Source organism: Pandoraea sp. PE-S2T-3 (genome assembly GCF_002179965.1).
Taxonomy (GTDB): domain Bacteria; phylum Pseudomonadota; class Gammaproteobacteria; order Burkholderiales; family Burkholderiaceae; genus Pandoraea.
Genome location: NZ_NGUQ01000012.1, coordinates 1 through 57,671, shown reverse-complemented (window position 1 = coordinate 57,671; position 57,671 = coordinate 1). Strand labels below are relative to the sequence as shown.

Sequence of the window (57,671 nt, the reverse complement as noted above, 5' to 3'; positions counted from 1 at the left end):
CGCGGAATAGGTGCCGCGCTGCAACGTGACCACGTTGCCCGCATCGACGTCCGCACGCTCGCCTTTACCGCCGCCGCCGGTCACCAGCTGATACGTCGGCGTGAGCATGTAGCCGTCGCCCGCACCGGTATACATATGGGCCTCAGGGCCGACAAATTTGTTGCCGCCCTGCGACATGTGCGCGTTGCCGTGCGCCACCACCTCGTCCGTGTCCTGGTCGTAGGTCAGGCGGTCGCCCTTCACGTAGGAGCGCAATTTGCGCGCCTCTGCATCACCATCGACGGTTGCGTCGACGTTGGTACGTCCGGTCAGATGCATGCCGCGCACGTACATCGGCACGTCGTCGCCGTCCCCTAAGACGAACTCGCCTAGCGAAGGGACCGTGCGCAGCACGAGGCCATCGCTCTTGGCGAGATCGGGGGGAGGGGCTTCCTGCGCACCGGCGAGCGAACACCACACGCCCGGCAGGGAGAGCAGTAGCGCCAGTGGCTTGCGTCGCGCGCGCATCAGGCGGCGCAGCGACGAAACTTCATTCGTATGGACTTGTTTATCCGGCATGTACGCAAACAGCATGACAATCGAGGCGCCGGTTGCGGGCAGCCAATTCCCCCTGTCCGGACAGCTTTGCCGGGACATTCGGAACGGTCGATCGAGGTCGAGAATCAGGGCGTCGGGAAAACATGATCGGGTATTATATGGCAAGACGTTTACCGCCCCCATCATGACCGCACAACCCACTGCTCCCACGAGTGTTTCCGAGGCTTCCAGCCTGCTCGCCGCCGCATCCGACGATACCCGCCTGCAATCGCTTGCCACCTGGCTCTCAGGGCTGGCCGAGCCGTTTTCTCTCGACATGGCCCAGTGGGCGCCCGCCTCGGCGGACGCGAGCTTCCGGCGCTATTTCCGTATCGGCAGCTTTGATCCGGCGCATCCGAGCCTGATCGTGATGGACGCTCCGCCGCCGCAGGAAGATTGCCGTCCTTTCGTGCACGTCGCGCAATTGCTCGACGAAGCCGGCCTGCAAGCCCCCAAGGTGCTTGCCGAAGATCTCGCCCAAGGCTTCCTGCTGCTCACCGACCTGGGCCGCCAGACTTACCTCGACGTGCTCGACGACGACAACGCCCGCCCGCTCATGCGCGCGGCACTCGATGCGCTGATCGTGTGGCAGCAAAGCTCGCGTGCCGACGTCCTGCCCGCTTATGACACCGCGCTGCTCAAGCGTGAGCTCGATCTCTTCCCGGACTGGTACATCGGTAAGCATCTGAAAGTCGAACTGACGGCCGACCAGCGTGCCACGCTCGATCGCATCAATCAGTTGCTCATCGACAATGCCCTCGCGCAGCCCAAGGTGTTCGTGCATCGCGACTTCATGCCGCGCAACCTGATGCCGGGCCTGCCGGGCACGACCGGCCCGGGCATTCTCGACTTTCAGGATGCCGTCTACGGCCCGCTGACCTACGACGTGATCTCGCTCATGCGCGACGCGTTCCTCAGTTGGGACGAAGAACGTCAGCTCGACTGGCTGGCCTATTACTGGGAACGCGCGCGCAAGGCCGGGCTGCCGGTCGACGCCGACTTCGGCGAGTTCTACCGTCAGGCCGAATGGATGGGGCTGCAACGCCATCTGAAGGTGCTCGGCATCTTTGCCCGTATCAACTACCGCGACGGCAAGCCGCGTTATCTGGCCGATACCCCGCGCTTCATCGACTACGCCCGCAAGGTGGCCGAGCGTTACGCGCCGCTGCGCCCGCTGGCACGACTGCTCGACACGCTGACCGACCAACAGGTCGACGTCGGCTACACGTTCTGAGGCGCCTGCGATGGCCGGGCCCCTGAGCGCAACCCCTGCGCCGATGCCGCTCAAGGCGATGATCTTCGCCGCCGGGCGCGGCGATCGCATGCGCCCGCTCACCGACAGCACGCCCAAGCCGTTGCTGCCGGTGGCCGGCAAGCCGCTGATCGTCTGGCAGATCGAAGCCCTCGCGCGGGCGGGCTACATCGACATCGTCATCAACCACGCGTGGCTGGGCGCACAGATCGAAGCCGCGCTCGGCGACGGCAGCCGCTTCGGCGTGCATCTGACCTACTCGGCCGAGGCGGAAGCCCTCGAGACGGCTGGCGGGATCGTTCAGGCGCGCCCCTATCTCGAAGGCGCGGGCAACGTGTTTCTGGCCATCGCAGGCGATCTTTTCACCGATTTCGATTTCGCCACGCTGCGTGCCCCTGCCGCACGCCTTGCCGCACAGGCGCAGCCCGGCATGCATCTGGTGATGGTGCCGAACCCGCCGTTTCATCCTGCGGGCGACTTCGCGCTCGATGCCGCAGATCGTCTGCACCTGCGCGAGAACGCTCCGCCCGGCGCCGTACCGCTCACTTTCGGCAGCATCGCGCTGTACGACCTGCGTCTGTTCGACGGCATTGCCCCGGGCACGCGCATGGCGCTCACGCCGCTGTACCACCGCACGATTGCCGACGCCCGCGCCACGGGCGAACGCTTTGACGGCGAGTGGGAAAACATCGGCACGCCCGCACAGTTGGCGGCACTGAACGACATCGTTAGCGCCCGATAGCACCCGGAGCACTCGAAAGCATCCGAGCGCACTCGGCAGCGCTGAACCCCCGGCAGTAGAATCGCCTCAATACGACAAGAATGGAGCCCGCGATGACCGATTCCCCTTACCGTGCCCGCCGTGCGCGTGCCATCGAGCAAATGCGTCAGGCTGGCGGCGGTCTCGCCATCGTGCCGACCGCGCCCGAAGTGGCACGCAACCGCGACAGCGACTATCCCTATCGTCACGACAGCTATTTCTATTACCTCTCGGGCTTCACCGAACCCGAGGCGGTCGTGGTACTCGATAGCCGCAACGGTCAGTCGATTCTGTTCTGCCGCGCGAAGAACGAAGAACGCGAAATCTGGGACGGATTTCGCTACGGCCCCGAAGCGGCACGCGAAGCGTTCGGCTTCGACGCCGCCTACCCGATCGATGAAATCGACACGCGTCTGCCGCAGTTGATGGCCGACACCCCGGCGCTCTTCTACGCGCTGGGCGCCTCTGCACAACAAGACCGTCAGGTGCGCCATTGGCTGAACACCGTGCGTGCGCAGAGCCGCACCGGCGTGTCGGCACCGGCGGCCGCCCATGACATCCGCGCGATTCTCGACGAGATGCGCCTGATCAAAGACGCGCACGAGATCGACATCATGGCGCGCGCAGGCAAGATCTCGGCCGACGGCCACGTGCGTGCGATGAAAACGTCGCGCCCTGGCCTGCGCGAGTATCACCTCGAAGCCGAGCTGCTTTACGAATTCCGCCGTCACGGTTCGCAGTTCCCGGCGTACACCTCTATCGTGGCGACGGGTGCCAACGCGACCGTGCTGCACTATCGCGCGGGCGACACCGAGCTGCGCGACGGCGATCTGTGCCTGATCGACGCCGCCTGCGAGCTCGACGGCTACGCCTCGGACATCACGCGCACGTTCCCGGTGAACGGGCGCTTCACGCCTGCGCAACGCGAGCTTTACGATATCGTGCTCGCCTCGCAGCAGGCCGCCATCGACGCCACGCGCGCCGGTGTCGCCTTCGATGCTCCCCACAACGCCGCCGTGCGCGTGCTTGCGCAGGGCATGCTCGACACCGGGCTGCTCAAGCGTGACACCGCAGGCAGCGTCGACGACGTGATCGCCGACAAGTCGTTCAGCCGCTTCTACATGCACCGCACCGGCCACTGGATCGGCATGGACGTGCATGATTGCGGCGAATATCGCGAAGATGGGCCGAACGGTGAGCGGCCGTGGCGCACGCTCGCGGCGAACATGGTCACCACCATCGAGCCGGGCATTTACGTGCGCCCCGCGCCGGACATCGACGAGCGTTACTGGAACATCGGCATCCGCATCGAAGACGACGCTGTCGTCACCGCGAACGGCTGCACGCTGCTCACCCGCGACGTGCCCGTCGACGCCGACGAAATCGAAGCGCTCATGCGCGGTTGATTCGCCAGCCTGCGTTCTGACATGACGACGGACATGACTCCTGAGACCACGCGCCGTTTCGACGTCGCCATCGTCGGTGCCGGCCCGGTTGGCACGGCGTTGGCGCTGTTGCTCGCCCAGCGCGCGCCGCAGATGCGCGTGGCACTCATCGACGCGCGCGGGCCGCAGGCGGGCTATGACGACCCTCGTGCGTTGGCCCTCTCGCACGGCAGCCGCGAGATTCTGGCGCGAGCCGGGGCGTGGCCCCACCCGGCCCATGCCACCCATGCTGCCCACGCGTCGTCCGCCCGCGCCAATACGGGCCTCGCCACCACGCCGATTCAGCACATCCACGTATCGCAAGCGCGCCGCTTCGGCAGCACCGAGATCGATTTTCGCGAGCATGGCGTGCCGGCGCTGGGCTACGTGGTGCGCTACGGCGCGCTCATGCGCGCGCTCGATAACGCCATGTCGCAGGTGCCCACGCGGTTCGAGCACTCGCCGCAGTCACCGCTGGCGGCGGGGGACCTTCCCCCGGGGCTGCATCACTTCCACCCCTATCAGGCCATCGCGCTGCGTCAGGACGCGCAACAGGTCACGATCACGCTCGGCACCACCGCCGACGATCATGCCGAGACCTTGCATGCCACGCTGGCCGTCAATGCCGAAGGCGGGCTGTTCGAAAGCCAGACCTCCCGTCCCCGGGCGCGCGATTACGGCCAGACGGCGCTCGTCGGTTTTGTCACGTGCGAACGCCCGCGCGCGGGCTGGGCGTGGGAACGCTTCACGGCCGACGGACCGCTGGCGCTGTTGCCGCAGGACCACGGCTACGCCCTCGTGTGGTGCTGCTCGCACGATGAGGCCAAGCGCCGCCGCAGCATGGACGACGCGAGCTTCCTCGCCGAACTGCACGCCGCATTCGGCGACCGCATGGGCCGTTTTACGGCGATCAGCGGCCGGGCGGGCTTCCCGCTGGGCCTGAACGCGCTGGGACAGGTCGTCGACGGGCGTGTCGCTGCGATCGGCAACGCAGCGCAGACACTGCATCCCGTGGCCGGCCAAGGCCTCAATCTGGGCCTGCGTGACGCGTTCGACCTTGCCGACACGCTGGTGCACCACATGCGCGGGACTCACGAGGCGCGAAGCCCGAACACGACGGCACCCCACGCCAGCACCGCCGGTACTGCCGACACCACGGGCACCGGCAGCACGTCCGGCATCCCCGGTCCGGCGGCCCTCGCCGCCTTTGCCCGGCGCCGCCGTGCCGACCGTGGCATGACCATCCGCATTACCGACCTGCTGCCACGCGTTTTCGGCATCGATGCCGCGCCTGTGGCCGTGCTGCGCGGCATGGCGCTCGCCAGTCTCGACCTTGTGCCGCCGCTCAAGACGGCCTTCGCCCGCCAGATGATGTTCGGGCAACGCGGGTGATCGTGCACATTTTTTAGGCGACGGGGACCGGTTTTCGCAGTAAAATGCTCGTTTTTTCCCGGCGACTCCCTGCATCGTGCGTATCGGCCCCCACGAACTCCGCAATAACCTCTTCGTCGCGCCCATGGCTGGCGTGACGGACCGGCCATTCCGCCAGCTGTGCAAACGGCTGGGGGCGGGTTATGCCGTCTCGGAGATGGTGGCCTCGAACGCCCAGCTCTGGAAAAGCGAGAAAACCATGCGCCGCGCGAACCACGCGGGCGAGGTGGCGCCGATTTCCGTGCAGATCGCCGGTGCCGATCCGGCCATGATGGCCGAGGCCGCGCGCTACAACGTCGAGAACGGCGCCCAGATCATCGACATCAACATGGGTTGCCCGGCCAAGAAGGTCTGCAACGTTGCCGCAGGTTCGGCCCTGTTGCAGAACGAACCGCTGGTCGCGCGCATCGTGTCGGCCGTGGTGGGCGCGGTGGGCGACGTGGTGCCCGTCACGCTGAAGATCCGCACGGGCTGGGATCGCGAACACAAGAACGCACTTACAGTCGCGCGTATCGCCGAAGAGTGCGGCATCAGCATGCTGACCGTGCACGGACGCACGCGTGCCGATCTGTATCACGGCGATGCCGAGTACGAGACGATTGCCGCGGTGAAGGCCGCCGCGCGTATTCCGATCGTCGCCAACGGCGACATCGCCTCGGCACAGAAAGCCAAACACGTACTGGATGTCACGGGGGCGGACGCCATCATGATCGGCCGCGCCGCACAAGGCCGGCCGTGGCTGTTCCGCGACATCGAGCTGTTTCTCACGACGGGCGAGATCGCCTTGGCGCCGCGCGTCGACGAGATTCAGCAAATCATGAACGAACACCTCGAAGACCATTACGAGTTCTACGGGGAGTTCACGGGGGTGCGAACGGCGCGCAAGCATATTGCGTGGTATTCGCGCGGGCTGCCGGGGGCGGCCACGTTCCGCCAGCGCATGAACACGCTGGACAGCACGCAAGACCAGTTGGCTGCGGTCAACGAATTTTTCGAACAGCAGAAGGCGCACTCGGACCGTCTCTGCTATGAACAAGAATCGCCGAGGGAGCTATTAGCCGCATGAGCAAAACAAACATAGAACAATGCGTACGCGACAGTCTGGATTCGTATTTCCGTGATCTGGATGGCGCCGTACCACACGATGTCTACGATATGGTTGTCACCGTCGTTGAAAAGCCGTTGCTCGAATTCGTGCTGGGCAAGGCCGATGGAAATCAGTCGCTCGCCGCAGAATATCTAGGGATCAACCGCAACACGCTGCGCAAGAAGTTGCAGCAGCACGGCCTGCTCTAGTCGCCCGTGGCGACGGGTGGCGGCGCGGGTGTCATCGATGCGAGCGCGCTACCTGTCCTGCCCCGCCGGGGGGCGCGCGTGCAAGGCTGAGGTCAGCCCCAACGTTTCTGCCCGCCCTATTTGTCCGTTTTTGCCGCTTCATTTGCCGCCTCACTACCGTCCGTCATGATCAAGCAAGCTCTCATCTCCGTCTCCGACAAGACCGGCATCGTCGACTTCGCCAAGTCGCTCGCTGCACAGGGCGTGTCGATTCTCTCCACTGGCGGCACCGCCAAGCTGTTGGCCGACGCTGGCCTCAAGGTGACCGAAGTGGCCGACTACACCGGCTTTCCGGAAATGCTCGATGGGCGCGTGAAGACTCTGCACCCCAAGGTGCACGGCGGCATTCTCGCGCGACGCGACCTGCCCGAACACATGGCTGCGCTCGACCAGCACGGCATCCCGACGATCGACCTGCTCGTGGTGAACCTGTACCCGTTCGTGCAGACGATTGCCAAGGATGACTGCTCGCTCGAAGACGCCATCGAGAACATCGACATCGGCGGCCCGACGATGCTGCGCTCGGCCGCGAAGAACCATCGCGACGTGACCGTCGTGGTCGACCCGGCCGACTACGCCGTGGTGCTCGACGAGATGAAGGCGAACAACAACACCGTGGGTTACACCACGAACTTCCGTCTCGCGACGAAGGTGTTTGCCCACACGGCGCAGTACGACGGCGCCATCACCAACTACCTGACGAGCCTCGGCGAGTCGCTGCGTCACAACGAGCGCGCCGCCTACCCGGCCACGCTCAATCTGGCGTACACGAAGGTGCAGGACATGCGCTACGGCGAGAACCCGCACCAAAGCGCGGCGTTCTATCGTGACATCACCACGCCGGAAGGCTCGCTCGCGAACTATCGCCAGCTGCAAGGCAAGGAACTGTCGTACAACAACATCGCCGACGCGGACGCCGCGTGGGAATGCGTGAAGACGTTCGACGCCCCGGCCTGCGTAATCATCAAGCACGCCAACCCGTGCGGCGTGGCCGTGGCGGCAACGCCGGCCGACGCTTACGCGAAGGCGTTCCAGACCGACCCGACGTCGGCCTTCGGCGGCATCATCGCTTTCAACCGTGAAGTCGACGAGACGGCCGCACAGGCGGTGGCCAAGCAATTCGTGGAAGTGCTGCTGGCCCCGTCGTTCACGGAAGGCGCCAAGCAAGTGTTTGCTGCCAAGCAGAACGTGCGTTTGCTCGAAGTGCCGCTGGGCAATGGCGTGAATCAGTACGACTTCAAGCGTGTGGGTGGCGGTCTGCTGGTGCAATCGCCGGACGCGAAGAACGTGGCCCCGCATGAACTGCGCGTGGTGACCAAGCGTCATCCGACGCCGAAGGAAATGGAAGACCTGCTGTTCGCGTGGCGCGTGGCGAAGTACGTGAAGTCGAACGCCATCGTGTTCTGCGCCGGCGGCATGACGCTGGGCGTGGGCGCAGGCCAGATGAGCCGTGTCGACTCGGCGCGTATCGCGAGCATCAAGGCGCAAAACGCCGGTCTGTCGCTGACCGGCTCGGCCGTGGCGTCGGATGCCTTCTTCCCGTTCCGTGACGGTCTGGATGTGGTGGTCGATGCTGGCGCCACCTGCGTGATCCATCCGGGGGGTTCGATGCGCGACGACGAAGTGATCGCCGCTGCCGACGAACGCAATGTCGCGATGCTGATGACGGGCACGCGTCACTTCCGTCACTGATCTGTCGTGATTCGCGACTCGGGGTCTCGTGCCCCGGTTCGCGAAAGTCGCAAAGAAAAAAGGCCGCTTCGGGTGATCTCCGAAGCGGCCTTTTTCGTTTTGCAGCCGGGTGCTGCTCCCCCCGTTCGCTTATTGAAAGAACGGTGCGGCGGTCGAGAGCATGATCAGACCTTGGAAGGCGTATTCGGCGGCGAGCATGAGTGCGGGCATGGTGTTTCTCCTTGATTCTGGCTTTGCGCGGAGTTGCGTGAGCCGGTGAATGAAGTATCGTCGTTGCGCCCTCTTGCCGAAACTGTGATTAATACAACTCGCGTGAGCGTCGCCTCCGGGTCAGACGCGCGCCCGGTGCTGTGCCTGACACCGGGCGCGTCCGACACTTCCCGCACGGCTGTCCCCCCGGATCAGCCGTGCGCTACGAGGCGGTGACGGTGCCACCTCAGAAGTAGTGCGCGAGGCCGACCGCTACGCCGACCTGATTGCTGCCCGGCACGATGCTCAACCCGTATCCGGTCACGCCGAGATTCGAGTTGTTCTGATTGCGCGAAAAGCCGACTTCCGCGAAGAGTTGCGTGCGCTTGGACAGCAGATATGCCGCATTCGCCGCGAGCAGATACGGGTGCTGATTGGCCGATGAGATGTCGTTGTAGTAAATCGCCCCGGAGAGAATGACCTCCGTCACCGGGCGATATTGCAGACCTGCGTAGTACAGCGCATTGCGCCCCGCGACCCCGGGCACATTGCTCAGATACCACTGATACCCGACATACGGTTTGAAATTGCCGATGGCGTAACTCGCCCCGGCCGCCACGCGTTGCGAAGTCGCCCCCTGCGTCGCAACAGAGGTGCCCTGCTGCTGGTCATACACGAGCGATACGTTGAGCGGACCGTTGGCGTAGCCGACCGACACGCTGTACTCCTTGCCCACACGCCACTCGCCCGGCACCTGCGCACCGTTGGCGATGGTCGCGTCGTAGCCGGTCGAGAAAAGGCCGGCGACCTTGAAGCCGTTGAAATTGCCCGCGTACTTGATCGAGTTGTCGGCACGGCCCGCAAACTGCGCATCCATCGCAGGCAGCGAGTAGCTGTAGTACGACAGCGGATCGAGTTCGAGGAACGCGTCGTAGATCAGGTTCTTCTGGCGGCCGATCGTCAGTGCGCCCCACTCATTCTGAAGCCCCACCCAAGCCTGCCGGCCAAACATGCGTCCGCCTTGCTGCAATTGCCCGGAGTCGAGGTTGATGCCTGCTTCGAGTTGCATGATGGCCTTGAGGCCGCCACCGAGATCCTCCGAACCCTTGAAGCCGAAACGGTTCGGCGCCTGCGAGCCGTTGCTCACGCGAAAGAGTGATGACTTGCTGCCGTTCGCGCCTGCTCCCGCGTTGGTGAGGTATTCCAGACTGTTGTCCAGAATGCCGTAAATCTGCAAACCATCCGCCTTGGCGCAGCCCGCCGCGACGGTAAGTGCCATTGCCATCCAGACTTTGTGTTTCATGACATTCCCTAATTTTTATATTGGATTCCAAACAACTTGTCCGTCAGGCACTACAAGACCGGCAGACTCTCGCTCCTTGTGAGAACGCGATGGGCGACTACCGAGGGGGGAGGTGATTCAGCAACACACGAAGGCATCACACGGCGCGTGGTGTCGCCGAGCGTGCCGTTGCGAAGCGCGGTGATCTCCGCAAGAATGGCCAGCGCAATCTCGGGGGGCGTTCTTGCCCCGAGGTGCAGTCCGACCGGGCCGTACAGCCGGTCAATCTGCGAGGGCGTCAGGTCGAACATGGCGAGGCGCTCGCGACGTGACGACTGGTTCCGGTGCGAACCGATGGCACCGACATAAAACGCGTCGGATTTGAGCGCTTCGAGCAACGCCATGTCGTCGAGCTTCGGGTCGTGGGTGAGCGCCACGATGGCCGTGTTGCCGTCGGGTCGCAAACGCACGATGAGGTCGTCGGGCATTTCGCTCACACGCGTGACGTGGGGCGTTGGCGTGTTGTGTTCGCCGCCACCGCCATCACCGCCGCCGTGAATATCGTGAATGTCGCGCGGATCGCAGATCACGACCTGATAACCCAGCGGCACCGCCATGGCCGTGAGATGCCGCGTGAGTTGCCCGTCGCCGATGACGATGATGCGCCAGCGAGGCCCGAACGGCACGGTGAGTCTGGCAGGCGTGTAAGCGAATGCAGCGGGCTGTCTGATGAGGCGTACGCGTGCCTCCCCGGTGCGTAGATCAAGTTCGCGCGTGCCAAGCTGGCCCGCGTTGATCGCCGCGCGCATCGCTTCGAGAGCGCTGCGTTCTGTGACGGCTTCAATGATCAGTTCCAATGTCCCGCCACACGGCAAGCCGAACCGATGCGCTTCGTCGGCAGTGAGTCCGTAGGTCTGCACGTGCGGGCATCGCCCCGGGCGAAAGCCATCGGCCACTTTCGCAAGCAGATCGTCCTCGATGCAACCGCCCGACACGGAACCGGCGACCCGGCCACGTGCACCGAGCGCCATCATCGCGCCGACCGGACGTGGGGCCGAGCCCCACGTGCGGGCAACGGTCGCGAGCAGCACGTCGTCGCCTTGCGCCTGCCAGCGCGCCACGGCGTCGAGCACCTCGGCATCGAGGACATCCATTACGCGCGACCCTTTGCGCCGGGGGCAGCGTCGCCCGCCAGTGCACGCGCCTCGGCAACGGTCTGCGGCAACGGCATCGCGCGTGGCCGCACGCCCGTAGCACGCCGGATCGCTTGGGCCACTGCGGGGGCCATCGGCGGCAGCGAGACTTCCCCGCAGCCCTGCGGCGGCCGGTCGCTCGGCACGATCACGGTCTCGATCTTCGGCATCTCGACGAGATACAGCAGCGGGTAGTCGCCGAAGTTGCTTTGCTCTACGCCACCGTTCGCAAACGTGATCTGGCTCTTGAATGTGTTGGTCAACGCGAAGCCGATGCCGCCTTCGATGTTGGCGCGAATCAGATTCGGATTGATCGCGCGGCCGCAGTCCACGGCACACACGACGCGTTCGATCTTGAAACGATCGTTCACGACGCGCATCTCCAGCGCGACCGCAACGTAAGTGGAGAACGCCGCCCCCCGCCCGGTATAAGTGCAATACCCGAAGCCGCGATGCACACCGGGTTTCGCTGGCGACTGCCAGCCGGCCGCCTTGACCGTGGTGTCGATCACGGCACTCGCGAGCGCATCGTGTTTGAGCAGGCGCTTGCGATAGACGATGGGGTCAATGGCGGCCGCTTCGGCCATTTCGTCGATGAAGCTCTCAAGGAAAAACACGCTGGACGTCGAACCGACCGAGCGCATGAAGCTCACCGGAATGTTCGGCTGCGGCACGTCGACGCCTTCGACGCGCAGGTTCGGCACGGCGTAGGCGAGATCGTATAGCCCGTCGAGCATGGTCTCGTCGTAGCCCGCCTTCTCGTAGTTTTCCTTCTTGATGACGTTGTAGAGCGACTGTCCCGCCACACGCAACTGCATGGCACGCGGCAGGCCGTCATCACCCAACACGGCCTGAAACCGCCCGGACGCGCAGGGCCGATAGAACCCGTGCCGCGTGTCGTCTTCGCGCGAACGAATCACTTTGACGGGACGCCCTACGGCAGCGGACGCCACCGCCGCATGGATGACGAAGTCAGGCACGTATTTGCGCCCGAAACTGCCACCGAGGAAGGTGGTGTGCACGGTCACTTTTTCGGGCGGCAGTTTGAAGATGCCACCGAGCGCCCAGCGCACTTTGTCCTGCCCCTGAATCGGGCCCCAGACTTCGATCTCGCCGCGATCCTTGCGCACGTGCACGGTCGCGTTCACGGGCTCCATGGTCGCGTGCACGATGTATGGCGTGTGGTACTCGCCGGTGACGACTTTGCCGCCGGCGGCGATCAATCCCGGCGCATCGCCGATGTCCGTGGCGATGCCGGGTTTGCCGTGGATGAGTGCGGCGCGGCGCTCGGCAAGAATGGTGGCGCTGTCGGCCGCCGCGCCCGCCTTCCATTCGACGTCGAGGCCGTCGCAGGCTTTCTTGGCACGCCAGTAGTCGTCGGCCACCACGATGATCGCGTCTTTGGCGATCACGACGTCATGCACACCTTTGCGCGCCTTGATGTCGTCGCGATTTTTGACGGCAAGCGGTGTACCGCCGGAGGTCGGCGCCATGCGCACGGCACCGATGAGCATGCCGGGCACCTTGACGTCGATGCCGAAGACAGCGGAGCCATCGACTTTCGACGGCGAATCGAGGCGTTGCATCGGCTTGCCGATCAGGGCATGCGCGGCCGTCGTCTTCAGGTGCGGATGCGGATTGAGCGGCAGCTTCGCGGCGTCGGCGGCCAACTCGCCATAGCCGAGCGAGCGTCCCGACTGCGGATGAATCACCCGGCCTTCGCGCGTGACGCAGTTGGTGGTGCGCACGCCAAGGCGTTGCGCCGCTACGCTCACGAGTGCCTCTCGCGCCTGTGCACCGGCGATGCGTAGACGTTCGTAGAAGAGCGTCACGCTCATCGAGGCGCCCACGAACTGCTGCAACGCCTCGTTGGCCGCCGCCGTGCGATACGCGTCACGCGCGGTGACGAATTCCACCCGCACGCGTCGCCAGTCGGCATCGAGTTCGTCGGCAAGCACTTGCGGCAGACCGGTGTACACGCCCTGCCCGACCTCGCATTGCGACAGGCCGAGCACCGTCGTACCGTCGGCGTCGATGCGAATCCAGTCGTTGATTTCGATCAGGTGATCGCCCGGCTGACTCGCCGATTCACCGGTCGCAGCACGCGCTTCCGGACTCGCCACCCACGACGCGGAAATCGGAATCAGCAGGCTGCCGGTGGCCAGCGTCATCCCCTTGAGCCATTGACGGCGTGAGGGCGATGCAACTGCCGTCGTGCCCTCGGCGATATCGTTCACCTTCGGCATGTTGCGCTCACCTTGCGCAGTGCGATCAGCGTTTAGCAGCGGCATGGATGGCCTCCCGAATGCGGTGATACGTCGCGCAACGGCACAGATTGGTCATGGCCTCGTCGATCTGCGCGTCGGTCGGGTGCGGATGCTTGTCGAGCAGCGCGGCGGCCGCCATCACCATGCCCGATTGACAGTAGCCGCATTGCGGTACGTCTTTGGCAATCCAGGCCTGCTGGATCGGATGCGAGCGCGTGGGCGACAGCGCCTCGATCGTCGTGATGCGCTTGCCCGCCACGGCCGACACCGGCAGCACGCAGGTGCGCGTGGCGACGCCTTCGAGATGCACGGTGCAGGCGCCGCACGCGCCGATACCGCATCCGTATTTGGTGCCGGTCAGCCCCGCGGCATCGCGGATGACCCACAGTAGTGGCGTGTCGTCTTCACCCTCGAAAACGAACGGCCGCCCGTTGAGCTGGAATTCCATTGACTCTCCCGTTGTGACTCGCCACTCGCATCGACGCGCTTTGGCGCGCGCCTTCGGATGGCGATTGAATTCTCACAACGAGAAAAATGCCGAACAACGGCCGGCCGACCCGAAAAGGTCGCCGTTCGTCCAGAGACGGGAAAACCCCTGTGCTTTTGCCTGCGCGGCCGGTCGCTGACGCGCCGCCCGCTTTTTATTTTTAGTGGCCTAGCTCACAACTGCGCAGATACTCGCGCGGCGGGAGTCCGTAACACCGCCGGAAAGCTCTCGTGAAGGCTTTCTCCGAGGCGTAGCCCACTGCGTCGGCCACGTCCGCCACTCTCGCCCCGGCGCCCGCCAATCGCTCCGCCGCCATGTACATCCGGTGTGTGGTCAGATACGACATCGGCGACTCCCCGACCAACTCCCTGAACCGCAAACAGAACCGGGATCGCGACATGCCCGCGATGCCTGCCAACTGCTCCACCGTCCACGGTCGCGACGGGGTCTCGTGCATCGAGGCAATCACCCGGCCCATCTGCGGGTCTGTCATGCCACGCAGCCAGTGCGTACTCGTCCCGCCACTCGACGCCAGATATGCGCGCAATATCTGCACGAACAACACATCCGCAAGGCGCGCCACCGCCACGCGCCAGCCTGCCCCGCGCTGCATCGACTCTTCGATGAATCCGGCGAGTGTCGTCGTCAGGAGGGCGGGCACGGCGGGGTCGCCCGCTCGGATGTGAATCAACGGCGGCAACGACACCAGCAACGGGTTTTTCACACGTTCCCGAAACATCACCACCCCGGTGTACAACTCGCTCACCGCGCCGGTGCCCCCGGCCCGAAACGCCAACGGCGTGTCCAATCGCGGCGCGATGCCCTGCGCCGACATCATTTGCTCAAAGACCACCGGCGTCTCGTCCAGCGACGAACACATCACGTGCTCGTGCCCATGCGGCAACAGCACGCAATCGCCCGGCTCGACGCGCACTGGCGGCATCCCGGCCACGACGAGATAGAAGGGCGCGCCCAGTGCCGTGCGAAACGGCACACCATCGAGCGCAGGCTTTCGCAATGACCATGGCGCACCGAACGTAAATCGCCCGGTGACCACGGCGTCCGCCCGAACATCACTCAAGACGTCACTCAACGGATCCATGGCACGGCCCCTCGCTCGAATGCGATTTTTGTTTCATGGGTGGAACTTCGATTTATATATGGATTAACCGAAGTATGCCGTTTCGCTCGCCGGAAAAGTATCCGGATCGGCCTAGGGGAAGTACGGGGGAGGCTCTGGGAAGGACAGGGGAAGGATGCTGCGGAGGGCGGGGACGAGCGTCCCCGCCGAAGGGATGCGAGTGAGATGCGGGCTATGCCGCATCGACTGCATCAGCCGTGCAGCCGCGTCACGCAGGTGAGGAACACATCACTCGACGGCCCTACGGCGCGCAGTTGGCACGCGGGTGCGTCAATCTGGTCCAAGCGCAGCGCGTGGCCAGACGGCACGTTCACAACCTCGCCATTGGCGAGTGCCACGCTGACGCCGCCGTCTCCCGCCGCACAGTAGAGAAACGCGACGCTGTCGGCCTGCGCCGGCAGTGCCCACGTCACGACGTCGTCCGTCAGACGATGCTGCACCAACGTGTGCTGCCACTCGCTACGGCGTGTCATGACGTTGAAGTCGTCGATGGGCACGCCCTCGCTCTCGAGCACCGGTGTGCTGCTCACGGCAAGTTCGCCGCCGAACGCATACGGCGAGGTTTGCGTCGTGAGCGTGACGTCGTCGCGGCCCTCGACGCTCAACGTGAGCGACCCGCCGCGCACGATCGCCAATGAGCGGTCGATGCCTGCGAAGACGGAGAACGGTCCGGCCGTGGCGACCGTCGCCGTGCTGATGCGCCAGTCGAAGCCGTCTTCGCCGGAGCGGCGCGCAACGGCCAGTTCGATCGTCACGCCCAAGCCGTTCTTCCACGGCATTTTCCGGAAATCGGCCGGGCCTAGAACTTGTACTTTCATGCCCACTTCCCTGACATTCACACGCGTCGATGTGTCACTTATTGACGCACTTCGCCGTGACCGAACACGACGTACTTGAGACTCGTCAGCCCTTCCAGCCCCACCGGGCCGCGGGCATGCAACTTGTCGTTCGAAATGCCGATCTCGGCGCCCAGCCCGAACTCGAAACCATCGGCAAAACGCGTGCTCGCGTTGATCATCACGCTCGCCGAATCGACTTCGCGCAGGAATTGCATCGCCGCGCTGTAGTCCTCGGTCACGATGGCATCGGTGTGATGCGAGCCGTAACGGTTGATGTGTTCGATCGCCGGGGCGAGACCATCGACGATCTTGATCGCCAGAATCGGTGCGAGATACTCGGTCGACCAATCTTCCTCGGTCGCCGCCACCACACCGGGCACCCCCGCATCGGTCAGCGCCGCCACGGTGCGCTCGCAGCCGCGCAGCTCGACCTGCTTGCTCTGGAACATGCGCGCAATCGCGGGCAGTTGCGCGATGGCGTGCTGGTCGACGAGCAGCGTTTCCATGGTGTTGCACGTGCCGTAGCGATGCGTCTTGGCGTTCTCGCAAATCGCCAGCGCTTTGGCAGCATCGGCGCGTTGATCGACATACACGTGGCAGATGCCGTCGAGATGCTTGATCATCGGCACGCGCGCATCCTGCATCAGGCGGGCGATCAGGCTCTTGCCACCGCGCGGCACGATCACGTCGACATACTCGATCATGGTGATCAGTTCGCCCACGGCGGCGCGATCGGGCGTGCTGACGACCTGTACCGCGTCCCCCGGCAAACCGGTCGCGGCCAGCGCGTCGGCAATGAGGGTCGCCAACGCGGTGTTGCTCTCGATGGCTTCGGAGCCGCCGCGCAAGATCGTCGCGTTGCCCGACTTCAGGCACAGCGCCGCCGCATCGATGGTTACGTTCGGACGCGATTCGTAAATGATGCCGATCACCCCCAGCGGCACGCGCATCTGGCCGACCTGAATGCCGCTCGGCTGCACGCGCACGTTGCTGATTTCACCGATGGGATCGGACAGGCCGGCGATCTGGCGCAAGCCTTCGATCATCGTGCGCAATGCCTTGTCGGACAGCGTCAGACGGTCGATGAAGGCGGCATCCTGCCCGTTGGCTTTCGCGCGTTCGAGATCGCGGCGGTTCACTTCCTGCAACTTCGCGCCGTCGCGCTCGATGGCGTCGGCAATAGCGAGCAACGCACGGTTCTTGGCGGCCGTATCGGCACGTGCCATCGCGCGGGATGCCTCACGGGCACGCTGGCCCAGCGACTGCATGTAGGCTTTGATATCCATCTCGTGACTCTGGTCGATTGGGTCGATTAGGTCGATCCGGCGGAGGGTCCGCCGTCGTCATTTGATATTTTTCGGGCGCGGTCTACGCGTGCGCCGGACGGGCCGGGCGGGCGGAGCGCGCCGTCGGCGGTCGATCGCCGACGAGCAACAATCCGAGTTGCAGCATGCCGTCCCACGGGTCCCCGGGCAGGCCGTCGGCGCGCAGTCCCTTGACCTGCCGGTCGAGGCGCGCCGCCAGTTGCAACGCTTGCGCAAGCATCGCCGGCGTGACGCGATTCGCCGCCTGTTCCATCAAACGCTCGCGCGGGCCCCACACGCGATATTCGCGCAGCAGCATCGCGAGCGGCTTACCTGCGGCCATACCGCGCGTAATCTTCGCCAGCGTGCGGACTTCTTCGGTGAGCGCCCACAACACGAGCGGGGCCGCTTCCCCTTCGCCGCGCAAGCCGTCGAGCATTCGCACGAGTCGCGGCGTATCGCCCGCGAGCACCGCTTCGCTCAGCTTGAAAACGTCGTAACGCGCGACGTTGAGCACGGCATCCTGCACCTGCTCGAATTCGAGTGTTCCCGAGGGGTAAAGCAGGCCAAGTTTCTGAATTTCCTGATGCGCCGCGAGCAGATTGCCTTCGACGCGATCGGCGATGAACTGCAACACCCGGCGTCCCGCTTCGCCCGCTGCCACACGCTGCCCTTGTGCGGCCAGACGCTGCGAAATCCAGTCGGGCAGACGCGCCCGATCCACTGCATCGATCTTGACCGTCACGCCCGCACGATCCAGCGCGGTGAACCAGTCGGACTTGGACGCCGCCGCATCGAGGCGCGGCAAGGTGACGATGGTCAACACGTCGCCGCTGGCCGCTTCGGCATGCGCCTTGAGCGCCGCGCCGCCGTCCTTGCCGGGCTTGCCGCCGGGAATACGCAACTCGATCAGCTTGCGGTCGCCGAACAACGACATCGACTGCCCCGAATTCGCCAGCGCGCCCCAGTCGAAACTGCGCTCGACCGACAGCACATCGCGCTCGGTATAACCGCCCGCGCGGGCCGCCGCGCGCACGCGATCGACGGCTTCCTGCACGAGCAGGCTCTCGTCGCCGTAGATCACGTAGATCGGCGAGAGGGTCTTGGCAAGATTCGCGTCAAGCGCGTCGGGGCGCAGTTGCATGGCCGTGGGCTCAGTGGTCCGGCGTCGGCGCCGGCATGGTCTTCACCGCTTCCATGCGGCGAATGATCTGATCGACGGCATCCTTCTGCATGTCGCGATTGAGCAGCGCCGCTTCCTGATCGCGAGCCGTCGCTTCGCTGTCGCTGTACGGCAGGTTACGTGTCAGGCGAATCGTGCTCAGCGGAATGATCGGCGTACCGTCCGGGGTCACCAACTGGAACGTGAACGTGTTGCGCATTTCGTATTCACGCGCCTGGCCCGTCGAGTCCAGACTCACCGCCGTTCTCGTTGCCGTCGCACCCAGAATTTCCAGGCGAGCGTCGGCATCCTTCGGCGCCTCGACGACAACCGTCCCCTTGCTGCCGTAGCGGATGTAGCGCTTGATATCGACGGCCATCTGTCCGCCGCCGGAGATATACAGGCGCTTGAATGCGTACTCGCTCGCCCCGCGCAGTTGGAAACCGCACGCGGTGAGCGCCAGCGCGCAGCCCAACAGGGCGATCCAGCCGAAGATCCTGCGCGTCATGCCCGCGCTGCGTTGCCCGGATGTCATTTGCACGTGATGTGCCCTCTTCTCACCAAATCATGGATCGGCAGTCGCTGCCGGCTCAGACCACCACGTTCACGAGACGCCCCGGCACGATGATGACCTTCTTGACCGGCTTTCCTTCGCCGAACTTGACCGTCATTTCATGCGCCAGTGCCGCCTGTTCGATGGCTTCACGCGGCGCATCCTTGGCCACGAGAATCGCGCCACGCACTTTGCCCGCCACCTGCAACACGAGTTCGATCTCGTCCTGCACCAGCGCAGCCTCGTCCACCACCGGCCACGAGGCATCGAGCAGATCGCCCGACTCGGCCGCGTAGCCCAGTGCATCCCACAGGCCGTGCGTGACGTGCGGCACCACCGGGTAAAGCACGCGCAGCAAGATGCCGTAGCACTCGCGCACCGCGCCGGCACCGGCAGCGCCCTTGTCGTTTTCGATCGCGTTGAGCATCTTCATCGCCGCGGACACGACCGTGTTGTACTGCACACGCTGGTAATCGTAATTGGCCTGCTTGAGCACGCCGTGCACCTCGCGGCGCAACGCCTGCGCTGCCGGGTTGGCGGTCTCGATGGCGACACCCGTCTGACGCAGCAACGCGGCTTGCGATTGACCAAAGCCCCACAGGCGGCGCAGGAAACGGCTCGCGCCTTCCACACCGGCGCCCGACCATTCCAGTTGCTGTTCCGGGTGCGCGGCGAACATCACGAACAGACGTGCCGTGTCGGCACCGTACTGATCGATGAGCGATTGCGGATCGACACCGTTGTTCTTCGACTTCGACATCTTCTCGATGCCGCCCAGCACCACGTCGCCGCCATCGGCCTTCGACGTCGCGCCCACCGGACGCCCCTTGTCGTCGAGCTGCACCTGCACGTCGAGCGGGTTGAACCACGTCTTCTTGCCGGCGGCATCTTCGCGGTAGTACGTCTCGTTAAGCACCATGCCCTGCGTCAGCAGGTTCTGCGCCGGTTCCTTGAAGTTGACCAACCCCAGGTCACGCATGACCTTGGTCCAGAAACGCGAATACAACAAGTGCAGAATCGCGTGTTCGATGCCGCCGATGTACTGATCCATCGGCATCCAGTAATCGGTGCGCGCGTCGACCATGCTGTCGGCATCCGGACAGGCGTAGCGCATGAAGTACCACGACGAGTCCACGAACGTGTCCATCGTGTCCGTCTCGCGACGTGCCGGCTTGCCGCACTTCGGGCAATCGCACTTCAAGAAGGCTTCCGACTTCGCGAGCGGGTTACCCGAGCCGTCCGGCACGAGGTCTTCCGGCAACACCACCGGCAGATCTTTCTCCGGCACCGGCACGGCACCGCACGTGTCGCAGTGGATGATCGGGATCGGCGTGCCCCAGTAACGCTGGCGCGAAATGCCCCAGTCGCGCAGACGGAACGTGATCTGCTTGTCGCCGACTTCCTGCGCCTTCAGATCGGCAGCAATCGCGTCGATGGCGGCAGCAAAGCCCAGACCGTCGTACTTGCCGCTATTGATCAGCGTGCCTTCCTTGTCGCCATACCAGGCTTGCCAGGCGTCGGTCGAATACGTCTCGCCGGCGACCGCCACGACCTGCTTGATCGGCAGCCCGTACTTGCGCGCAAACGCGAAGTCGCGTTCGTCGTGCGCCGGCACGCCCATCACGGCACCTTCGCCGTAACCCATCAGCACGTAGTTGCCGATCCACACTTCGACCTTGTCGCCCGTGATCGGATGCGTGACGAAGAAGCCCGTCGGCATGCCCTTCTTTTCCATCGTGGCGATGTCGGCTTCGGCCACGCCGCCCTGCTTGCACTCGGCGATGAATGCCTGCAAGTCGGGGCGCTCGGCGGCCAGACGCGTGGCGAGCGGGTGCTCGGCGGCAATCGCGCAGAAGGTCACGCCCATGATCGTGTCGGCACGCGTGGTGAACACGCGCAGCAGCTTGCGCTCGCCATCGAGCTCGTACGGGAACCCGAAGTTCACGCCGAAGCTCTTGCCGATCCAGTTCTGCTGCATCACCTTCACGCGCTCAGGCCAGCCGAGGGCGTCCAGATCGCCGAGCAACTCATCGGCATAATCGGTGATGCGCATGTAATACATCGGGATCTCGCGCTTCTCGATCAGCGCACCCGAACGCCAGCCACGGCCGTCGATCACCTGCTCGTTGGCGAGCACGGTCTGATCGACCGGGTCCCAGTTCACCGTCCCGGTCTTCAGATAGACCACGCCCTTTTCGAGCATCTTGAGGAACAGCCACTGGTTCCAGCGGTAGTACTCCGGCGAGCAGGTGGCGACTTCGCGCGACCAGTCGATCGCCAGCCCCATCGCCTGCATCTGCTTCTTCATGTAGGCGATGTTGTCGTACGTCCACTTCGCGGGCGGCACGTTGTTGGCCATCGCCGCGTTTTCAGCGGGCATGCCGAACGCATCCCAGCCCATCGGCATGAGTACGTTGTACCCGCGCATGCGCATCTGACGGTACATCACGTCATTGATGGTGTAGTTGCGCACGTGCCCCATATGCAGCTTGCCCGACGGATACGGCAGCATCGAGACGCAATAGAATTTTTGCTTGTCCGCGCGCTCGGTGGTCTTGTAGGCATCGATCGCCTGCCAATGCGACTGGGCGGAGGCTTCGACGTCGGCGGGAACGTATTTTTCTTGCATGATGGGTCGGCAGATAGGATTCGGCTCGGCTTTGCCCTGCCGGTGTGCGGCCATCGGCGCGGCACACGGGTTATTGGGGCAGATCCGGGGAAAACGATGATTATAACGCCGCCGGGTGCGGATTCAGCGCGATGGCGGCGGGCGTCGCAACCTTCAGCTCGAAGGGCGGCCAGCACGGTGCAACAGCGGTGCTGGCAATGCGTGCCGGCAATTAACCGGGATACCGGGGAAGCGAAAGGGCCGGGTTGTCGACGTGCGCACTTCGCATGTCGAACGCCCCCGGCCGGCAGGGGCTTAGCGTAGGCCTAGCACGTCCTGCATGTCGAACAGACCGGTCTGGCGTTCGACGAGGAAGCGGGCGGCACGCAGCGAACCCTGGGCATACGACAGACGGCTCGACGACTTGTGCGTGATCTCGATGCGCTCGCCAATCCCGGCAAACAGCACCGTATGGTCGCCAACGATATCGCCGCCGCGCACGGTCGCAAAACCGATGGTCGACGGATCGCGCTCGCCGGTCACGCCTTCGCGGCCGTAGACGGCACATTCTTTCAGATCGCGTCCGAGGGCGTCGGCCACGACTTCGCCCATGCGCAGTGCCGTGCCCGACGGGGCATCGACCTTGTGACGATGGTGCGCTTCGATGATCTCGATGTCGTAGCCGGTGTTCAGGATCTTGGCGGCCACTTCGAGCAACTTGAACGTGGCGTTGACGCCCACGCTCATGTTCGGTGCGAATACGACGGCGACGCGCTTGGCGCCTTCGGCCAGACGTGCCTTGTCTTCGTCCGAGAAACCGGTCGTGCCGATGATCATCTTCACGCCATGCTTTGCGGCGGCGGCCAAATGCAGCAGCGTGCCTTCCGGGCGGGTGAAGTCGATCAGGAATTCGGCGTTGGCAAGTGCGGTGTCGAGATCGGCGGTGATGTGCACGCCGGTCTCACGACCGAGGAAAGCCCCGGCATCGTGACCGAGGGCAGGGCTGCCCTCACGATCGAGCGCGCCCACCAACTCGGCGTCATCGGCGGCCAACACGGTTTCAATCAGCATCCGGCCCATACGGCCGGACGCGCCCGCAATCGCAATCTTCATCATGGTGAGTCTGGTTGTGTTTCTGACGGCTTACTTGGGTGCCGAGAACAGGCCACCACCGGAGGTCACGCGCGGCGACGGCACCAGGCCCGTACCGCCGGCGGTACCGGTATTGCTGCTCGTGCTGGACGTGCCGCTCGATGCCAGGCCGGCATTGGTCTGCACGGTCTGGCTGGCCGCCGCGTCGGTCGACACGGTTGCCACATCGTTGGCCGCCGGCGTTGCGGCAACCGTCGGTGCGGCGGCAGCCGCGTCAGGCGACGGCGATGCCGCTTCCGCTGCGGCCGCGCTGGCGGTCGACGGCGCCGGGGCATCGGTCTTCACAGACTTGCCTTTCTGACCATCGATTTCCTGCACCAGCTGGTATTCGGTCGGCAGGTTCTCGCCACCGTCCCAACGGGCCAGCGTGTCGTTCTCGAAATACACCCTCAAGTGGCGCTCCTGCACCACCGAAGTGTTGCCGCGCTTGAAATAGAAGACGTAATCCCAGCGGTTGGCGTGGAAGATGTCGGTCAGCAGCGGCGTGCCGAGCACTTGGCGCACTTGATCGCGCGTCATGCCGGCCTTGAGCTGTTCGTAGGCTTCCTTCGAGACGAAGTTGCCTTGAACGATGTTGATTCGATACGGCGTCACGACGCCGATCACCTTGTCGGTCACGCTGTCGTACGTGGAGCAGCCAGCCAGCGCCAGCAGTGCTGCGGCAGCATAAAGGGAGAGATAACGACGCAAATCTGACTCGCTTTCAAAAAAATCGAACTTGATCCGGCACGCCGGGCGCGCCGCCACATCGCCCCCGTTGACGGCTGAAACCGTCCCGTTTGCGCCGGTTTGCGCCGGGCAAGGCAAAAAGGCATTATTATTGGGGCTGTATTGTACTCTAGGGACGTAGAGCGATGCCGAATCCCGCCGATCTGAAAAATATCGGACTGAAAGCCACGCTTCCGCGCCTCAAAATTCTGGAAATCTTCCAGAACAGCGAGGTGCGCCATTTGACCGCCGAAGACGTTTATCGTCACCTGCTCGGCGAAAACCTCGACATCGGTCTGGCCACGGTCTACCGAGTGTTGACGCAATTCGAACAAGCCGGCCTATTGTCGCGCAGTAACTTCGAGTCCGGCAAGGCCGTATTCGAACTCAACGAAGGCCATCACCATGATCACCTGGTGTGCCTGGACTGTGGTCGCGTCGAAGAATTTTTCGATGCAGAAATCGAACGCCGCCAGAAGTTGATCGCAAAAGAGCGCGGTTTCGCACTTCAGGAACATTCCCTCGCCATGTACGGGAGTTGCACGAAGGATCCGTGCCCGCACCGGCAGAAGAATTAATTCCACATCATTACCCATCCCGGAGGCCTGGTCCGGGAGATGTTCCCCCAAGTCGGTTATATGGAACATAAAGAGGGGTCACCGCATCAAACGGTGATTACCTCGCGCGCAAGGCATAAGACCCTGCCGGTTACGTCTAGACGTTCGATTCCACCCGATGAATAACGATAAAACACTTTACAAAACGACATCCGAAGGGCTGTCCGACGTCTCACTCGCGGACGTATTGGACTTTGTACGGACCAATGCCAAGTGGATCGCCGGCCTCGCCATTGTGGGGGGTGCCATCGGTGTTGGCAGCACGTACTTCGTGCAGAAGCAATGGGAAGGCAAGCTGACCCTGCAAGTGGGTCGCGCAGCAGGATCCCCGGTGAGTGGACCGGATGGACCGCTTATCGAGTCGGTACAGCAAACCGTCGGACGAGTCAGCTTGAACACTTTCCGCGATGACCTTGCAGAAAAGGTGCTGCCCGAACTTAAGGGCGACCTGGACGCTCTGCACAAGTCTGTCGTCTGGAAAGCGATCAAGGCCCGCGCCATCCAAGGTACGACCTACGTCGAAATCGTTGCGCGCGGCACCTCCGAGCAACAGGCCGGACAAGCCCTCGCCACGGCAGCGCAACAGATTCTCAGTGAACACGCAGCAATCCTGGAACGAGTGCGCGATCTGCCCAAGCAGCAATTGAGCGTCATCGATGCTGCTATCGAAACGAACACCAAAGCTCAGGAGCAACTCGGCGCAGCGCTGGCACAGTCCAAGAATACGGATTCCGTCATGGCACTCAGCGCGCTTCAGAGCAGCCGCTCAGAGCGGGCTGTGCTGAACGACAGCCGGTACCGCGTTTCGCAACTGCTGGCACCCGATCAGTCATACAACACGCGCATCGTCAGTGCTGCGCAAGTTGACGATAATGCCGTCTTTCCCCGGAAGCTGTATTTCGGTGCTGGCGGGCTGCTGGTGGGCGCGATCATCGGTGTGATTATCGGACTGTGCCGCAAGGCCACCTCGCGCCGCGACGCACCGTAACGTCATCGCGCGCGAAACGCATGTCGATATGCGTCGTTGCAAGGCCCAAAAGAAAAAGCCGCTGTCTCTCGACAGCGGCTTTTTTCATGCAACCAGCGAAGCAGCAGCTTACTTGGCCGACATCAGCGCGACGGTCGTGTCGAGCATGCGGTTCGAGAAGCCCCATTCGTTGTCGTACCACGACGTCACCTTCACCAGGCGACCCGACACCTTGGTCAGCGAGCCGTCGAAGTTCGACGATGCCGGGTTGTGGTTGAAGTCGATCGACACCAGCGGTGCCGTCGTGTACGTGGCGATCGCCTTCAGCGGGCCTTCGGCGGCTTCCTTCAGGATCGCGTTGACTTCATCGACGGTCGTGTCGCGCTTGGCGATGAACGACAGGTCGACGATCGACACGTTGATCGTCGGGACGCGAATCGCGAAACCGTCCAGCTTGCCGTTCAGTTCCGGCAGCACCAGGCCGACGGCCGAAGCAGCGCCGGTCTTGGTCGGGATCATGCTCATCGTGGCCGAACGGGCGCGACGCAGGTCTTCGTGATAGACGTCGGTCAACACCTGATCGTTGGTGTAGGCGTGCACGGTGGTCATCAGGCCCGTTTCCAGACCGATTTTTTCATGCAACGGCTTGACCAGCGGTGCCAGGCAGTTGGTCGTGCACGAAGCGTTCGAGATGACCGTATCGGTCGACTTGAGCACGCCTTCGTTCACGCCGAACACGACCGTAGCGTCCACATCCTTGCCGCCCGGGGCCGAGATGATGACCTTCTTTGCGCCGCCCTTCAGGTGAGCGCCGGCCTTTTCCTTCGTGGTGAAAAAGCCCGTGCACTCGAGCACGACGTCCACGTTCAGCTCGCCCCACGGCAGTTCTGCCGGGTTGCGGTTGGCCAGCACGCGAATCTTGTCGCCGTTGACGATCATGTAATCGCCGTCGACCGTCACCGTGCCCGGGAACTTGCCGTGCGCGGTGTCGTATTGCGTCAGGTGAGCATTGGTCTGCGCATTGCCCAGATCGTTGATGGCGACGATTTCGATGTCGTGCTTCTTGCCACCTTCGTAATGGGCACGCAGTACGTTGCGGCCGATACGGCCATAGCCGTTAATAGCGACGCGAATGGTCATGGGGGTTTCTCCGTAAGGTCTAACGAAATCAGCCAAGCACGGACTTGACCGTCGCGACCACATGGTCGACGGTGAAGCCGAAGTGTTTGAACAGCACGCCGGCCGGAGCCGACTCGCCAAAGGTGTCGATGCCGACCACGCCGCCTTCCAGGCCGACGTACTTGTGCCAGAACGCCGTCACACCGGCTTCGATGGCCACACGCGGCACGCCGCGCGGCAGCACGCTGTCGCGATACGCCTTGTCCTGACGGTCGAACACATTGGTCGACGGCATCGACACGACGCGCACAGCGACGCCCTCGGCAGCCAGAACTTCGGCGCCCTTGAGGGCCAGATCCATTTCCGAGCCGGTGGCGATCAGCACGATCTGCGGATTCGCCGCGTCACGCAGCACATAGCCGCCGCGACGAATATTGGCGATCTGCGCGTCGTCGCGCGAGACGAACGGCAGGTTCTGACGGCTGAGCACCAGGCTCGACGGGCCATCGTGACGCTCCACGGCGGCCACCCAGGCGCTCGCCGTTTCCGTCGTATCGCACGGACGCCACACGTCCATTTGCGGAATCAGACGCAGGCTGGAGACATGCTCGATCGACTGGTGCGTCGGGCCGTCCTCGCCCAAACCGATCGAATCGTGCGTGAACACGAAGATCGAACGCAGCTTCATGAGCGCGGCCATGCGCAACGCGTTGCGGCTGTAGTCCGAGAACGTCAGGAACGTGCCGCCGAACGGAATGTGACCACCATGCAGCGCGAGGCCGTTCATGATGGCGCTCATGCCGAATTCGCGCACGCCATAGTTGATGTGGTTGCCGTACTGCACGCCATCGGCGTTGGCACGCACCGGCTTGCTGGCCTTCCAGTTGGTCAGGTTCGAGCCGGTCAGGTCGGCCGAGCCGCCGAGGAATTCCGGCAGCACGGCAGCCAGACCTTCGATGGCCAGTTGCGACGCCTTACGCGTCGCCACGGTCTCGCCCTTCTCGTTGGTCTTGGCGATCAGTGCGGCAGCGGCCGACTTGAAGTCGCCCGGCAGTTCGCCCTTCATGCGGCGCTCGAACTCGGCAGCTTCGGCCGGGAACTGGCTGCGATAAGCGGCAAAACGCTCGTTCCAGGCGGCTTCGGCTTGTTGACCGGCGGCCTTGGCGTCCCATGCGGCGTAGACTTCGGCCGGCACTTCGAACGGCGGCAGGGTCCAGCCCAGTGCGGCGCGCGTAGCGGCGATTTCATCCGCGCCCAGCGGCGCGCCGTGCACGTCGTGACCGCCTTGCTTGTTCGGTGCACCCTTGCCGATCAGCGTCTTGCAGCAGATCAGCGTCGGACGATCCGACGTCTTGGCCTGCGCAATGGCGGCGTCGACCGCATCGGCGTTGTGTCCGTCGACATCGCGGATCACGTTCCAGCCATAGGCTTCGAAACGCTTCGGCGTGTCGTCGGCAAACCAATATTCGACGTCGCCGTCGATCGAGATGCCATTGTCGTCGTACAGCGCGATCAGCTTGTTCAGGCGCAGCGTACCGGCCAGCGAACAGGCTTCATGCGAAATGCCTTCCATCAGGCAACCGTCGCCGAGGAATGCATACGTGTGGTGATCGACGATGTCGGCGCCCGGACGGTTGAATTCCTTCGCGAGCAGCGCTTCGGCCAAAGCAAAGCCGACGGCATTGGTGATGCCCTGACCCAGCGGGCCCGTCGTCGTCTCGACGCCCGGCGTGATACCCACTTCGGGGTGGCCCGGCGTCTTGCTGTGCAGTTGGCGGAAATGCTTGAGTTCTTCAATCGGCAGATCGTAGCCCGTCAGATGCAGCAACGAGTAGATGAGCATCGAGCCATGGCCGTTCGACAGCACGAAGCGGTCGCGATCGAACCAGTGCGGATTGACGGGGTTGTGCTTGAGGTGACGGCCCCAGAGCGCGACCGCGATATCGGCCATGCCCATAGGCGCACCAGGGTGACCGGAGTTGGCCTGTTGGACCGCGTCCATGGAGAGGACGCGAATGGCGGAAGCCATCAGCGCAGCCGTAGCAGTAGAGGAGTTCGTCATGGTGACCAGCCGGAATAGCGGGCGTGCCCCGTTGCCGCGAGCTGCCGCGCGAAATCAAGTGCAGGATAAAGATCGCGATTTTATCAGATACGGCACCACCCCGGGTCGCTTGCGGTGAACTTCCCCAAATGGCGAGAACGTGGAATGATGCCAAAAAGTGGCGCAATCGCCGCAATTTAGAGGAAGTTGTCACAACAATGCCCGTCATAAGCGACGTCACTGCGGACGATTCCGATGCCGCACTCAAGCCATTTTCTGCCCCGCTCGGCCCTTGGGCGACCTACGCCCTCGCCGGCCGCACGGTGGCGACGGCGGTGTCGCCCTATCAGCACATCGAGATCGTCGATCTACCTGCCCTCGGCCCGCTCGGACGCGCCTACCGGCTCGACGGGCGGTTCATGGCGAGTCTCGCGGATGCTCACATTTGCCACGAGTGCATGGTGCATCCGCTGCTGCTCGCGCACGGCGACGCGAAACGCGTGCTCGTGATCGGTGGCGGCGATGGCGGCTCGGCGCGCGAAGCCTTGCGTCACGCCAGCGTGACCGAGGTCGTCATTGCCGAACTTGATGCGCAAGTCCCGGCAACGATCTTGCAGCACATGCCGTCGCTCGCCGATGGCGCGTTCGACGACCGGCGCACGACGCTCGTCATCGGCGACGCACGCGATTTCGTCGACGCCGCACTCTCGCATCACGACCGATTCGACGCCGTAATCTTCGACCTCACCGAAGCCGACGGTGCGGCCGCCCCGCTCCACGACGCGGCGTTCTTTACGAAAGTCAGGTCACTTCTGACTCCCCGTGGCGGCATTGCGGTGCAACTGGGCGCCCCGTGGTTCGAGCCGGCGCAAGTGCGGCGGGTGCTTGCAGCGCTGCGCTCGGTCTTCGCGCACGTGCAGCCGATGACGGCCTACGTGCCCCTTTATGGGTCGCAGTGGGCGTTGGCCGTCGCCAGCGATGCGCTCGATGCGCGCGGCGCCGATGCCAACTTGCTGCAAGCGGCCGCCCAACGCGCTTCCCCCGATCAACTGCGCAGCCTTAGGCACTACGCCGTGTCGCGCCACACGGCGCTTTTCGACATTTCCCCCGATCTGACGGATACGCTTGACGCGCCCACTACGCCGATTGGCACGAGATGACTCGTCCGGGGTGAAGATCGTGCGCGTTCCTTGTATATTGGATGCTCGTCACGAATGCCGGGCCTGAAGGTCAGGCCTCGCGGTCTCAGGGCCGCCCGGCAGCCACAACGGAGGAAAGTCATGTCCGATCCCCGCCCGTCACATGTGCCTTGGTTGACGCCCTATCTGACCGTGCGCGACGCCAGAGCCGCCGCCACGTTCTACGAACAGGCGTTTGGCTTTACCGTGCACAACACGATGGACGACGATGGCGCGGTGATGCACGTTGAAATGTTCTATCACGGCGAATTGATCCTGATGTTCGCCCCCGAAGGCGCATTTGCCAGTGCGGCCCGCTCGCCGCGAACCTCGGGCGTCGAAGCGCCGCAGAGTTTTTATGTTTTCACGGACGATGTGGACGCGCTCTACGCGCGGGCGACCGCCGCCGGCGCCAAGGGCCTGATGCCGCCCGAGGACCAGTTCTGGGGCGATCGATTCTGCCAGCTCGAAGATATCGACGGCTATCGCTGGGGCTTCGCGCGCCCCATCGCACCTCGTCGTTAAGTTCCAGCGGCGACCCTTGGGGTATGCTTCAGCCCCTGACCGGTCGCCGACTTCAGCAATAGCGCCGGCGGCGTCCCTTTTTCCGCCTGATCCGGCCCCTTCCCACTGCGTATGCCCCGTTTCTTCGTTGACGCGCCCTTGCACACCGGCGCCCTGCTCGACCTTCCCGATGCCGTCGTACGTCATGTTCAGGTATTGCGTCTTAAAGCGGGCGACACGCTCACGCTGTTCAATGGCACCGGCGGTGAGTATCCGGCCGAGTTGGTGAGTCTGGAAAAGCGACAGCTGCGGTGCAACTGGGCGAACACGATACCGCGAAGCCGAAACCCTTACCGGGTGACGCTGGCGCAGGGCATCGCCGGTGGCGACAAGATGGATTGGCTGATCGAAAAGGCGATCGAGCTGGGGGTGACCGACATTCAGCCGCTCGCGACGGAGCGCTCGGTGATCCGGCTCGACAGCGAACGGGCCGCCAAACGAGTTGCGCATTGGCAATCGCTGGCACAAGCGGCATGCGAACAATGCGGCCGAAATCGCGTGCCGCAGATCCTGCCGGTCCGGCCGATTACGGCATGGTTACGTGACCAGGACGCGGTTACGAGTTACGCATGGCGTGTGCTATTGTCACCTAGAGCGGACAGCGGCTTTGATTCGCTATTGCCGCAGGCACCGGCGCAGCCCGGCGTGTTGCTCTTCGGCCCGGAAGGCGGGCTCACACCTCAGGAAGAAACCCTCGCGCGCGACACCGGCTTTGAGGCGATTCGCCTCGGGGATCGGATTCTTCGCACGGAGACAGCGGGTATTGCAGTCCTTGCGGCACTTGCCGCACGCTGGGGGGGTTGGTAAGGCTTAGTGTTGGGTAACTCTGTCACGAGTAACGGCCTAGCAGGCCTCAAGGAGAAATCGTCATGGGTATTCTCGATTCCATTCTCGGCGGCGCGGCCGGCAACCCCGCAGGCGGCAACAGCGGTGGCGGCAATACGCGCATGCTGCTGTTGATGGGCCTGCTGGCGATGATCGCCAGTCATACGGGCAAAACGGAAGGGCAAGACGGCGGTGGCGGCGGTTTGCTGGGTTCGCTCGGCGGTGCGCTGGGCGGCATGCTCGGTGGCGGTGCCGCAGCGGGCGGTGCGGCGGGCGGGCTTGGCGGTTTGCTGGGCGGCTTGCTCGGCGGTGCTCAGGCACCTCAGCCCGGCGGCGCCGGGGCACCGGCCACTTCGCCCACCGACCTGATCGGTGCACTCGGCGGTCTTGGCGGACTCACACAGGTGCTGGAAAGCGGTGGACTCGGCGACGCCTTGAAGTCGTGGGTCGGCACCGGCGGTAACCAACCGGTTTCCCCCGATCAGGTGGCTCAAGCGCTCGGCCCGGGCGGCCAGCTTCAGCAGTTGGCCAACACGGCAGGCGTCAGCACAGACGAAGCCGCACAGCAACTGTCGTCAATTCTGCCGGAAGTCGTCAATCACCTCACGCCGAACGGCGATGTCCCGCAGGGTCAGTTCGATCTGGCAGGTCTCGCCCAGAAGTTTCTGGCCGGGCACACGTCCTGAGCGGCTGACTGGGTGAAACTGACTGGGTGAGAGCGTGACGGGCCGGCATCGGCCCGGCGGCTCGGAAAACAAAAAAGGTCCGCGATTGCGGACCTTTTTCTTTGCTGCCTGATGAATGATGAATCAGTCGATCTGGGGATATTCAGCGACGTTCACGCCAAATCATGCCCCGATGCTTACGCGAACGAGTAGAACACGCGGAAGCTCACGCGCCGTTCGCCCCAGAATTCAGCGGCATCACGGAACACGTCCAGCAGCGTTTCGCGCGCATCTTTGTCGAACTTCGTCGCCACCGGCAGCCCTTCGAGCACGACCACGAAGCCCGGCTGTGCGCCGCTGCGGCTGACGAGATCGGTCAGGCAATCGTGTAAGGCGTCAAAGTTCTTGCCGAAATGCTTCGGGAGCTGGAAGGACGTAGCGATCGTTTCAAGCACTTCCGCCTTGCTCTGCGCTTGGGCGCAGTTGGCGTACAGGAAGTGCTGCCCCAGTCGCTCGGCCTCGTCAGCCAGCTCCGGCACACGGAAAGCGCGGATCGACTGCACAATATTCGGCCTGACGGTCTTGAAAAGACTCATATCTCCCTCTTCCGATAAGGCATGGCGGCGGCCAGCCCGCGCAACAGCATGCAGGCCCAGCACCTGCTTGAACAAGTTGCCCTCGCCCGCACCGAATGGATCTGCCATAAGATCTTTCCCGCGTTCTTGTGCGAAAACCGGCTCACTCATACTGCTGTCATTCCCTTATGCGTCTAAAGCTGTTGTAGTGATCTTGGGTGTAGTAACAAGGATCGACTGCACGTTGATCACCGCCACAGATGATGCGCCTGGCACCTCTATTGCGGGCACCGGGAGTCGGCACCGTATATTCATGGTAATAGCCGCGCGGCATTTTGGGCAGGCGCTTTTCGTAGTTCCCGAACACAATGCCATCTTTGGCATAAGGGAACGGCCCGCCCTGGGCAATCAGCGACAGCGTGCGCTGCGCTTCGCGGGGCAACTCGGTGACGGATACCGCCGCCGTTTGATCCGTGACATATGGCGCGGTTTCGCGCGCCACGGCATTCGCCCCCAGAAAAACACTCCCAGCCGCCGTCAGCGCCACGATGCTCCGGTGAAGCCAACGTGCCATTGTCATAGCTAGGTTGTCGGCCTGCGCGGTTTTGCGCTGCGGGCCCGTTCTGGTAGGTGAAGCCGTAAGGGTATCGCTATTACTCCCCGGAATCAATGTCGGCTTACATTTGGCAACTAATTCACTCAACAAATTCATGAAAACAAAGAGTTTTTCATGGAAGTGAGTGCACACATATCGATATACGATACGAAAAATGCGTCGCTAAAATGACAAAACGCCGCCCCGGAAAGGTGCGGCGTTTTGTTGTTAATGTGGGCCGAACGGCGGCGAACCACCGATCGACCCTGAACGGTCAGCGCGTTTCCTGTTGCGCTGCCGCATCGGCCACCACCAGCGCGACCATGTTGATAATGCGTCGCACCGTCGCCGATTCCGTGAGGATATGCACCGGCTTGGCAGCACCCAGCAGAATCGGGCCGATCGCCACGTTATTGCCCGCAGCCGTCTTGAGCAGGTTATAGGCAATGTTCGCCGCGTCGATGTTCGGCATGACCAGCAGGTTGGCAGCACCCGTCAGCGTCGACTCCGGCATGATGCGCGCGCGCAGTTCCGGGTCGAGGGCGCAATCGCCATGCATTTCGCCGTCCACTTCCAGGTCGGGTGCACGTTCTTGCAGAATCGCCAGCGTTTCGCGCATCTTGCGGGCGCAACTTGCGTCGCTCGTACCGAAATTCGAGTGCGAGAGCAGCGCAACCTTCGGCTGAATACCGAAGCGGCGAATTTCCTCCGCAGCCATCAACGTGATCTCGGCCAGCTCTTCTGCGCTCGGATCCTGATTGATGTGCGTATCGACCAGGAAAATCTGGCGATTCGGGAGAATCAGCGCGTTCATCGCGCCGTAAACATGACCGCCTTCGCGCTTGCCGATCACGCGATCGATGAAGTGAAGGTGGCGGCCCGGCGTCGAAACGGTACCGCAGATCAGGCCATCGGCTTCACCCTTGCGAACCAGCATGGCAGCGATGAGCGTGGTTCGGCGGCGCATTTCCACACGCGCGTACGACGCCGTCACGCCCTTCCGGTTGGTCAACTGGTGATACGTCTCCCAATAGTCGCGGTAGCGCTCGTCGTGCTCCGGGTTGACGACCGTGAAGTCGACGCCGGCGGTCAGACGCAGACCGTACTGCTGAATGCGATGCTCGATGACGGCCGGGCGACCAACCAGAATCGGCGTGGCGACACGCTCATCCACCAGAATCTGCACCGCGCGCAGCACGCGCTCTTCTTCCCCTTCGGCAAACGCGATGCGCTTCTTGTCGGCCGGCACGCTGCGCGCCACCGAGAACAGCGGCTTCATCAGACCGCCGCTGTGATACACGAATTGCTGCAACGATTGCTCGTAGGCGTCGACGTCGGCGAGCGGACGGGTCGCAACACCGGCCGCCATCGCGGCTTCGGCCACGGCAGTGGCGACCTTGACCAGCAGGCGCGGATCGAAGGGCTTCGGAATCAGGTATTCAGGACCGAACGACAGGTTCTTGATGCCGTAGGCCGAGGCGACGATGTCGCTCTGTTCCTGACGTGCCAGTTCCGCCAGCGCATTCACGGCGGCGATTTCCATCGAGCGCGTGATCGTCGTGGCACCCACGTCGAGTGCGCCACGGAAGATGAACGGGAAGCACAGCACGTTGTTGACCTGATTCGGATAGTCGGTACGGCCCGTGGCCATCACGCAATCCGGACGCACTTCCTTCGCGAGTTCCGGCGTGATTTCCGGATTCGGGTTGGCCAGCGCGAAAATCAGCGGCTTGTCGGCCATGGTCTTGACCATTTCCGGCTTGAGCACGCCCGCAGCCGACAGCCCGAGAAACACATCGGCGCCGCCGATCACCTCGGCAAGCCCGCGCGCGTCGGTCTTCTGCGCGAAGCGAATCTTCTCGGGGTCCATCAGTTCGGTGCGGCCCTCATAGACCACTCCGGCCAGGTCCGTCACCCAAATGTTCTCGATGGGCAGGCCCATGTCCACGATCAGGTCGAGACAGGCGAGTGCCGCCGCACCGGCGCCGGAGGTCACCACTTTGACCGACGTCAGATCCTTGCCGACCACCTTCAGACCGTTGATGAGCGCCGCCGCCACCACAATGGCCGTGCCGTGCTGATCATCGTGGAAGACCGGAATCTTCATGCGCTCGCGCAGCTTGCGCTCGACGATGAAGCACTCCGGCGCCTTGATGTCCTCAAGGTTGATCGCACCGAACGTCGGCTCGAGCGCCGCGATGATGTCGACGAGCTTTTCGGGGTCCTTCTCGTCGATTTCGATATCGAACACGTCGATATTGGCGAACTTCTTGAACAGCACGCCCTTGCCTTCCATCACCGGCTTGGAGGCGAGCGGGCCGATATCGCCAAGACCCAGAACGGCCGTGCCGTTCGTGATCACGCCGACGAGATTGCCGCGCGCGGTGTAGCGCGAGGCGTTGAGCGGGTCGACGACGATTTCCTCACAGGCGGCGGCAACGCCCGGCGAGTACGCCAGCGCCAGATCGCGCTGGTTGAGCAACTGCTTGGTCGGGGCGATGGCAATTTTGCCGGGGGTGGGGAATTCGTGATACTCGAGCGCAGCTTCGCGCAGTTTCGGATCGATCGGCGTGGGCATGAGGGGAAGCTCTTAACGGACAGAATGGCTCAAATTTTCTATGCGAATTGTAGCCCTATTTATTCACGCCATTTATGCAAAAAGCGGATAAGGGCTGCACCTTCGATCTGAGCATCGTCGCGATAATTCCCAGAGAATTCAACGCTGCATCGCACCATATTCGCGATTTTCGGACCAGGGATGAAATATCGGTAAGGTGTTGTCCGAGACATGGCTAAGCGGTGTTCCGAAATCGGGTATGCACACCACAAGACCATTGGGAAAACCGGGGTGCGCTCGTAAAATACGCTATCGAATTCGCGATTCACTGGATTGGCGCTGCGCTGTCTTTGGTCTTGCTGCCGATCGGGTCGTCATCTTTTCGTCCATGGCCTGCTGACTTCGCGTGATGCGCCACGTCGCTGCCCGCAACGCCGACACTTCGTCACCCATGACCACACCTACGTCAACGCCCTTACCTTTGTCCGAGTTCTCGCTGATCGATCGCTTCTTCGCCGGGGCGACGCGTCAGGGGGATCAAGTGACGCTCGGCATCGGCGACGACTGCGCATTGCTGCGCCCGCCGGCAGGCGAGCAACTCGCGATCTCGACGGACATGCTCGTCGAAGGGCGCCATTTCTTCCCGGATGTCGATCCTCGTGCGTTGGGTCACAAGACGCTGGCGGTCAATTTGTCGGATCTGGCGGCCATGGGCGCGAAGCCGCTCGGCGTTACGCTCGCGCTCGCCCTGCCCGACAGCGACCCTGCGTGGCTCGGCCCCTTCGCCGAGGGATTGGCCGCGCTGGCCGACCGCTACGACTGCCCGCTCATCGGTGGCGACACCACACGCGGACCGCGCAACCTCTGTGTCACTGTTTTCGGCGCGGTGCCGGGCGCGCACGCGCTGCGACGCGACGCGGCACAGCCCGGCGACGATATCTGGGTTTCCGGCACGTTGGGCGATGCGCGGCTGGCACTCGGCGTATTGCGCAGTGAATGGCCGTTAAGCGATGCCGACTTCGATCAGGTGCGCCGTGCCATGGACTGGCCCGAACCGCAGATCACGCTCGGCATGGCGCTTCGCGGCGTGGCACGCGCTGCGCTCGACATTTCCGACGGCCTGCTCGGCGATCTCGGCCATATTCTCAAGCGCTCGGGGGTGGGGGCACGGATCAACGTCGATGTGTTGCCGCGCTCACGCGAACTTGCTGCGCAATCGCAGGCGATTCAGCGACTTTGCACACTGGCCGGCGGGGACGATTACCAACTGTGCTTCTGCGCCGACAGCGCGCAACGCGACCGAATTGCCGCCATCGGCAACGAACTCGGGATGCGCGTGACGCGTATCGGTACAATAGCGCTTCCTGATGCACGCCAGGCCCCGCTGCAATTACACGATGATACGGGGGCGCCTGTCGCTGCCGACTTCAAAAGTTTCGACCATTTCCAATGAGTACTGACCAAACGGCCGCCCTCAATCCGGGCAGCGGCCCGCGCCGGCCGAACACGCGTTTCCTGCTGTCGCACCCCGCCCACCTGTTTTCCCTCGGCTTCGGCACAGGACTCTCGTCGCTGGCACCGGGAACGGTCGGCACGCTATTCGGCTGGGCATCGTATCTGGTGCTCAATCTTTATCTGACGGTCACCGGCTGGGCGACGCTGATTGCCGTCGCGATCCTCGGTGGCATCTGGATCTGCGGCTTCACGGCGCGCAAGCTCGGCACACAAGATCCTAGTGCAGTGGTCTGGGACGAGATCGTGGCGTTCTGGATTGTGCTGCTGCTCATTACGCCCACGAGCTTCGTCGGCCAGTTGGTGGCGTTTATCCTGTTCCGCTTTTTCGATGCGGTGAAGCCACCGCCGATCCGTTACTTCGATCGCACCGTGAAAGGCGGCCTCGGCATCATGCTGGACGATCTCGTCGCCGCGTTCTGCACGCTGCTCGTCATCGCCTTGTGGCGTTCGATCTGAACGATGGTCTGAATGGTGAGGCGGGCCGCAACCCGCCTTGCGACACTCGCACACCGGCAGACTGACAGACTGACAGACTGACAGACCGATAGACCGATAGACCGAGTGATGAATTGATCGGCAACAGCGCTCCGCACATACACTTTTGAAGGCGTCGTCCCGTGGTTTCCCAACAAGCTCTTCTGGCCCAACTGTCGGTAAAAGTCGGTAATCGTCTGCGTGACGAGCGTCTGATGCTGACCACCGCGGAGTCGTGCACCGGCGGGCTCGTGGCCGCCGCGATCACGGACATTTCGGGCAGCAGCAACTGGTTTGAACGTGGCTTCGTCACGTACTCGAATCAGGCGAAGACCGAAATGATCGGCGTGCCTGCCGAACTGATCGAGAAACACGGCGCGGTAAGCGAGCCCGTGGCGCGCGCCATGGCCGAAGGGGCATTGTTCAACAGCCGCGCGCAGATTTCGCTGTCGATCACCGGCGTCGCCGGCCCGGGTGGCGGCACGCCCGACAAGCCGGTCGGCATGGTGTGCTTCGGGTGGAGCAATCGCGTGAAGACGATCGTCGAGACGAAGCACTTCAAGGGCGATCGCACGCAAGTGCGCAGTCAGGCGGCACAACACGCTTTGCGCGGTGTGATCGAATTGCTCGACACCGCCGAGTCGTAAATCACGGCGTCAGCACAACATCGGCTTGCCCCATAAGCGAAGCCGACAAGCGAAGCCGAAAGACATAAAAAAAACAGCGCCTTGCGATTCGCAGGCGCTGTTTTTTTATCGTGGCATGGACGGACGCAGCAACGCGGTTGCAGCGCCCCCCGTGCGACGGCATTCACCGCATCACGGGTGCCCGCTGGCGTTACCGATAGGCGTTGATGCTATCGCGCGTCTTCTCCGCAGCGACGGCGGCGGCGGCAGCAAACTGCTCGTCACGCCCGGCGTAGATAATGGCGCGCGACGAGTTGATCATCATGCCCGTGCCATTGGCCGTGCGGCCAGCCTTGACCGTCGCTTCCACATCGCCGCCCTGCGCACCGACACCGGGAATCAGCAACGGCATATCGCCGACGATGCCACGCACCGTGGCGATTTCGGCCGGGAACGTCGCGCCGACCACCAGACCGATCTGTCCGCTCGTGTTCCACGGACCGGCGGCCAGACGGGCGACCATCTGATACAACGGCTTGCCGTCGACGTCGAGAAACTGAAGATCGCTGCCACCCGGGTTCGACGTGCGGCACAGCACGATCACGCCCTTGTCGGTGTGCGCCAGATACGGCTCCAGCGAATCGAAACCCATGTACGGATTCACGGTCACGGCATCGGCACGATAGCGCTCGAACGCCTCGCGGGCGTACTGCTCGGCGGTGCTGCCGATGTCGCCGCGCTTGGCGTCGAGAATCACGGGCAGGCCCGGATGATCGGCGTGGATGTGAGCAATCAGACGCTCAAGCTGCTCTTCCGCACGATGGGCGGCGAAGTAGGCAATCTGCGGCTTGAATGCGCACGCGTACGGCGCGGTCGCATCGACGATCTGACGGCAGAATTCGAAGATGGCGTCCGGACGCCCCTGCAAATGGGCCGGGATACGCGACGGTTCGGGGTCGAGGCCAACGCACAACAGCGAGTTGTTGCGGGTCCAGGCGGAGCTGAGGGCTTGCGTGAATGTCATGACGGTTTTCCAGCGGTGTTCCGATTCAAGGCCGCCATTTTACCTGCTTGCCGCCCCCACACCTCAGGAACCCGCCTATCGCCCCCTCGCGCGGGCTCAGTCGAGCCAGCCGCGATGACGGAAATACAGGAACGGGGCGATGGCCGACAGGATCATCAGGCCGACCGCAAACGGATACCCCGCCTCCCATTGCAGCTCCGGCATCATCTGGAAGTTCATGCCGTAGATGCTGGCAATGAGCGTCGGCGGCAGGAACGCGACCGCAGCCACCGAGAAGATCTTGATGATCTTGTTCTGGTTGATGTTGATGAAACCGATGGTGGCATCCATCAGGAAGTTGATCTTGTCGAACAGATACGCCGTGTGATTGTCGAGCGACTCGATGTCACGCAGGATCTGCTTGCCTTCCTGATACTGCTCGTCCTTGAGCATGCGCGTGCGCATCAAAAACGACACTGCGCGTCGTGTGTCCATCACGTTGCGCCGGATACGCCCGTTCAAATCTTCCTCGGCCGCAATGCTCTCGAGTGCCTTGGCCGCATCCGCGTCGGTCAAGTTCTTGCCCAGCACGCGCCGGCTCACCTCTTCGAGCGCCGCGTACACGCCTTCGAGCGAGTCGGCCGAATACTCGGCATCGGTCGAATACAGGTCGAGCAGCACATCCATGGCGTCGCGTACCGAACCGGGCCGGATACGGGCGCGCATGCGCACGAGCCGGAACACCGGCAGGTCTTCGTCGTGAATGGAAATCAGCAGATCTTTGAGCACAACGAACGCGACCGGCACGTTGCGCGACTGCTCTTCTTCATCGAGCAGAAAATCGGTGCGCACGTGCAACACGCCGCCATCGTCTTCGTAATATCGCGCCGAGGCTTCGATATCGGTGAGTTCGTCGCGCGTGGGCAACTTCACGCCGTAGGCCTCTTCGACCCAGCGGCGCTCTTCCTCCGACTCACTGTGCAAATCGACCCAGACCGGCGAAACGCTCGCCAGATCGCTTGGTTGGTCGCAGGTCACCTGTTGCAGGCGGCCATTATGGATGACGAAGGCATTGATCAAACGGAATTCTCCCTGCTACGCGGCGACGCCAAGTGTACAGGCACGCGAGAGGCACGCCAAGGGCGGCGCCCAAAGGCTCAGGACTCGCGTGACGATAGCGCCGCCGCCGTGCCGCCAGCGTCAGTGCACGCCCCATTGCCGTGTAGGACGATTCTCAAAATCGCCCCCATCGCTTCCATTCGCCGCCAGCCTCGGCACACTTGAAGAACCAATTAACGCACTTTGCGTCAATTTTGATATCGACGTTCCGAGACGTCTGCTGACAGGGAGTTGAAGAGATGACAGAAGTGACCACGCCCCTGGCGTCGTTCGATGCCGTGATGGGGTTTCTCACTGCCAATGCGGTGAATTACGGCCTGTCGTTCATACAGGCCGTGTTGATTCTGCTGATCGGGTTCTGGATCGCCGCGCGACTGGGTAATTTCGTTCGCAAGACGTTGGGACGTTCACCGAATTTCGACGCGACGCTCAAGCCCCTGCTCGCCTCGATCGTGCAATGGTCGGTACGCATCATTACCGTGATCGCGGTACTGGCTCAGTTCGGCGTGCAAACGGCCAGCATCATCGCGGTACTCGGTGCGGCAGGTCTCGCCATCGGGCTGGCGTTGCAAGGCACCTTGCAGAACATTGCAGCGGGCACGATGCTGCTGCTTCTGCGGCCATTTCGCATTGGCGACTACATCACGGCGGGCAGTGCGGTGGCCGGCACAGTCGAGGAGATCGGCCTGTTCACCACGACGCTCACCAATGCCGATGGGATCTACGTCTGCGTGCCGAATAGCCAGATCTGGGGCCAACCGGTGACGAACTACAGCCGCAACGCAACGCGTCGCATGGAAATCACCGTCGGCATTGCGCTCGACGACGATCTCGATGCCGCCATGAACGCCCTGCGCGAACGTGTGGTGCAGGACGATCGCGTGATCGACAAGCCGGCGCCGGAAATCATGGTCAAGCAGGTGAGCGACAGCTCGGTGATCGTGAACGTGCGCGTCTGGTCACTGCTCTCCAACTACTGGGGACTCTATTGGGATCTTCAGCGCAGCGTGAAGGAAACGGTCGAAGGCGTGGGTTGTTCACTGCCGTACCCGACCCGCACTGTCGTGCAGATTCCGGCCGACATGCCGCGCTGAGAGAACCGCGGCCGGCCGGCATCACCGGAATTGCCGCTACTGCGGCAATTCTGCGGCCCCCATGCGCCGCGCAATCACACCCGCGCGTTGCGCAAGATAGGGCGAGTTGCGGTGCGTGTCGAAGTAGCGCGGCCGCGGCAGCATGACCGCCAGACGCGCCGCTTGCCACGGTGACAGCTTCGACGCGGGCACACCGTAGTAGTAGCGCGCCGCCGCCTCGGCACCGAACACCCCCTCGCCCCACTCCACCGAGTTCAGATAGATCTCGTAGATGCGCTGCTTGTCCATCCAGAATTCGAGCATCCACGTGATGCTGAACTCCTCCGCCTTGCGCAGATAGCTCTTCTCGCTCGAGAGAAACAGGTTCTTGGCGAGTTGCTGCGAAATCGTGGAGCCGCCGGCGACGATGTGTCCCTTCTTCTGATTCTTCTCCCACGCGCCGAGCATCGCATCGATCTCGTAACCGTCGTGATTGACGAAGTTGGCATCCTCGCTGGCGATGATCGCGCGCTTCAGATTGCGCGAAATCTGGTCGTACGGCACCCACTCATGCTTGAGCGCCGCATTCGGATCGGTCTCGCGCAAACGTTGCTCCGCAGCACGCATGAACGCCGTCGACTGCGGATTGAAGCGCACCCACCAGCCGATTTGCAGGAAGTAATAGAGCTGCGTGGCGAGTATGCCCACGACGAGCAACGTCACGAAGTAGGCGGTCCATTGCCATGGCCCCCACCGACGTTTGCGAGCAGTGCGCGGCGCGCGACGCTGGACGGCGCTCATCTGGCGCGCTCAGCCCTTGGCCACGAGACGCGCACGCAGCGCAGCCCGCACGGCCTGCGTCGCTGCCGATGACGGACGCACACCGCGCCACACGGCAAACGCTTCGGCGGCTTGCTCGACGAGCATTCCCAGACCATCGGCCACCTTCGCCGCACCATGCGCGCTCGCATGCGTCATGAACACGGTCGGATGCGCGCCGTACATCATGTCGTAAGCCAATGCGCCCGACGCGTAGACGCCCGGTGGCAATGGCGGCACGTCGCCTTGCAGGCTGCCCGCCGTGGCGTTGACGATCACGTCGAAGTCAGTGGGAATCGCACCCCAGCCACCGCCGGCGAGGCTGACGCCGGCATTGCGGGCGGCTTCGGAGAAGCGGGCAACGAGTTCGTCCGCACGTGCGGCGGTGCGATTCGCGACGAACAGCAGCGAAGGACCGGCGCCGATCAACGGCAGCAACGCCCCACGTGACGCGCCGCCAGCGCCGAGCACCAGCACGCGGCGGCCGGCCAGCGACACGCCGAGCGGCCCTTCGATATCGCGGACCAAGCCCACGCCGTCCGTGTTGTCGCCCGTGATGCCGCGCGCGTCGAACACCAGCGTATTGACCGCACCGGCGGCCTGCGCACGCTCGGTCAGGTGATCGGCCAGCGCATGCGCCTCCAGCTTGAACGGCACCGTCACGTTGGCACCTCGTGCGCCGCTCTCGATGAACGCACGCACGGTGGCGGCAAAGGCATCGAGCGGCGCCAGCAGACGCTCATAGGTCAGGTGCTGCTGCGTCTCACGCGCGAATTCGGCATGAATATAGGGCGACTGGCTGTGTTCGACCGGGTGGCCGATCACGGCGTAGCGATCAGCAGGCTCGACAGCCTCGGACGGTGTGTGGTTTGTCATCGTAGTCAAAGACGCGGCGCCTGGCTTTCGCACAGGCGCCGCTTGGAAAATGCATTGGATCGTGCGCCGATCGTACCGCATGCGGCGGCCTTCGCGCGTCATGCGGTGCGGCGCATCAATCCTTCAAGTCAATCGGGCCAACAGCGCCAACCGGGCCATACCGGGCCATACCGGCAGGACTTCTGCGACGGCGGATCACCAGAAGACCCACAGCGCGATACCCCCGAACAGCGCCCACTTCACCGCATAGTACACATAGTGGTTCCACGCCTTGAGGCGTTTGCCGACGATGCGGATTGAATAAATATACTTGAACACCCGGTTGATCCCGCCGGTCCGGTCGCCCGCGTCGTTCGGCGACGCTGCCGCACCGACCAGATGACGCCCGAGCCAGCGGTTCACGGCCTGCGTCCAGCGGTATCGCATCGGCCGCTCCACGTCGCAGAACAGAATGATCCGATTTCGACCGCTCTGATTCTCGGCGTAGTGAATGTAAGTCTCGTCGAACAACACGCCCTCGCCGTCGCGCCAGCTGTAGCGCCGCCCGTCCACGTCGATGAAGCAACGGTCGTCGTTCGGCGTGTCCAACCCGAGGTGAAAGCGCAACGACCCCGCAAACGGATCGCGGTGACGCACCAGCCGGCTGCCGCGCGAATGGCTTCCCAGTGCTGACGCAGGGGTTCGAGTTCGGGGAAGTTGTCCGGCGTCAGATACGGCGTCGTCGGGACCCGCGAAAACGTGTACATGAACACGTTCAACGGCGACAGAAACGTCGAGTGATCGGAGAGTTGGCGAAAAAAACGATGGCGGATCTTACCTCGCAGGTGGACATACCCCGCGCACGCAGCAAAGATCGCCAGGAGGACCCATTTCATGGCGATCTTTCCTGTTCGAAAAAACTTCCAAATTATAAAAAGGATTGGAAAGTTTTACCTTGCAGGGCCTCAGGGCGAGGCTTTGCCGCCAGTGGCGTCGGTGGCCGACGCCGGGGACGCAAGGGTTTGCGCCTGCACGCCCTGACGCGAGAACGTCATGCGCGTGACGATTTCCAGAATGTCGTAACGCTGCTTCATTTCCGGCGAAAAATCGCCGAACGGCGCGCTGGCCTGCACGATGGCCACCGCACGCCGGTCGAGGTCCCGGTTGCCGGAGCTGTGGGTAATTTCCACGCCCTGCACGTCCCAGCCGTCCTTGTGATAACCGAGTCCGCCGCGCTGATTGACGTTGAGCGTGACGATCAATTCACCGTACAAGCGGTCATTACCCACCTGCGGGAAGTGGTCCGTGCCGTAGCGCTCGATGCGATGGCGCAGCGTATCGAAATAGCGTGCATAGGCCACTTCGCGCGTATTGGCGGTGACCTGACCGCGTTTCGGACGCGTCTGATACGCGCGCAGTTGCTTGTCGATTTCCGCCTGCAACCGGGCAATCTGCTGGTCGACGGTCTGATCGTCCTGCCCTCGGCCATTTTGCGCGGCGTTGGCACGGCTGCGCTGCGACTCGGGCACGGCGGCGTACTGGCTTCGCAATTGCGAGAGGAGCTTTTCCTGCACGGCCTCCAGTTCGCTCACGTTGCGCTGGACTTGGGCGACAGGTGCACCGTCGCGCTCGGCTTCGCGTGACGGCAGGGGCGAGGTCGCGCGTTCGCCATCGTGCTCGCCACCGCCCACGAGGTTGGCTTGGGCGAGCGCGGTGGCTTTGTCGGGCGCATTGGCCGACTTAGCATTGACGAGAACGACTTCGAGCGGGGTGTCGGCACTGTGCAGCCGAAAGCTGTCGGGCGCGACGAAATGCACCGCCAGTGCGATCAAATGCACGATGGCGGAGATGATCAGTCCCGTGGCGAGCGGATGCTCGCGCACGATGACCCAGCCGCGGCGGCGAGCCGCGGCCAGATCGCCGGACGCGACAGCCGGTTTCAGCACGCAGCGTTCGCCGAGGCTTGGACGGCTTGGGCGGTGCCCGAAGCGTCCGCGGCCATCACGGCAACGCCGTCATCATCGTCGGCGTTGTCGGCGTTGTCGGCATTACCCTCGGCATCGTCGTCCGACTCGACATCGGCCGCATCGGACGCACCGCCGTCGGCATTGCCGTCAGCGCTACCGTCGACATCACCCGATGCACCGTTACCGTTACCGCCGTCTTCGTTGCCTTCGCCACCGTCGCCGTCATCTTCCTCTTCCGCCAGCACCGACTGGCTGGCGTCGAGCACTTGCGACACGCGCACCGAAATGCCCAGCGTGACCACATCCAGCGAGAGCACGTCGAGCATGATCTGCGTGCCGCGGGCATGCGGCGCGAGACCCGGCACGACGAGCGTGAGCGGCACATCGTTCAGGCGCACGGTGTCGCCCTTGAGCACGCTCGCCTGCACCTGCGATTTGTTCTCTTGCAACAGCCAGCGCAGGCACCAGTACCGCTCCATGCGGCTCTGGTGCTCGGCATACGCCGCGTATGCGGCTTCGAAGCTCGACACGGTGACGTAGAGATCGGCGTCCTTCGGCTTGAAAGGCGCGGCCAGTTTGGCCGTCACGCCATGACGCACGCACGCCAGCAATTGCCATTGATTGACCAGATCGACGTAGCGACGCAGCGGCGAGGTGCTCCATGCGTACTGCTCCACACCAAGCCCTTCGTGCGGCGCCGGCGAGGTCTGCATACGCGTACGGTTCACCCCGTAGGCACGCTGTGCGCGGTAGATCCCCGGCACGCCGCAGTCGGCCAGCAAGCGGCCCCACCGGCTGTTCGCCAGAATCGCCATCTCGGCCACGATCAGATCGAGCGGCGCGCCACGCATGCGTTGCTTGATCGTGACGTGTTCGCCGTCGACGTAGAAATTGAAGTCGGTCTTGTTCTGCACTTCCGGGCGCAGGCCGTAGCCCACGCGCGCGGCCTGACGCTTGTCGTACAGCGATTGTGCGAACGGCCACAGCAGGCGCAGTTCTTCCTTATGCGGATACTCGCCGCTGCCATCGGCCAGCGTCTCGGCCGTAATGATCGAATCGAGTTCGTTATGGCGCAGATTCGCGGAGATCGGCACCAGTTCGGCACGCGTCTCGGTGGTGACGATCTCGTAGGTGTCGGCCTTGACCACGACATACAGCGACAGCGCCGGCCGGGCACCGCCTTCGGCGAGCGTATAAGTCTCGACCACCGAGTCGGGCAGCATCGTGATCTTCTCGCCCGGCGCATAGACCGTCGACAGGCGCACACGCGCGATCTCGTCGACGACGTCGCCACGCGTGATACCCAACGCAGGCGCGGCAATGTGAATCCCCACGCGCAGCAACCCCTCGGGCAGCAGTTGCACCGACAGCGCGTCGTCGATTTCGGTCGTGGTGGAGTCGTCGATGGAGAACGCCTGAACATCCGCCAGCGGCAGGTCTTCCGTCGGCACCGGCGTCGGTCCCACATCGGGGAAGCCCGTGCCGCGCGGGAAGTACTCATACAGGAACGCCGCCTCGTGATAGGCGCGCGGCGACGCAATGCCGCCACAGGCCAGCATCACTTCCGCCTGCGTCTTGCCGAGGGCACTGGCGGCCGCGTCGAGGGCCTTCCATTCGATGGCGTTCTTGTCGGGGCGGAACAGCAGTTGCAGCTCCTTGCCCTTGAGCGCATCGGGCAACGTGCCCGCGATCAGTTGGTCAGCGTAGCTGGCCTGCAACTCGGCCTGCTGTTGCTTGCGTGCCAGCCCGGCGAGCGCCGCCTGAATCTGTTCCTGCGGTGCGCGTTGATATTGGCCGCGGCCCTTGCGGCGGAAGTAGATCGGCGAGGCCTGCAAGGCGAGCGCGAGGCCCGCTTGCTGCGCGACGCTCGCCCCTTCGCCAAAGTACTCGCCAGCGAGCACCGGGAACGCGAATTCCTCGGCCGGCGCGCACTCCCACAGGAAACTCATGTCGATATCCTGCGATGCCGCCTGCGCTTGCACGATCAACTCGGCCGGCGCGGGGGACTCGAAGCGCAAGAGGACATCGCGTCCCTTGATCTTGCTGCGACGTCCGCCCGGCAGCTCCACCTGATACGACTCGCCCTGCTGCGACAACACCGTGCCGGCCTTGAAGCCGCCGGATTCCTCAAAAAAAATGTTCATGAAACAGCCATCGATCGCAATAGGCGACATTGTAGCCCGCCGACGTGCGGCGGTTTAGGGCAGAAAGGGAACGCGCGCATCGTCGACACCATCGGCAGGTTTTGCCGCCGTTCGTCGCTGCGGTGAGTCATTATTCCCCGGCAAATGCGGCGGACGTGCCAATGGACGCCGGCACATCGATGCCGGCGAAACGCAGCACATCGTCCATATAGTCGACAAAATCGGAAATCCCGTGATCGCTGCCCTCAATCAACGTGAGCCTGGCACCGGGAATTTTCGCGACCATGTCGCGGTAGTCCAGCGTCTGATCGCCCGTGGCGGCCACCAGGTAGTAGCGCTCCGGACGCGTGATCTGTGCGACGTCGATCATGCGCAATTCGTCCAGATGACGCGGCTCCACAACGATGGTGCCGCCGCCGTGCCACATCGGCTGTTCGCCGAGCCACTTGCCGAGGTCTTCGTACGGACGCGTGGCCGGATTGAGCAACACGGCGCGGCAGCCGAGCTTCTCGGCCAGATAGGTCGCGTAGTACCCGCCGAGCGAGCTGCCAACGATGGTCAGGTCGTCCGGGTCCACGCCGGTAAGCAGACGCTGCGCATCAACAACCGCCGCGAGCGGTGACGGCGGCAGTTGCGGGCAGGCCCAGACATGCCCGAGCCCAAGCTTGTGCATGCGGGCGGCCATCAACTGCGCCTTGAACGAACGCGGCGAGGAACGGAAGCCGTGCAAATAGAGAATCATGTGAGGCTCCGGAAAACTTGTCTGTCGGTGGCGCAAGCGGACATCGAGGGAGTCATGAAGCCAAGCTTAGGCGCGCGCGGCCAGCGCATCGAGCAATTTCTGATGAATACCGCCGAAGCCGCCGTTGCTCATGACCACCACCTGATCGCCCGGCTGGGCCGCCGCCACCACGGCACGGACGAGCCCGTCGATGTCGCTGAAGGCCTGACCCCGTGCGCCGAGCGGCGCCAGCGCCTCGGCCAGATTCCAGCCCAGCGAATCCTTGCCACTCGGGGCGCCATAGCCGAACACGAGATCGGCGTCGGCCAGACTCGCAGGCAATTGCGCCTTCATCACGCCCAGCTTCATCGTATTCGAGCGCGGTTCGAGCACAGCCAGAATACGGGCCTCGCCGGCACGGCGGCGCAAACCGGCAAGTGTGGTCTGGATGGCGGTGGGGTGGTGCGCGAAGTCGTCATAGACGGTGACGCCTGCGGCCACGCCGCGCACTTCCATGCGGCGCTTTACGTTTTCGAACTTGGCAAGCGAGGCCGCGCCCTGCTCGGGCGGCACACCGACGTGACGCGCCGCAGCAATCGCCGCCAGCGCATTCATCCGGTTGTGTTCGCCCTGAAGCGCCCATTTCACCTCGCCGGCAGCCGGCTGGCCGTGGTGTACCCAAAACGCTTCCTGCCCCGGGGCCAGCGTTTCGGTCGCTTGGGCGACATGCCAGCCGTCGCTCACGCCAAAGCGCTCGACTTCACTCCAGCAGCCACGCGCCAGCACGCGCTCGAGCGCCGGCTCGCGACCGTTGACGATCAGACGGCCCTGACCCGGCACGGTACGCACCAGATGATGGAATTGCGTCTCGATTGCCGTCAGATCCGGGAAGATATCGGCGTGATCGAACTCAAGGTTGTTCAGGATGGCCGTGCGCGGGTGGTAGTGAACGAACTTCGAGCGCTTGTCGAAGAATGCGGTGTCGTACTCGTCGGCCTCGATCACGAAGAAGTCGCTCTCGGTCAGGCGCGCCGAAATGCCGAAGTTCATCGGCACCCCGCCCACGAGAAAGCCCGGGTGATAGCCGGCGTCTTCCAGAATCCACGCCAGCATTGATGTGGTGGTGGTCTTGCCGTGCGTGCCGGCCACGGCCAGCACCCACTTGTTCGAAAGGACGTGCTCGCCGAGCCACTGTGGGCCCGAGGTATAGGGAAGATTCCGGTTCAGGATCTCTTCCATCAGCGGATTGCCGCGCGAAACCACGTTGCCGATCACGAACAGATCGGGCTTGAGCGAGACCTGATCCGCATCGAAGCCCTCGATCAGCTTGATGCCCTGCGCCTCAAGTTGCGTGCTCATCGGCGGGTAGACATTGGCGTCGCAACCGGTGACGGTGTGACCGGCCTGACGCGCCAGGACTGCCAGACCGCCCATGAACGTGCCGCAGATGCCAAGAATATGAATATGCATGGATGGGGAGCTGATGAGGACGGGCGGCGCCCGTGCGGGAAATGGGAGTGCGGATAACCGAGGGCTACATTGTACCTGCCACGTGACGCGGGTGGCCCGGGCGCAGTCTTGGATAGGCATCGGATGGGTCCCCAAACGCTTGCCGCGCCCGGCAGGCGGCCGGACACGCCTTTCGGGTATCATCGGCCGCATGACACGTAAATCCTGGACCGATGCCCAACGCCTGCGCGAAGAAATCGCGCTGGCAGCCGCTCGCCTCATCGCCGAGGAGGGGGCCGACTATGCCACCGCCAAGCGCAAGGCAGCGAAACAGGTGACGGGCGAGACTCGCATTGCGGGTGAATTGCTGCCGGATAACGACCAGATCGAAGCGGAAGTGCGCGAGTACGTCCAGATATTCATGTCGGACACGCAACCTGCCGAGCTGGCTCACCTGCGCGAAGCCGCCCTGAACGTCATGGACGAGCTGGCCCGCTATCGCCCTTATATAGCTGGCGCGGTCTACAACGGCACGGCCACGGCGCTATCTGATATCTACTTGCAGGCTTTTTGCGATAACCCGAAGGAAGTCGCCATCGACCTCCTGAACCGGGGGATCGATTACGAGGTCTCCGAGTCCCGTCACTTCAATGGACGGGGCATGGTCGAGACGCTGAGTTTCCTGTGGCGCCAACGCGGTCAGCGGGGCGACCCGGCGGGTGTGCACCTGTCGCTTTACTCGCTCGACGACATGCGCGGCGCGCTCAAGACGAGCGACGGCAATGGCCGCCCAGCACGCACTGACGCCAACGGCTTGCGCGCATTGATGGCCGCCGAGGCACAAGCCACGCTGACGCGGGCAACCGAGGCGCCCAGTGCCACCGGCACCCCCGGTCAGGCTCGCGCGGACGAACGCGAATACTGACGCGGCAGGTCACCACATCGCGTCAACATCGCCACATCTTCTCCATATTTGTCAGCCGTTTCCCGGCTATTGTCTACTCAGCGTGATTTTTCCCTTCCCGTTATGACAAAACGCATCGTCATCCTGGTGGTACTGGCGCTCGTGGGGCTCGGGGCCGGCTTCTGGCTCGGTCACCGCAATCAGCAAGCCGCGGACACGTCCGACGCCGCCGTCGCCCAACTGCTCGCGACCCGGCTGCCCGATCTGACCGGCACCGAACAGCCGGTATCGCAATGGCGCGGCAAGACGCTCGTCATCAACTTCTGGGCACCGTGGTGCGGCCCGTGCGTAGAAGAGATGCCGGAATTGGCCGCCTTGTCTCAGGAATATGCGGCGAAGAACGTCCAATTCGTCGGGATCGGCATCGATACGGCGCAGAACATGATCGCCTTCGAGCAAAAAGTGAAGGTCGATTACCCCCTGCTCGTGGCAGGCTACGCGGGCACCGATCTGGCGCGGGCGCTGGGTAACAAGGCCGGCGCCCTGCCGTTTACCGTGGTGGTCGACGCCCAAGGGCGCATGCACTATCAGAAACTCGGCCGGATTACCTCCGACGAAGTGCGCGCGGCGCTCAAACCGCTCATCTGACCCCGCTTGTCCGGGCCGCCCGAACGGACGGCCCTGCGGCGGTCGGGACGAACACCCCGGAAACCCGCATAATACGGTGCCGATTTTCGCCCCACTGGACAAAATCCACCAACTGGCGTTTAATTGCGCCCAATTTCGTGAAATTTGATTCGCCGATGCCTCACCGCATTCTCGTGCTACACGGTCCTAACCTGAACCTGCTCGGTACTCGCGAGCCGGCGGTGTATGGCCGCACGACGCTGGCCGACATCGACAATGCCTTGCTGGCACAGGCCCAGGCGGCCGGTGCCGAGCTGGCGACGTTTCAAACCAATCACGAAGGCGCACTGGTTGACCGGATTCAGGCAGCGCGCGGTGAATCGATCGACTTCATCGTCATCAACCCCGCGGCCTATACCCACACGAGCGTGGCAATTCGCGACGCGCTGGCGGGCGTTGGCATCCCGTTCGTCGAAGTTCACCTCTCGAACGTCCATGCCCGCGAGGCCTTCCGGCATCACTCGTATTTTTCCGATATTGCACAAGGTGTGATCTGCGGCCTGGGCTGGCGCGGGTATACCTATGCACTCGAATTTGCCCTGCACCGGCTCACCGGCGGGTAGTCCTCTCATCCCCTATTTCCCATCGCGGGACGCTGTTCCCGCGTCGATACCGAATCAAGGAGCTTCCTTCATGGATTTGCGCAAACTCAAGACGTTGATCGACCTCGTGGCCGAATCGGGTATTTCCGAACTCGAAGTCACCGAAGGCGAAGGCAAGGTCCGCATCGTCAAGGCACCGCCGCAACTGATCGCCGCCCCGATGCAGATGGCCATGCCGGTCGCCCCGCAAATGAGTGCGCAAGGTCCCGCCGGCATCCCGACGGCCCCCGTCGCGCCGGTGGCACCGGCTGTGCCGCAAGGTCATATCGTGACCTCGCCGATGGTCGGTACGTTCTACCGTGCCCCGTCGCCGGGCGCCGACGCGTTCGCGCAAGTGGGCGACTCGGTCAAGGAAGGCCAGACGCTGTGCATCATCGAAGCGATGAAGCTGCTCAATGAGATCGAGTCGGACAAAGCCGGCGTGATCAAGGAAATCCTCGTCGAGAACGGTCAGGCTGTGGAATACGGTCAGCCGCTGTTCGTGATCGGCTAAAGCCAGTTGCCGGACGCGCACGCGTTGTTGCGGACTGCGGCTCACCCGCACCGCACCGCCGGGTGTCCGGCCCCGCTCCTTACCCCTACGGGCAGGACTGCACAAAATGTTTGAAAAAATCCTCATCGCCAATCGCGGCGAAATTGCTCTGCGCATCCAGCGTGCGTGCAAGGAATTGGGCATCAAGACCGTTGTCGTCTATTCCGAAGCCGACAAGGAAGCCAAGTACGTCAAGCTCGCCGACGAAGCCGTGTGTATCGGCCCGGCCCCGTCGCAGCTCAGCTACCTGAACATGCCGGCGCTCATCAGCGCCGCCGAGGTCACCGACGCTCAGGCCATCCACCCGGGCTATGGTTTCCTCTCCGAGAACGCCGACTTCGCCGAGCGCGTCGAGCAATCGGGCTTCACCTTCATCGGCCCGCGCCCCGACACCATTCGCCTGATGGGCGACAAGGTTTCGGCCAAGCAGACCATGATCAAGACCGGCGTGCCCTGCGTACCGGGTTCGGAAGGCGCATTGCCCGCCGACGATCCGAAGGAAATCGTGCGCATTGCACGCCAGATCGGCTATCCGGTGATCATCAAGGCAGCAGGCGGCGGCGGTGGTCGCGGCATGCGCGTGGTGCACACGGAAGCGGCGCTCGTGAACGCGGTCAACATGACGCGCGAAGAAGCCGGCCGGGCGTTCAACAACCCGGAAGTCTATATGGAGAAGTTCCTCGAGAACCCGCGCCATATTGAAATCCAGGTGCTCGCCGACAAGCACAAGAACGCCATCTGGCTGGGCGAGCGTGACTGCTCCATGCAGCGCCGCCACCAGAAGGTGATCGAAGAAGCCACCGCACCGCTGATTGCGCGCCGTCTGATCGAGCGCATTGGCGATCGTTGCGCCGACGCCTGCAAGAAGATGGGCTACGTCGGTGCCGGCACGTTCGAATTCCTGTTCGAAAACGGTGAGTTCTACTTCATCGAAATGAACACGCGCGTGCAGGTCGAACACCCGGTGACCGAAATGATCACGGGCGTGGACATCGTGCAGGAACAGATCCGCATCGCGGCCGGCGAGAAGCTCGCTCTGCGTCAGCGCGACATCCAGTTCCAGGGTCACGCGATCGAATGCCGTATCAACGCCGAAGATCCGTACAAGTTCACGCCGTCACCGGGCCGCATCACCGCCTGGCACATGCCCGGCGGCCCGGGCATTCGCGTCGACTCGCATGCTTACAACGGTTACTTCGTGCCGTCGAACTACGACTCGATGATCGGCAAGCTGATCGCCTACGGCGCCACGCGCGACCAGGCCATCCGCCGCATGCGTGTGGCGCTGTCGGAAATCGTGATCGAAGGTATCCAGACCAACATTCCGCTGCACCGGGAAATGATGCTCGACGCCAAGTTCGTCGAAGGCGGCACGAGCATTCACTATCTGGAACACAAGCTGGCGCAGAAGTCTGCCGTCGGCGGTAATTAAGCCGTTTTTTAGCCGTTCATCTGTAAGGAAGTCCTCGCCCTATGTATCGTGAACTCGTCGTGGAAGTTGCCCGCGCACAAGCTGAGGCCCTGTCGGACACCCTGATCGACCTGGGTGTCCTGTCGGTCTCCGTGGAAGACGCGGATGCCGACACCCCCGACGAGCAACCGATGTTCGGCGAGCCGGGTCTCACCCCGCCGGACACCGCGTGGCAGCGCTCGCGCGTGGTCGCGCTGGTGGGGGAAGATCAGGACGCCGCCGTGCTGCTCGCGGCGGCCGTCAACGAACTCAACCTGTCCGAGTCGCCGGCCTTCACGGTGCGCGACGTCGAAGATCAGGACTGGGTGCGTCTGACGCAATCGCAATTCGAGCCGATGCAGATCGGCGAGCGCATCTGGGTCGTGCCGTCGTGGCACGATGCGCCCGATGCCGACGCCCTCATTCTCGAACTCGATCCGGGCCTTGCGTTCGGCACCGGCAGCCATCCGACCACGCGTTTGTGCATGGAATGGCTTGAGCAACACGTGCAAGCCGGGCAGTCGCTGCTCGATTACGGTTGCGGCTCGGGCATTCTGGCCATTCTTGCGCGCAAGTGCGGTGCCGATCCGGTTGTCGGCATCGACATCGATCCGCAGGCGGTCGAGTCGGCACGCTATAACAGCGAGCGCAATCACGCGCCGGTCGAATACGGCCTGCCCGACGATCTGCGCGACGGTCAGTTCAACATCGTGGTCGCCAACATCCTGTCGAATCCGCTCAAGCTGCTCGCGTCGATGCTCACCTCGCGTGTGGCACCCGGTGGCCGGCTCGCGCTCTCGGGCGTGCTGGAGCGGCAGGCCGACGAGGTGATCGCCGCTTACGCGCCCTATATGAAGATGTCGGTCTGGCGCGCACACGACGGCTGGGTCTGCCTGCACGGGCAGGCCGCCAGTTAAAGCGCTCACAACGCGCCGAGTCCCATGACCCTATCCCCGCGCGTTCTGGCTACCCGCTGCCCTCACTGCCACACAGTCTTTCGCGTCGTCGCCGACCAGCTCAAGCTGCGCGACGGCCTGGTGCGCTGCGGCCACTGCCGTGAAGTGTTCGACGGGCGCGCGTATCTCTGTGAACCGCCGGGAGAGGGAGACGACGAGGCCATTTCGGCAGCATCAGACTCGAGCGCGGCAGCGAGCGACGGTGCCGCCAACGAACCCGCCGACACCACGAGCGCTGACGATATCGAAAGCGAAGCCTCGGCAGCACGCATGTCCGTGCCCGAGATGCTGACGCCTACGGCCATCGCAGCACTGCTCGGCACCCCCGACGAGAGCCGTGCGCAGATGCAGCACGGCCCGGGCCGCTATATCGACGACGATCCCACCGTATTACCTGCACCAACGGCGATACCGGCCAGCGCAAAGCTCGCGGGCGCATCGGCCATCGCACCTGCCGAAAAGCCGCCGGGTGCCGCCCGCGTCATCTGGCGCGTGCTGATCACGCTGGCGGTCATCGGCCTGCTCGCGCAGTGGGCTTGGATCGAACGCGCGGCGCTCGTCGACCGCTTCCCCGCGCTGCGCGACGCGTTCGCCACCGTCGGACGGCCGCTGCACATCGCCATCGCGCCCGCACGTCAGCCGGACATGCTGCAACTCTCGAGCGTCACGCTGGTGACCGACGACAGCAGCGCCCCCGACGCGACCAATAACAACGGCGTTGCCGACACCGCGACAGCTGCGACCATCGCCGCCGCGAGCGACGCCTCGGCAGACGCTACCGTCCCGGCCGACAGTGTGCCGATGACGCTGACCGTGTTCATGCGCAACGATGCCGGTCACGCCGTCGCGTGGCCATCGCTCGAACTCACGCTCTCGGATATCGACGGCAAGCCGGTCGTGCGACGCGTTTTTGCTGCGGGCGATTATGTTGCCGACGGCGCGTTGCGCGATGCGGGCCTTGCACCGCACAACGAACGCACGATTCGGTTACGATTGTCGGCGCAAGCAGCGCTTGCCAGTAACTATCGGGTACTCGCGTTTTATCCCTGATAGCGCTGCCGCACTCAACACTAGGAGATATCAATGTCCCAAGTCACCCTCGGGGGCAACCCCATCGAAGTCGACGGCCAGTTCCCGCAAAAAGGGCAAACTGCACCGGCGCTCAAGCTGGTCAATGCCAAATTGCAGGACGTCACGCTCGACGACTTCGCGGGCAAACGCAAGGTTCTGAACATCGTGCCGAGCCTCGACACGCCGACCTGCGCCACCTCGACCCGCAAGTTCAACGAAGCCGCCGGCAAGCTTGAGAACACTGTCGTGCTCGTGATCTCGGCCGACCTGCCGTTCGCCATGAGCCGCTTCTGCGCGACCGAAGGCCTGAACAACGTCGTCACGCTCTCGACCATGCGCGGCCGTGAGTTCCTGAAGGACTACGGCGTCGCTATCACGACCGGCCCGCTCGCCGGCGTGAGCGCCCGCGCCGTGGTGGTGCTCGATGCCGAGAACCGCGTCGTGCACGCCGAACTCGTGCCCGAGATCAAGAACGAACCGAACTACGACGCCGCACTGGCTGCGCTGGCGTAAGCCGGTAGTTCACCGGCCATCATCCGTGATGGCCAATTGCATGACCCGTGCCGGCGCCTGCGCCGGCACATTGCCGTCCGGCTGCCGTGCCGCCGTGCCCCTCTGACTACTAGCAAGGAATCATCTCGTGACTACCGTGATCTGCGGCTCGCTCGCCTACGACAACATCATGACGTTCGAAGGCCGCTTCGGCGAGCACATCCTGCCCGACCAGGTGCACATCCTGAACGTGAGCTTCCTGGTGCCGACCATGCGCCGCAACTTCGGCGGCTGCGCGGGCAACATCGGCTACAGCCTGCATCTGCTCGGCGGCTCGCCCACGGTGATGGCCACGGTCGGCGAAGACGGCGGCGCCTACCTCGAGCGCTTCAGCTCGCTCGGCATGACCACCGAGTTCGTGCGCACGGTGCCCGACAGCATGACGGCCAACGCGATGATCACCACCGATCTGGATAACAACCAGATCACGGCCTTCCACCCGGGCGCGATGATGTTCTCGGCACAAAACCACGTGAGCGACGTGAAGGGCGCGACGCTCGGCATCGTGGCACCCGATGGCCCCGATGCGATGCTTGCGCACGCCGAAGGGTTTGCCGCCGCCGGCGTCCCGTTCGTGTTCGATCCGGGCCAGGGCCTGCCGATTCTCTCGTCCGAGACACTGCGCCGCATCGTGGAACTTGCCACTTATCTGGCGGTCAACGACTACGAAGCCAAGCTCCTCGCCTCCAAGACCGGTTGGTCGCTGGAAGACCTCCAGTCGCGAGTCGAGGCACTGATCGTCACGCGCGGAGAACACGGGGCCCTGATCTTCGCCGGCGGTGAGCAGCACGACATTCCTGCTGTGAAAGCCAAGCGAGTCGTCGATCCGACCGGATGCGGCGACGCGTTCCGTGGCGGGTTGCTCTATGGCATCGAAAAGGGTCTCGACTGGCCGACCACTGGCCGACTGGCCAGCCTGATGGGTTCGCTCAAGATTGCCGAGCAGGGCCCGCAGACCTATGCACCGACGCGCGCCGACATCGACGCGCAATATGAAGAAGCGTTCGGCCACCGCTTCGAATGATTTCAGGATATTAACGATGGCACGACTGACCACACCGCTCGTAGTTCTCACCGTCACGGCATCGCTCATGCTGTCCGCCTGCACGGCGTTCGGCCCGAGCAATTCCGCAAGCGTCTACAACAGCCGCCAGGCACAACGCGAACAAGTCGTTCGCATGGGCACGGTCGAATCGGTTCGTCCGGTGACGATCGATAGCAGCAACGGCGATCCGGGCGTGCTCGGTGTTGTCGGCGGCGGCGCACTGGGTGCGATCGGTGGCAGCGCCATCGGTGGCGGTCGCGGCTCGATTGCCACGGGCATCATCGGCGGTCTGCTCGGCGCAGTTGCCGGGCAAGCCGTCGAGAACCGCATGAGCAAGAAGGCGGGGCTGGAGATCACCGTGCGACTCGACAACGGTGAGTTGCGTGCCATCACGCAGGATGCCGACGATGCGTTCCAGCCGGGCCAGCGCGTACGCCTGCTCTCGAGCGGCGGTGTGACGCGCGTGACGCACTAAGGCATCAGGAAGACGGCAAGACTCGCGAGCGCCACCACGACGCTCTGAGCGCAATTCAAGTCCATGCAGCGGGCGACCACAGGTCGCCCGTTTGCATTTCTGCACTCACACACTCGCTGTTCGTTCGCCCATGAAAAAACCCGCTGTGGCGACTCGCGTCACAGCGGGTTTCTGATCGAGTAGGACTACTCGGTCAAAAGACACCTAAGTGTCTTGGTCCCTGCGTCAGCACTCGAATTACGGACGGCTGCCGGTCGGGAACGGCCATGCAGCTGCCGGGTTCAGTGCCGTCTTCGGAGCGGCTGCCGGTGCTGCTGCGGGAGCCGCAGCAGGCTTGGCAACCTTCTTCACGACAGCCTTCTTCACAGCAGGCTTCTTGGCAGCAGCCGGCTTAGCGGCCGGCTTGGCAGCGGGCTTCTTCGCAGCAGCGGCAGGCTTCTTGGCAGCCGGCTTCTTCGCAGCAGCCTTCTTCGCAGCAGGCTTGGCAGCCGGCTTCTTGGCAGCAACCTTCTTCACTGCTGCCTTCTTGGCTACCGGCTTCTTGGCGGCGACTTTCTTGACGGCTGCTTTCTTA

The 57,671-nt window shown here is 63.6% G+C and carries 53 protein-coding genes and 2 pseudogenes (1 of these 55 running past the window's edge); 27 read left to right on the top strand and 28 right to left on the bottom strand.

Going from position 1 to position 57,671, the window contains the following annotated elements; translation table 11 throughout:
* Window positions 1–573: the 5' portion of an LPS-assembly protein LptD gene (locus tag CDV46_RS08765; RefSeq protein WP_170935822.1), read on the bottom strand. Its footprint begins 1,803 nt before the window's first position; only the first 573 of its 2,376 coding nucleotides appear in the window; it begins with the start codon at window positions 571–573; its stop codon lies beyond the left edge, outside the window.
* A gap of 148 nt (window positions 574–721) precedes the next feature.
* Between CDV46_RS08765 and CDV46_RS08760 the strand changes: the two genes are divergently transcribed.
* From CDV46_RS08760 to purH, 7 genes are all read left to right on the top strand, one after another.
* Window positions 722–1,810, top strand: a complete 1,089-nt coding sequence (locus tag CDV46_RS08760; RefSeq protein WP_087722336.1) for an aminoglycoside phosphotransferase family protein — start codon at window positions 722–724, stop codon at window positions 1,808–1,810.
* A gap of 10 nt (window positions 1,811–1,820) precedes the next feature.
* On the top strand, window positions 1,821–2,570 hold the full coding sequence (gene murU / locus CDV46_RS08755) for an N-acetylmuramate alpha-1-phosphate uridylyltransferase MurU (protein ID WP_254915975.1): 750 nt from the start codon (window positions 1,821–1,823) through the stop codon (window positions 2,568–2,570).
* 92 nt (window positions 2,571–2,662) lie between these two features.
* Complete coding sequence (locus CDV46_RS08750; RefSeq protein WP_087722335.1) at window positions 2,663–3,994, top strand: aminopeptidase P N-terminal domain-containing protein; 1,332 nt, start codon at window positions 2,663–2,665, stop codon at window positions 3,992–3,994.
* Between the two features lie 33 nt (window positions 3,995–4,027).
* Complete coding sequence (locus tag CDV46_RS08745; RefSeq protein ID WP_441339318.1) at window positions 4,028–5,404, top strand: FAD-dependent monooxygenase; 1,377 nt, start codon at window positions 4,028–4,030, stop codon at window positions 5,402–5,404.
* A gap of 76 nt (window positions 5,405–5,480) precedes the next feature.
* Entirely contained in the window at window positions 5,481–6,509 is a 1,029-nt protein-coding gene (gene dusB, locus CDV46_RS08740; protein WP_425495508.1) for a tRNA dihydrouridine synthase DusB, read from the top strand.
* On the top strand, window positions 6,506–6,739 hold the full coding sequence (locus CDV46_RS08735) for a Fis family transcriptional regulator (protein ID WP_058376120.1): 234 nt from the start codon (window positions 6,506–6,508) through the stop codon (window positions 6,737–6,739). Before dusB ends, CDV46_RS08735 begins: the two co-directional genes overlap by 4 nt.
* A gap of 165 nt (window positions 6,740–6,904) precedes the next feature.
* On the top strand, window positions 6,905–8,470 hold the full coding sequence (gene purH, locus CDV46_RS08730; RefSeq protein WP_087686413.1) for a bifunctional phosphoribosylaminoimidazolecarboxamide formyltransferase/IMP cyclohydrolase: 1,566 nt from the start codon (window positions 6,905–6,907) through the stop codon (window positions 8,468–8,470).
* Window positions 8,471–8,906: 436 nt separating this feature from the next.
* Here the strand turns inward: purH and CDV46_RS08725 are convergent, their stop codons facing one another.
* From CDV46_RS08725 to CDV46_RS08670, 12 genes are all read right to left on the bottom strand, one after another.
* Window positions 8,907–9,962, bottom strand: coding sequence for a porin (locus CDV46_RS08725; RefSeq protein WP_087686412.1), 1,056 nt, complete (start codon window positions 9,960–9,962; stop codon window positions 8,907–8,909).
* A 50-nt stretch (window positions 9,963–10,012) separates the two neighbouring features.
* Window positions 10,013–11,095, bottom strand: coding sequence for an XdhC family protein (locus CDV46_RS08720; protein WP_087722332.1), 1,083 nt, complete (start codon window positions 11,093–11,095; stop codon window positions 10,013–10,015).
* Entirely contained in the window at window positions 11,095–13,380 is a 2,286-nt protein-coding gene (locus tag CDV46_RS08715) for a xanthine dehydrogenase family protein molybdopterin-binding subunit (protein WP_087722331.1), read from the bottom strand. Before CDV46_RS08715 ends, CDV46_RS08720 begins: the two co-directional genes overlap by 1 nt.
* A 25-nt stretch (window positions 13,381–13,405) precedes the next feature.
* Complete coding sequence (locus CDV46_RS08710) at window positions 13,406–13,849, bottom strand: (2Fe-2S)-binding protein (RefSeq protein WP_058376124.1); 444 nt, start codon at window positions 13,847–13,849, stop codon at window positions 13,406–13,408.
* A 199-nt stretch (window positions 13,850–14,048) separates the two neighbouring features.
* On the bottom strand, window positions 14,049–14,990 hold the full coding sequence (locus tag CDV46_RS08705) for an AraC family transcriptional regulator (protein ID WP_087686409.1): 942 nt from the start codon (window positions 14,988–14,990) through the stop codon (window positions 14,049–14,051).
* 230 nt (window positions 14,991–15,220) lie between these two features.
* Window positions 15,221–15,847 (bottom strand): HutD/Ves family protein, encoded by a 627-nt coding sequence (locus CDV46_RS08700; RefSeq protein ID WP_087722330.1) that lies wholly within the window; start codon window positions 15,845–15,847, stop codon window positions 15,221–15,223.
* A 38-nt stretch (window positions 15,848–15,885) separates the two neighbouring features.
* Window positions 15,886–17,172 (bottom strand): glutamate-5-semialdehyde dehydrogenase, encoded by a 1,287-nt coding sequence (locus CDV46_RS08695; RefSeq protein WP_441339320.1) that lies wholly within the window; start codon window positions 17,170–17,172, stop codon window positions 15,886–15,888.
* 64 nt (window positions 17,173–17,236) lie between these two features.
* On the bottom strand, window positions 17,237–18,316 hold the full coding sequence (gene holA / locus CDV46_RS08690; RefSeq protein ID WP_087686406.1) for a DNA polymerase III subunit delta: 1,080 nt from the start codon (window positions 18,314–18,316) through the stop codon (window positions 17,237–17,239).
* Window positions 18,317–18,326: 10 nt separating this feature from the next.
* Complete coding sequence (locus CDV46_RS08685; RefSeq protein WP_170935821.1) at window positions 18,327–18,842, bottom strand: LPS-assembly lipoprotein LptE; 516 nt, start codon at window positions 18,840–18,842, stop codon at window positions 18,327–18,329.
* Between the two features lie 82 nt (window positions 18,843–18,924).
* Window positions 18,925–21,516, bottom strand: coding sequence for a leucine--tRNA ligase (gene leuS / locus CDV46_RS08680; protein WP_087722328.1), 2,592 nt, complete (start codon window positions 21,514–21,516; stop codon window positions 18,925–18,927).
* A 294-nt stretch (window positions 21,517–21,810) separates the two neighbouring features.
* A complete protein-coding gene (dapB, locus tag CDV46_RS08675; RefSeq protein WP_087686528.1) occupies window positions 21,811–22,608 on the bottom strand; it encodes a 4-hydroxy-tetrahydrodipicolinate reductase in 798 nt (265 codons plus the stop codon).
* Between the two features lie 30 nt (window positions 22,609–22,638).
* The gene (locus CDV46_RS08670) at window positions 22,639–23,337 is read right to left on the bottom strand and encodes an outer membrane protein assembly factor BamE (RefSeq protein WP_087722377.1); all 699 of its coding nucleotides are present in this window, start codon (window positions 23,335–23,337) and stop codon (window positions 22,639–22,641) included.
* Between the two features lie 164 nt (window positions 23,338–23,501).
* On the opposite strand from CDV46_RS08670, the gene fur reads away from it, so the two are divergent.
* Window positions 23,502–23,933: a ferric iron uptake transcriptional regulator gene (gene fur, locus CDV46_RS08665; protein WP_023594193.1), complete on the top strand. Its 432-nt coding sequence runs from the start codon at window positions 23,502–23,504 to the stop codon at window positions 23,931–23,933.
* A 157-nt stretch (window positions 23,934–24,090) separates the two neighbouring features.
* A complete protein-coding gene (locus CDV46_RS08660; protein ID WP_087686403.1) occupies window positions 24,091–24,960 on the top strand; it encodes a hypothetical protein in 870 nt (289 codons plus the stop codon).
* Window positions 24,961–25,068: 108 nt separating this feature from the next.
* Here the strand turns inward: CDV46_RS08660 and gap are convergent, their stop codons facing one another.
* Window positions 25,069–26,079, bottom strand: a complete 1,011-nt coding sequence (gene gap, locus CDV46_RS08655; protein WP_087686402.1) for a type I glyceraldehyde-3-phosphate dehydrogenase — start codon at window positions 26,077–26,079, stop codon at window positions 25,069–25,071.
* A gap of 28 nt (window positions 26,080–26,107) precedes the next feature.
* On the bottom strand, window positions 26,108–28,120 hold the full coding sequence (gene tkt, locus CDV46_RS08650) for a transketolase (protein WP_087722327.1): 2,013 nt from the start codon (window positions 28,118–28,120) through the stop codon (window positions 26,108–26,110).
* 197 nt (window positions 28,121–28,317) lie between these two features.
* Between tkt and CDV46_RS08645 the strand changes: the two genes are divergently transcribed.
* The 4 genes from CDV46_RS08645 to CDV46_RS08630 all read left to right on the top strand — a co-directional run bounded on the left by CDV46_RS08645 (window position 28,318) and on the right by CDV46_RS08630 (window position 31,352).
* Window positions 28,318–29,259 carry a polyamine aminopropyltransferase gene (locus CDV46_RS08645; protein WP_176399038.1) on the top strand — a complete coding sequence of 314 codons (942 nt, stop codon included), beginning with the start codon at window positions 28,318–28,320 and terminating at the stop codon, window positions 29,257–29,259.
* Window positions 29,260–29,379: 120 nt separating this feature from the next.
* Window positions 29,380–29,802, top strand: a complete 423-nt coding sequence (locus tag CDV46_RS08640; RefSeq protein WP_087686399.1) for a VOC family protein — start codon at window positions 29,380–29,382, stop codon at window positions 29,800–29,802.
* A gap of 111 nt (window positions 29,803–29,913) precedes the next feature.
* A complete protein-coding gene (locus tag CDV46_RS08635; protein WP_087722325.1) occupies window positions 29,914–30,648 on the top strand; it encodes a 16S rRNA (uracil(1498)-N(3))-methyltransferase in 735 nt (244 codons plus the stop codon).
* A gap of 62 nt (window positions 30,649–30,710) precedes the next feature.
* Complete coding sequence (locus CDV46_RS08630; RefSeq protein WP_087686397.1) at window positions 30,711–31,352, top strand: YidB family protein; 642 nt, start codon at window positions 30,711–30,713, stop codon at window positions 31,350–31,352.
* A 176-nt stretch (window positions 31,353–31,528) separates the two neighbouring features.
* On the opposite strand, the gene CDV46_RS08625 is transcribed toward CDV46_RS08630, so the two are convergent.
* The 3 genes from CDV46_RS08625 to CDV46_RS08615 form a co-directional block, all read right to left on the bottom strand.
* Window positions 31,529–32,077 (bottom strand): barstar family protein, encoded by a 549-nt coding sequence (locus tag CDV46_RS08625; protein WP_058376139.1) that lies wholly within the window; start codon window positions 32,075–32,077, stop codon window positions 31,529–31,531.
* 7 nt (window positions 32,078–32,084) lie between these two features.
* Complete coding sequence (locus tag CDV46_RS08620) at window positions 32,085–32,480, bottom strand: ribonuclease domain-containing protein (RefSeq protein ID WP_058376140.1); 396 nt, start codon at window positions 32,478–32,480, stop codon at window positions 32,085–32,087.
* A gap of 295 nt (window positions 32,481–32,775) precedes the next feature.
* A complete protein-coding gene (locus CDV46_RS08615; protein WP_087686396.1) occupies window positions 32,776–35,079 on the bottom strand; it encodes an NADP-dependent malic enzyme in 2,304 nt (767 codons plus the stop codon).
* 430 nt (window positions 35,080–35,509) lie between these two features.
* Between CDV46_RS08615 and thiL the strand changes: the two genes are divergently transcribed.
* From thiL to CDV46_RS08600, 3 genes are all read left to right on the top strand, one after another.
* Window positions 35,510–36,511, top strand: a complete 1,002-nt coding sequence (gene thiL, locus CDV46_RS08610; RefSeq protein WP_087722376.1) for a thiamine-phosphate kinase — start codon at window positions 35,510–35,512, stop codon at window positions 36,509–36,511.
* Entirely contained in the window at window positions 36,508–37,029 is a 522-nt protein-coding gene (locus CDV46_RS08605) for a phosphatidylglycerophosphatase A family protein (protein ID WP_087686395.1), read from the top strand. Before thiL ends, CDV46_RS08605 begins: the two co-directional genes overlap by 4 nt.
* Before the next feature lie 161 nt (window positions 37,030–37,190).
* Window positions 37,191–37,694, top strand: coding sequence for a CinA family protein (locus tag CDV46_RS08600; protein ID WP_058376143.1), 504 nt, complete (start codon window positions 37,191–37,193; stop codon window positions 37,692–37,694).
* 190 nt (window positions 37,695–37,884) lie between these two features.
* Here the strand turns inward: CDV46_RS08600 and pyrF are convergent, their stop codons facing one another.
* Together pyrF and corA are read right to left on the bottom strand one after the other, a co-directional pair.
* Window positions 37,885–38,697 carry an orotidine-5'-phosphate decarboxylase gene (gene pyrF / locus CDV46_RS08595; protein WP_087722324.1) on the bottom strand — a complete coding sequence of 271 codons (813 nt, stop codon included), beginning with the start codon at window positions 38,695–38,697 and terminating at the stop codon, window positions 37,885–37,887.
* A gap of 96 nt (window positions 38,698–38,793) precedes the next feature.
* Entirely contained in the window at window positions 38,794–39,756 is a 963-nt protein-coding gene (corA, locus tag CDV46_RS08590; protein ID WP_058376145.1) for a magnesium/cobalt transporter CorA, read from the bottom strand.
* A 278-nt stretch (window positions 39,757–40,034) separates the two neighbouring features.
* On the opposite strand from corA, the gene CDV46_RS08585 reads away from it, so the two are divergent.
* On the top strand, window positions 40,035–40,889 hold the full coding sequence (locus CDV46_RS08585; protein ID WP_087722323.1) for a mechanosensitive ion channel family protein: 855 nt from the start codon (window positions 40,035–40,037) through the stop codon (window positions 40,887–40,889).
* A 36-nt stretch (window positions 40,890–40,925) separates the two neighbouring features.
* On the opposite strand, the gene mtgA is transcribed toward CDV46_RS08585, so the two are convergent.
* The 7 genes and pseudogenes from mtgA to mpl all read right to left on the bottom strand — a co-directional run bounded on the left by mtgA (window position 40,926) and on the right by mpl (window position 48,844).
* On the bottom strand, window positions 40,926–41,669 hold the full coding sequence (gene mtgA, locus CDV46_RS08580) for a monofunctional biosynthetic peptidoglycan transglycosylase (RefSeq protein ID WP_087686392.1): 744 nt from the start codon (window positions 41,667–41,669) through the stop codon (window positions 40,926–40,928).
* Between the two features lie 9 nt (window positions 41,670–41,678).
* Entirely contained in the window at window positions 41,679–42,563 is an 885-nt protein-coding gene (gene aroE, locus CDV46_RS08575) for a shikimate dehydrogenase (protein ID WP_087722375.1), read from the bottom strand.
* Between the two features lie 195 nt (window positions 42,564–42,758).
* A pseudogene (locus CDV46_RS08570) lies at window positions 42,759–43,438 on the bottom strand (aspartyl/asparaginyl beta-hydroxylase domain-containing protein).
* Between the two features lie 69 nt (window positions 43,439–43,507).
* Window positions 43,508–44,488 carry an energy transducer TonB family protein gene (locus tag CDV46_RS08565; protein ID WP_254915974.1) on the bottom strand — a complete coding sequence of 327 codons (981 nt, stop codon included), beginning with the start codon at window positions 44,486–44,488 and terminating at the stop codon, window positions 43,508–43,510.
* Entirely contained in the window at window positions 44,482–46,653 is a 2,172-nt protein-coding gene (locus CDV46_RS08560) for a ribonuclease catalytic domain-containing protein (RefSeq protein WP_087722373.1), read from the bottom strand. The genes CDV46_RS08565 and CDV46_RS08560 overlap by 7 nt, the downstream gene beginning before the upstream one ends.
* Before the next feature lie 130 nt (window positions 46,654–46,783).
* Window positions 46,784–47,395 carry a YqiA/YcfP family alpha/beta fold hydrolase gene (locus CDV46_RS08555; RefSeq protein WP_087722322.1) on the bottom strand — a complete coding sequence of 204 codons (612 nt, stop codon included), beginning with the start codon at window positions 47,393–47,395 and terminating at the stop codon, window positions 46,784–46,786.
* A 66-nt stretch (window positions 47,396–47,461) separates the two neighbouring features.
* The gene (mpl, locus tag CDV46_RS08550) at window positions 47,462–48,844 is read right to left on the bottom strand and encodes a UDP-N-acetylmuramate:L-alanyl-gamma-D-glutamyl-meso-diaminopimelate ligase (protein ID WP_087686390.1); all 1,383 of its coding nucleotides are present in this window, start codon (window positions 48,842–48,844) and stop codon (window positions 47,462–47,464) included.
* A gap of 190 nt (window positions 48,845–49,034) precedes the next feature.
* Here mpl and CDV46_RS08545 point away from each other — a divergent pair, with 190 nt between their 5' ends.
* From CDV46_RS08545 to CDV46_RS08500, 10 genes are all read left to right on the top strand, one after another.
* Entirely contained in the window at window positions 49,035–49,748 is a 714-nt protein-coding gene (locus CDV46_RS08545; RefSeq protein WP_087722321.1) for a UDP-N-acetylmuramate--alanine ligase, read from the top strand.
* A 102-nt stretch (window positions 49,749–49,850) separates the two neighbouring features.
* The gene (locus tag CDV46_RS08540) at window positions 49,851–50,375 is read left to right on the top strand and encodes a TlpA family protein disulfide reductase (protein WP_087686389.1); all 525 of its coding nucleotides are present in this window, start codon (window positions 49,851–49,853) and stop codon (window positions 50,373–50,375) included.
* A gap of 155 nt (window positions 50,376–50,530) precedes the next feature.
* On the top strand, window positions 50,531–50,977 hold the full coding sequence (aroQ, locus tag CDV46_RS08535) for a type II 3-dehydroquinate dehydratase (protein ID WP_087722372.1): 447 nt from the start codon (window positions 50,531–50,533) through the stop codon (window positions 50,975–50,977).
* A gap of 70 nt (window positions 50,978–51,047) precedes the next feature.
* A complete protein-coding gene (gene accB, locus CDV46_RS08530) occupies window positions 51,048–51,509 on the top strand; it encodes an acetyl-CoA carboxylase biotin carboxyl carrier protein (protein WP_087686388.1) in 462 nt (153 codons plus the stop codon).
* A 106-nt stretch (window positions 51,510–51,615) separates the two neighbouring features.
* Complete coding sequence (gene accC / locus CDV46_RS08525) at window positions 51,616–52,980, top strand: acetyl-CoA carboxylase biotin carboxylase subunit (protein WP_058376155.1); 1,365 nt, start codon at window positions 51,616–51,618, stop codon at window positions 52,978–52,980.
* Between the two features lie 41 nt (window positions 52,981–53,021).
* A complete protein-coding gene (gene prmA, locus CDV46_RS08520) occupies window positions 53,022–53,915 on the top strand; it encodes a 50S ribosomal protein L11 methyltransferase (RefSeq protein WP_087686387.1) in 894 nt (297 codons plus the stop codon).
* Window positions 53,916–53,939: 24 nt separating this feature from the next.
* A complete protein-coding gene (locus CDV46_RS08515; protein ID WP_087722320.1) occupies window positions 53,940–55,004 on the top strand; it encodes a DUF3426 domain-containing protein in 1,065 nt (354 codons plus the stop codon).
* Between the two features lie 33 nt (window positions 55,005–55,037).
* Complete coding sequence (gene tpx / locus CDV46_RS08510; RefSeq protein ID WP_087686385.1) at window positions 55,038–55,538, top strand: thiol peroxidase; 501 nt, start codon at window positions 55,038–55,040, stop codon at window positions 55,536–55,538.
* 127 nt (window positions 55,539–55,665) lie between these two features.
* Window positions 55,666–56,601, top strand: coding sequence for a carbohydrate kinase family protein (locus CDV46_RS08505; RefSeq protein WP_087686384.1), 936 nt, complete (start codon window positions 55,666–55,668; stop codon window positions 56,599–56,601).
* Window positions 56,602–56,617: 16 nt separating this feature from the next.
* Window positions 56,618–57,097, top strand: a complete 480-nt coding sequence (locus tag CDV46_RS08500; RefSeq protein WP_058376160.1) for a hypothetical protein — start codon at window positions 56,618–56,620, stop codon at window positions 57,095–57,097.
* 237 nt (window positions 57,098–57,334) lie between these two features.
* Here CDV46_RS08500 and CDV46_RS08495 read toward each other — a convergent pair.
* A pseudogene (locus CDV46_RS08495) lies at window positions 57,335–57,671 on the bottom strand (histone); the annotation flags it as partial.

Coding starts and splice junctions, on each gene's coding strand:
- CDV46_RS08605 (WP_087686395.1), top strand. CDS start 36,508: ATGAGTACTGACCAAACGGCCGCCCTCAATCCGGGCAGCGGCCCGCGC.
- CDV46_RS08645 (WP_176399038.1), top strand. CDS start 28,318: ATGCCCGTCATAAGCGACGTCACTGCGGACGATTCCGATGCCGCACTC.
- CDV46_RS08515 (WP_087722320.1), top strand. CDS start 53,940: ATGACCCTATCCCCGCGCGTTCTGGCTACCCGCTGCCCTCACTGCCAC.
- CDV46_RS08685 (WP_170935821.1), bottom strand. CDS start 18,842: ATGACGCGCAGGATCTTCGGCTGGATCGCCCTGTTGGGCTGCGCGCTG.
- aroQ (WP_087722372.1), top strand. CDS start 50,531: ATGCCTCACCGCATTCTCGTGCTACACGGTCCTAACCTGAACCTGCTC.
- CDV46_RS08620 (WP_058376140.1), bottom strand. CDS start 32,480: ATGGCACGTTGGCTTCACCGGAGCATCGTGGCGCTGACGGCGGCTGGG.
- tkt (WP_087722327.1), bottom strand. CDS start 28,120: ATGACGAACTCCTCTACTGCTACGGCTGCGCTGATGGCTTCCGCCATT.
- CDV46_RS08735 (WP_058376120.1), top strand. CDS start 6,506: ATGAGCAAAACAAACATAGAACAATGCGTACGCGACAGTCTGGATTCG.
- mpl (WP_087686390.1), bottom strand. CDS start 48,844: ATGCATATTCATATTCTTGGCATCTGCGGCACGTTCATGGGCGGTCTG.
- aroE (WP_087722375.1), bottom strand. CDS start 42,563: ATGACAAACCACACACCGTCCGAGGCTGTCGAGCCTGCTGATCGCTAC.
- pyrF (WP_087722324.1), bottom strand. CDS start 38,697: ATGACATTCACGCAAGCCCTCAGCTCCGCCTGGACCCGCAACAACTCG.
- mtgA (WP_087686392.1), bottom strand. CDS start 41,669: ATGAGCGCCGTCCAGCGTCGCGCGCCGCGCACTGCTCGCAAACGTCGG.
- CDV46_RS08660 (WP_087686403.1), top strand. CDS start 24,091: ATGAATAACGATAAAACACTTTACAAAACGACATCCGAAGGGCTGTCC.
- CDV46_RS08710 (WP_058376124.1), bottom strand. CDS start 13,849: ATGGAATTCCAGCTCAACGGGCGGCCGTTCGTTTTCGAGGGTGAAGAC.
- tpx (WP_087686385.1), top strand. CDS start 55,038: ATGTCCCAAGTCACCCTCGGGGGCAACCCCATCGAAGTCGACGGCCAG.
- CDV46_RS08640 (WP_087686399.1), top strand. CDS start 29,380: ATGTCCGATCCCCGCCCGTCACATGTGCCTTGGTTGACGCCCTATCTG.
- CDV46_RS08560 (WP_087722373.1), bottom strand. CDS start 46,653: ATGAACATTTTTTTTGAGGAATCCGGCGGCTTCAAGGCCGGCACGGTG.
- CDV46_RS08625 (WP_058376139.1), bottom strand. CDS start 32,077: ATGAGTGAGCCGGTTTTCGCACAAGAACGCGGGAAAGATCTTATGGCA.
- CDV46_RS08725 (WP_087686412.1), bottom strand. CDS start 9,962: ATGAAACACAAAGTCTGGATGGCAATGGCACTTACCGTCGCGGCGGGC.
- CDV46_RS08545 (WP_087722321.1), top strand. CDS start 49,035: ATGACACGTAAATCCTGGACCGATGCCCAACGCCTGCGCGAAGAAATC.
- CDV46_RS08630 (WP_087686397.1), top strand. CDS start 30,711: ATGGGTATTCTCGATTCCATTCTCGGCGGCGCGGCCGGCAACCCCGCA.
- CDV46_RS08715 (WP_087722331.1), bottom strand. CDS start 13,380: ATGCCGAAGGTGAACGATATCGCCGAGGGCACGACGGCAGTTGCATCG.
- CDV46_RS08500 (WP_058376160.1), top strand. CDS start 56,618: ATGGCACGACTGACCACACCGCTCGTAGTTCTCACCGTCACGGCATCG.
- CDV46_RS08760 (WP_087722336.1), top strand. CDS start 722: ATGACCGCACAACCCACTGCTCCCACGAGTGTTTCCGAGGCTTCCAGC.
- fur (WP_023594193.1), top strand. CDS start 23,502: ATGCCGAATCCCGCCGATCTGAAAAATATCGGACTGAAAGCCACGCTT.
- thiL (WP_087722376.1), top strand. CDS start 35,510: ATGACCACACCTACGTCAACGCCCTTACCTTTGTCCGAGTTCTCGCTG.
- CDV46_RS08635 (WP_087722325.1), top strand. CDS start 29,914: ATGCCCCGTTTCTTCGTTGACGCGCCCTTGCACACCGGCGCCCTGCTC.
- purH (WP_087686413.1), top strand. CDS start 6,905: ATGATCAAGCAAGCTCTCATCTCCGTCTCCGACAAGACCGGCATCGTC.
- CDV46_RS08705 (WP_087686409.1), bottom strand. CDS start 14,990: ATGGATCCGTTGAGTGACGTCTTGAGTGATGTTCGGGCGGACGCCGTG.
- holA (WP_087686406.1), bottom strand. CDS start 18,316: ATGCAACTGCGCCCCGACGCGCTTGACGCGAATCTTGCCAAGACCCTC.
- gap (WP_087686402.1), bottom strand. CDS start 26,079: ATGACCATTCGCGTCGCTATTAACGGCTATGGCCGTATCGGCCGCAAC.
- CDV46_RS08540 (WP_087686389.1), top strand. CDS start 49,851: ATGACAAAACGCATCGTCATCCTGGTGGTACTGGCGCTCGTGGGGCTC.
- CDV46_RS08585 (WP_087722323.1), top strand. CDS start 40,035: ATGACAGAAGTGACCACGCCCCTGGCGTCGTTCGATGCCGTGATGGGG.
- accC (WP_058376155.1), top strand. CDS start 51,616: ATGTTTGAAAAAATCCTCATCGCCAATCGCGGCGAAATTGCTCTGCGC.
- prmA (WP_087686387.1), top strand. CDS start 53,022: ATGTATCGTGAACTCGTCGTGGAAGTTGCCCGCGCACAAGCTGAGGCC.
- murU (WP_254915975.1), top strand. CDS start 1,821: ATGGCCGGGCCCCTGAGCGCAACCCCTGCGCCGATGCCGCTCAAGGCG.
- CDV46_RS08745 (WP_441339318.1), top strand. CDS start 4,028: ATGACTCCTGAGACCACGCGCCGTTTCGACGTCGCCATCGTCGGTGCC.
- CDV46_RS08615 (WP_087686396.1), bottom strand. CDS start 35,079: ATGCCCACGCCGATCGATCCGAAACTGCGCGAAGCTGCGCTCGAGTAT.
- CDV46_RS08700 (WP_087722330.1), bottom strand. CDS start 15,847: ATGAAAGTACAAGTTCTAGGCCCGGCCGATTTCCGGAAAATGCCGTGG.
- accB (WP_087686388.1), top strand. CDS start 51,048: ATGGATTTGCGCAAACTCAAGACGTTGATCGACCTCGTGGCCGAATCG.
- leuS (WP_087722328.1), bottom strand. CDS start 21,516: ATGCAAGAAAAATACGTTCCCGCCGACGTCGAAGCCTCCGCCCAGTCG.
- dapB (WP_087686528.1), bottom strand. CDS start 22,608: ATGAAGATTGCGATTGCGGGCGCGTCCGGCCGTATGGGCCGGATGCTG.
- CDV46_RS08720 (WP_087722332.1), bottom strand. CDS start 11,095: ATGGATGTCCTCGATGCCGAGGTGCTCGACGCCGTGGCGCGCTGGCAG.
- CDV46_RS08555 (WP_087722322.1), bottom strand. CDS start 47,395: ATGATTCTCTATTTGCACGGCTTCCGTTCCTCGCCGCGTTCGTTCAAG.
- CDV46_RS08750 (WP_087722335.1), top strand. CDS start 2,663: ATGACCGATTCCCCTTACCGTGCCCGCCGTGCGCGTGCCATCGAGCAA.